Origin of the sequence: Glycocaulis sp., from assembly GCF_051859565.1 — a bacterium.
Classification (GTDB): domain Bacteria; phylum Pseudomonadota; class Alphaproteobacteria; order Caulobacterales; family Maricaulaceae; genus Glycocaulis.
On the sequence record NZ_JBHYFK010000003.1, the window covers coordinates 163,454 to 220,707 of the forward strand.

A 57,254-nucleotide genomic window follows, 5' to 3' on the forward strand; every position below is an offset into this window, starting at 1 on the left:
AATGGCGGCCAGCGTGCGGCCTGTCGTGACGCTGGTAGCGCCCAGCTTGTCCGCATCGCGCGTGCCCGCGTGCGCGTCGGCCTTCTTGATCAGCAGCCAGTTCTCGCGCTTGCCCTCGCGGTTCATGCGCACTAGCACCCACTTACCCTTGAGCCGCTCTCCCTCGAGGGAAAATTTCAGCTCGCCCTTGTCCAGCGCCGCGTCCACATCATCAGTGGCGGGGGACCAGCTGCCGCGATCCCAAAGCATCACCGTTCCGCTGCCGTACTGGCCGGGGGGAATGACACCTTCAAAATCGCGGTAGCTGACGGGGTGGTCTTCAGTGCGTACGGCCAGGCGCTTGTCCGCTGGGTCCAGGCTGGGCCCGCGCGTCACCGCCCAGCTCAGCAGCACGCCATCTTGTTCCAGCCGCAGGTCGTAATGCAGCCGGGTTGCATCGTGCTTTTGAATGACATAGCTGCGTCCGGCCTTTGCGCTGCCTCGCTTGGGCGCAGGCTCGGGCGATTTCGAGAAGTCGCGCTTCGCGCGATATGTCTCGAGCGCGCGCGCCATCTAGCCCGCCTTGCGCTTGCTGGCGGACGACTTGCTCTTCGTGGCGGTTTTGCCAGAGGTCTTCTTGCGGGCAGGTGACTTGCCGGAGCGGCCAGCGCGTTCTTCCTTCACAGACTTCTTCAGCGCCTCCATCAGGTCGATCACCTGAGCGGATTTTGCCTTCTTCCCGCCCTCTGCCGAGACAATGGCCTTGCCCCTGGCCTTCTCCTCGATCAGCTCACGCAAGGCTGCTTCATAGGAATCCCTGAAGGCGCCGGGATCGAAGGGCGCGGTCTTTTTCGCGATGAGGTCCTCGGCGAGTTCGAGCATTTCGTCATCGATTTCCACCTCGCCTATATCGGCAAAGACGCTGTCAGAACTCTTCACCTCATCGGCATAGCGTAGCGTCTCCAGCAGCAGGCCATCGCCGCATGGACGGATGGCAACGAGGTGCTCGCGGCCACGCGTGGTCATCTGGCCGAGCGCGGTTTTCTTCGCCGAGCGCAGCGCCTCGCGGATAACCACAAAGCCCTCGCCCGCTGCCTTGCCGCGCGGGGCTACATAATAGGGCTTGTCGTAAAAGCGCGGGTCGATCTCGTGATGGTCAACGAACTGGACGATGCGGATCGCATCCTGGCTCTCCAGCCTGATTTCCTCGATTTCCTCCGGCTCGAGAACGACGAAGCTGCCCTTCTGCGCCTCAAACCCTTTCACGATTTCATCGGCATCAACCGGCCCGATGCCTTCAGCGGTCTTCTGGTAGCGGATGGGTTGCCCGCTCTTCTTGTGGATCTGACGCAGCGAGGTGCGCCCGGACCGGCTGGTCGCCGAGTAGAGCGCGATATCAATGGATACGAGCGACAGACGCAGATGGCCCGTCCAGTATGTGCGTGGAGCTGCCATGTCAGCGCAACGCCCGGCCACAGACGCGGTTCCCGCGCATCATGACCCGACGATCTTTCCGCCATTGGGGTGGAGCACCTGCCCGCTCATGTAGGACGCATCCTCGCTTGCCAGAAACACATAGGCGGGCGCGACTTCGTTTGGCTGACCGGGTCTTTCCATGGGCGTGCTGGCGCCGTGTTCGGCCACGCCTTCCGCATCGAAGGAGGCGGGGATGAGCGGTGTCCAGATTGGGCCGGGGGCCACGGCGTTGACGCGAATGCCGTCTGATACGTACCGGGTGGAAAGCGCGCGCGTGAAAGCCACGATTGCGCCGCGCGTGGCCGCATAATCGAGAAGGGTGTCATGGCCCTGATAGGCGGTGACCGATGTGGTGTTGATGATGGCGGCGCCCTTTTTCAGGTGAGGCAGGGCTGCCTTCGTCAGGAAAAAATAGCCAAACACATTCGTGCGGAATGTCCGCTCCAGCTGCTCGGCGGACAGATCGGCAAGGTCATCCACCTCGTGTTGTTCGGCGGCGTTATTGACCAGAATGTCGAGCCGGCCGAAGCGGTCCACGACCTTGGCCACAGCGTCCTGGCAGAACTGCTCATCCCCGATATCCCCGGCAAGGGCGAGCGCGGGATGGCCCTCATCCTCGATGAGGCTCACCGTTACGCGGGCGTCCTCCTCTTCTTCAAGATAGATGAATGCGATATCCGCCCCTTCGCGTGCCATGGCCACGGCGACGGCGCGGCCAATGCCGCTATCCCCGCCGGATATCAGCGCAACCTTGTCCTTCAGACGCCCCGCGCCGGGAAACCGGGGCGCGAACTCCGGCTGCGGGTCCATTTCGGTCTCACGCCCCGGTTGGCGATCTTGAGTCTGTTCAGGCTGAAGCTTGTCATTCATGGGTGCTCTCCTGCTGGTGCGTGCAGCCCTTGGCTGTGTGAGAGCTTCAACCAGCTCGCGGCACGTCTGTTCCCTTCGCGCCGGTGGCCCTGCCGACCGTATCGGCCACGGTGGCCCCGCGCTGTCCGAGCGGACGGTCAGGCGGCACGGTGGTATCGCGCGCCGTCTGGTGCTCCTGCTCTGCGTTCAACTGCGCGCCGAGGAGCACGATGATGGATGACACCCATAGCCACATCATGAAGCCGATCCCGGCGCCGAACGATCCGTAAGTGTCGTCATACTGGCCGAAATTCTCCACGTACCAGGACACTGCAAAGGCCGCGATCATCCATAAGCTGGTCGCAAACACGCCCCCGGGCGTAACCCAGCGCCAGCGCGGTTTGCGTCTGCTGGGTCCCCAGCGATAGGCGATTGAAAGACCGAGCGTGACAATCACGAAAAGGGCAGGCCACCGCGCCAGCAGAATCCAGCTTTCCCATGCGCCGAGACCAAAAAGCTCCAAAGCCACCGGAAGCACAATGATAAGGGCGATGACGATACCTGCGAAAACCAGCACGCAGGCAGTAAAAGCGAGAGAAATCAACGTCATGCGGATCATGCCGCGTGTCTCTTCCTCCTCATAAACAATATTGAGCGCATTGAAGAGGTTGCGCATGCCTGCATTCGCTGTCCAAAGGGCAACGGCCAGACCGGCAATCAGGCCAAATGTCAGCGCGCCATCACTGCGCGAGGCAATGTCGGTCATTTGCGTAGCGAGCAGTTCCAGCGCGCCGCCGGGTACAAAACCCTCGAGAAGAGATAGTTGCTCCGCGATATTTGCCGGATCGGTAAACAGCCCATAGACCGAGACAATCGCCGTCAGCGCGGGGAATATTCCCAGTAGGGCGAAGAAGGTCAGGCCGGCTGCAATAAGCAGTAGCCTGTGAGCCAGGAACTTGCCCCAGCTTCTTACGAGAATGTCGCGCCATCCGGCGAGGGGTATGTCTCGCGGAGTTGCCGCGCGGCGGCCCCTTCCGGCCTGCCGGGCACGGGCCCGCTCCCGGCGCGGCAGTCTGATATCGCGGCGGCTTTTCGCATTGTATAAAGACAGGCCGCGCAGGCGGCTAGTTGTGCGGGGCGTGGGACGGCGTTGGCGCAAGGCGGGTTTTCCTCGAATGCAGTTGCCCTGAAACGCCTGCCCAGTAACGCGAGTTCCTTTTCTTCAGCGGAGTGTTTCGTTGGCCGACGGGGAACATTCATTGAGCATCCGTGTTGTTTCAGTCCCAAGCAGCAACAGGAGTGCTCGAAATGAAAACGATGCTTATTGCCTCCAGTGCGCTCGCCCTCGTGGCTGCGCCTAGTCTGGCACAGGACCCCGTTCAGGATCCTGCCACGCAACAGCAAACCACTGGCGACCGTCAGAACGACTGGTTCAACCCGGCTGACTGGTTTGATGACGGCCATTCGCTTGAAGGCGTTGCGGTTTACAGCCGGGATGGTGAACGCGTTGGCACGGTCGATCGTGTCGCTGGCGGCATCCAGACTGGCCAGTACGCCGATATGGCCGACGGTAGCACCGAGGACCTTGATGTAGATGGCCTCGTAGTCTCGACCGGTGGCTTCCTCGGCATCGGCACACGTGAAGTGCGCGTCGAGGCTGGTAACGCCACGCGTACTTCGGTTGACGGCGAGCAGCGCATCCTTCTGGATATGTCCAATGCTGAGTTTGAACGTCTCCGCGAACATGCTCGCGATGACGACGGCATGTTGGATGCGGATCGCCGCGGCGACACCTGGCGCGACAACCAGCAGCAGGATAGCGGCCAGTGGACCGACGACGACCAGGGCGGGTTGATCCCTGCGTCCCATACCCAGACCGGCGTTCAAGGTCAGGTCGGCCATGACCGGGGCACGTTTGCTACCGATGATGCCTTCCGCGATGACCATCCGCTGCGTGACGTCGCTGTCTATACCAATGATGGCGAGCGCGTTGGCTCGGTGGAGCGTGTGCGTGGCGGTGCTGATGCCGGCACCTACACTGACATGACCGACGGAGACGCCGCGGACCTTGATGTCAACGGCCTTGTCGTTGAAACGGGCGGCTTCCTGGGTATCGGAACCCGTGAGGTCGAGATTGAAGCCGGCAACGCCCAGCGCACGTCGGTTGATGGCGAGCAGCGCATCATTCTGGACATGTCCAATGCCGAGTTTGAGCGCCTGCGCGAGCACGCTCGCGACGATGATGACGGCATGTGGAACACGGACGACCGCACTGACCGGACTTGGCAGGACCGCCAGGACGGCGCAGCAACGCAGACTGATGCCGGCCTCCAGGGTCAGACCCAGACCCAAGCTCAAACGCAGACGCAATCCGGTGCTGCCGGACAAACTCAGGCAGATGCGGCCACGCAACGCGCTCAGGCTTCCGGTGAAGTCCACGGCGACGTTTATACCGATGGCCATCACTGGGTAGACACCCCCGTCTTCTCGTCTGACGGCGAGCGGCTCGGTTCGGTGTATCAGGTGCGTTCTTACAGCGACACGGCCTATGCACGCGGTGGCGACACCGTCGCGATGACCGAGCCGGACCCCGATGTTGCGGCAGTTATCGTCCGCACCAATGGCTTCCTCGGTCTCGGCCGGCGTCAGGTCGAAGTAGATATCGACCAAGTCGAACTGGAGATGCAGGACGGCGAGCCGCGCCTTGTGCTCGACATGACCCAGAGCCGGTTTGAAGACCTGCCGGATCATGAGCGCAACCGCAACCGCGCTGGAGGCTAACGCCTTCGTAGTGTTGGTATCAGAAAGGCCCGGGCGCGCGCGTCCGGGCCTTTTCATGAAACCACAGCCGCGCCGAACGCGTAGGCCGGTCTTTATCCCTGACAGCCAATAGCGGATAGAATCCTTGCGTCAGATAATTGCTTCCGCCGCCGCCCTGCTCCTCGGCTTTGCTCTTCTCCAGATGGGTAACGCCCTTCAGGGCACCTTGCTGGCACTGCGAGGCCAGGCCGAAGGTTTCTCGGCGCTCGGTATCGGTGCGGTGATGAGCGGCTTTTTCCTCGGCATGGGCGTGGGCAGTTTCCTTGCGCCCGCCATCATCCGGCAAGCTGGGCATCTCAGGGCGTTTTCTGCCCTCGCATCGCTCGCCTCGGCCGCTGCGCTGGCCCACCTGCTCTTCATCGACCTGCCCGCCTGGCTGGTGATCCGGGCTTTCAGCGGATTGTGCTTTGCCGGCATGTTCATGGTCGTGGAGAGCTGGCTGAATGCCTCTGTCACCTCCAACCAGCGTGGCGGTTTGCTGGCGGTCTATGCCGCAACGGGCCTTGGCGCTGGGGCGCTTGGACAGCTTCAGATTTCACTGGCGGCGCCCGAAGGCTTCGTACTTTTTGCCGTCGTTTCCATCATTCTCTCGCTGGCGCTGGTGCCGGCCTCGCTGAGCAAGGCCCAAAGTCCGATGGAGGAGATCTCGGCGGGCCGCCTCCGGCCGGGCCTCATTTTCCGCGCATCGCCCTTCGGCGCACTGGCGACCCTGTTTACGGGCATGTCGGTGGGGTGTTTTTTTGCCCTCGCGCCTGTGTTTGCGGAGAACCGGGGGCTGACCACCGCGCAGCTTGGCATGTTCATGGCGCTGGCGACGGGCGGGGCGATGCTGGCGCAATGGCCCCTTGGGCGCCTGTCAGACCGGGTCAGCAGGCGGGGTGTTGCGGCTGGCGCTGCATCGGCGGCCGTACTGGTACTCTTCGCGTTTGCCCTTCTGCCCGCAGGCCAGCCGGCTATAACGCTTGGGTTGGGCGCAGCGCTTGGTGCGGCCGTATTCCCGGTCCAGGCCATCGCCGCCGCACAGGTCAATGACCGTGTAGAGCGGCGCGACATGGTAACAGCCGCCGGTACCCTGGTCATGGTGCTCGCCACCGGAGCGGCTCTGGGCCCGATGGTTGGCGGTCTTGCCATGGACATGGCAGGCGCTGCCGGATTTATCGGCGTTCTGATGGCCTTTCAGCTGGCTATTGTGGTGACGGGAACGGCGCGGCTGCTCGTGCGCCCAGCGCGCGCCGGAGAGGTGGACAGGGCGACAATGCCTGTGCCGCTTCATCCGGTGGCCGGGCCGCTGGAGCTGCCTGATGACGGGCGTGCTGGCTAGCGCAGTGCGGGGGCCAAAGCGTCCCCCAGCCAATGATGTACGTCCTCGGGGCTATGCAAGCGGAAACCGGCGCAGCTGTGGCCGGCGCCGACCTTGATGGCCAACCCGCCAAGTGTCTGCGCGAAGTGCATGGCGGACTCGTCGGTCAGATCGTCGCCGATCATTACCGGCCGGCGGCCACGGAAAGCAGGCATGCCCATGAGCCGGGCGAGGGCCTCTCCCTTGTTCACGCCAGCTGGCCGCGCTTCGACCACCATCTTGCCGTGCTGAATCTCAAATCCGCCGACCTTGCCTGCCGCGGCTCGCATGGCCTCGCTGCAGGCAGGCCCGGCTTCGGGGCGTGTGCGAAAGTGCAATGCCGCTCCAGTGGGCTTTTCTTCCACTTGGACGCCGTCCAGTGAGGCTGCCACCCCACGCAGGACTTCAGTCAGGGCAAGGGCCTTCGCAGTCGTGGTGCTATTGGTTGCCGCCAGCTCGCCGGGAGCGGCGGTCTCCGCCCCGTGCCCGCCGACACGCCACAGAACCCGGGGCAGGCGCACATCAAGGTCAGATACTGGCCGGCCGCTGAGAATGGCCAGCGCGCCCTGCATGCGTGCCGCCAGCTCCGAGAGCCTGTTGGCCCGCTCAGGTGACAGGCGCGCATCGTCCGGTCTCGTCACGATCTCTGTCAGGGTACCGTCAAAATCAAGGAACAGTGCGTCCGCTTCTAGGTTCAATTGGGGAGGGTGGGTCATGCCGCCCCCCAGCGCCAGAATGCGGAGATTTCAAGTATGAAAAAAACTGATGTGAATCGCCTTTTTTCCGTTCTCAAAACGCCTGTAGTCCTTTTTGTCTCCGCAGTGGTGCTGGCGCTCGTAACGCGTTTCGCAGCGGTTGATGCGCGGCTGGTGGAAATCGTCGAGCTGGCCGCCCGCATACTGCTTGTACTGGCCGTCGGTATCGTCATTTTGAAATTGGGGCTTCTATCGCTCAACCGGAAGCTTACCCGGCTTGATCTGAAAGCCTCAGACAATCTGAACGCACGCCGCCGCGCCACCCGTCTGACCATGCTACGCCGGGTGTGGGTCATTACAGTGTCGATACTGGTTTTCGCCACCGCCCTGACGATGATCCCCGGCGCGCGGCAGATCGGCTTCTCGCTGTTCGCGTCGGCGGGCATTGTCGGCATTGCGGTCGGTATCGCCGCCCAGCCCGTCCTGTCCAACCTGATTGCCGGACTGCAGATCGCCTTCACCCAGCCCATTCGCATTGATGACGCGGTGGTGGTTGAAGGCGAGTGGGGCTGGATTGAAGAGATCGGCCTGTTCCATGTCGTGATCCGCATCTGGGACCTGCGCCGTCTCGTCGTGCCGCTGCGCGTATTCATCGATCAGCCTTTCCAGAACTGGACGCGCGAGACCGCCTCCATCATCGGACCTGTATTCTGGCATCTGGACTACCGCGCCCCGCTGGAAGCCATGCGCGGGAAGCTGAAAGAAATGGTCGAGGCGGCCCCGCAATGGGACGGCAAGGTAGTGGCGCTGCAGGTGGTTGAAACCGATGTCACCACGATCCAGGTACGGGCGCTGGCCAGTGCAGCCAACTCAGGTGCGGCCTGGGAGCTACGCTGTGCCATACGCGAGCAGATGATTGTCTGGCTGCGTGAAAACCATCCCGAAGCGCTGCCCCGTCTGCGTGCCGACACCACAATGTCCGGTAATGGGCAAGCCGGGTCGCCCTAGCGAGGGTCGTCATCGCCGCGCTCAGGGCCGCTTCGGCGCGGTGGCAATTCTTCCGGCGCCCCGCGCTTGCCGGCATGGCCGGATCCTGACTGCGCCAGCACTTCCAGCTCGTCCTCCGCCATGGTTTTCGCCAGAGCGTGCGCTTCGGGACTGGCGGCCTTGGGGTCGGGATGGGATTCGCGCAATATGTGCAGGGCTTCGGCAGCCGCCTCGCGGGGCGGGGGTTTAACCGACATGGCTTAAAACTCCTGATCAGCGTCGGGGGCATCGTGTCCGGCGAAAATTTCTTCCTGGGCACTGGTGAGTTCCTTGTAGGCGAGGGCGGTGACGCCTCCCCAGACCAGGTGGACGGCAATCATCGCCAGATTGCGTGATGGCGGATGGCAGGCCGCGTTCTTCAGAAGGCCAGAGGCGGGAATCCAGCCCAGATAGCTGAGCATCCAGACCAGCCCGCCATAGAGCGCGCCGTTAAGAACCGATGTGCGGGGTATCAAAAGCGGCATGATCGCGCCGGTTGCTGCGCCATATCCGGCGTGGCCCAGAAGTGTGACTTCCTCGGCCAGCGGTTCGGGCAGGTCCGGTCCGCCTGCTTCCACCAGTTCGCGCGGCGGAAGAGGATATCGCGCACTGGCGGGAAGCTGCCGGTTGAGCCGCCGCATGGCGGCCGTCATTGCGACCGTGCCTGCCACGCCGGCCAATGCTGCGGCTATCGGTCTGAAACTCATATTCGTCTCCTCGTGCGGGATGCGGGCAGCAAAAACTGGCAGTCTCAACTGCAACCGGCTCATTCCCGCTCAGGTTCCATCGGAAGGGCTGGCGGCCAAAAAAGAAGCGGCGTTGCCGCCGCTTCAGGGAGGTAGACAAGTGTGATGTAGCTAGCGCTGGGGCTCCTGCTCTTCAGGACGGCGCTCGTCGGCTCGCGCTTGCGCCCGGCCCTGATCCTGGCCTTGCTGACGCTGGTCCTGCTGCTTTTGACCACCGCCTTCCTGCTGGTGTTCGGGACGGTTCTGGTCTGCGTTGTTCTGGGGTGTCTTGTTCATGACTCTCTCCATTGATCCTCCACCGCGCCCGACAACCCGGGCGCGATGCGCTTGTTCCCTCAGCGAATGAAGAATTTTGCAGTGGAAGCGGGTACATAGCGGAACACTTGGCGGACCGGCTTGTTGGCGTTTCTGCTGACAGCAATGGAGCAGACTCATGCCCGACAAGCCCGATGATCAACGCGCCGCAAAGGTGCAGGCACGTGCGCGCCGGCTCTGGGAGGAGGCCGGGAGCCCTCCTGGCGGACCGCAAGCGTATGAGAGCCTCGCAGATGATCTGATATCAATCGAGGAGACGGGGGATAATCCCACCCGGCCGGTCCGGCCACGCGGCGGAGATCCCGACGTCGAGCCCCTTTTATCGCTGGAAAACCAGGGTGAATTTCCCACGCTGACCGATCAGGGGGAGGACAACACCACGCCGCTGCGTCTGGGTGACCGCAAGAAGGCGCTGGAATAGGCCCGCCCTCTCCGCTCCGGTGAAGCTTGGAGGTGTATCTTCACTGCCTAAGTTGGAGAGCCATTGCGACGCGGACAGGGCGACCCTGTCCGCCCGCCGGCGCTGCGATCCATGCCTCGAGTTTCTGCCCGCAGGCGAGTAGCGGTTCCACTTCCGCCACGTCCTCAGGATGGAGCTGGCCGATCCTCTGCCCACCGCACCATGCCTCCAGGGCTTTCCCCTCGCCGGTGGGCCGGCGAAGCCGTATCCGCTGGTCCGGCTTCAGGACCGGACGGCGCCCCTTCAGGCAGTAATGGCGTGAGCGGGGCAACTCGGCGACCATGAGCGGCACCGGGCGGACACGGATGGTCCGGCTGCGTAGACCCAGCAGACGGGCAAGGCTGACAGGTAGCATGGGCGTCTCCATGTTGTGGTGGCAGACGCTAACCGGCAAGCCGGGCCTTGGTTCCCGGTATGCTTCACATGCTGTCGCGCACGGCGTGAGCCGCCCGGTCAATCTCTGCGGAGGAGTTGATAATGCTGGGCGTCAGGCGCACCAGAGCGCTCGGATAGGGGGCGACGGATGCCACCACCCCGCGGTCGCGCAGGCGCGAGACCATTTCAGCTGAGCTCATTCCCTCCACATCAAAGGCGACGATGCCGGAGGAGAGGGCGCTATCGCGCGGCGTTCTGACATCGATCCTGTCAATGCCCGCCAGCGCCTCCTTCAGCGCGCCCGCAAGTTCATGCGTTCTGGAGGCTACCCGGCTGCGGCCCAGCATGTCGTGAAAATCAAAGGCCTCTGGCAGCGCCCAGCGATGCTCAAATGCCTTGAAGCCTCCCGGTGTCATGCGGCGGCCATTATTGCCGCCGCGTGGTTCGCGTCGCATGTACCAGGCCGAGAAGACTTCGCTTTCGTCAAAGCTCGGTATTGTCGGCCGGGTGGCGGCAAGGCCGCGTTCGCTGATCGCCGCCACACCTGTGCCGCGTGGGCCGAACAGCCATTTGTGGCAGCCGGCCATGAGGAAGTCCGCTCCGGTGTCGGCAAAGCTCTCGGTCTCCACGCCAAACCCGTGCACCGCGTCCAGGCCAAAGAGAACCTGATCGGCTTCATCCCGGCCTGCATTGATGTCGCTCAGTGCCGAGGCGATCTCGCGCACAGGTATCTTCACGCCGGTACTGGAATGGACCCATGTGAGCGCCAGCAAGCGGGTTTCGGGCCGGATGCTGGATGTTATGCGCTCGACGATCCGATCAGCACTCACGGCATCGGGGCGGTCAAAGAGCGCGATTCTTCGTATGGCCGCGCCAGTTCGCTCGGCGGTCTGCTCCAGCGACACGTGAGTGACATAATAATCTTCGTCGGTTGTCAGGACTTCCTGATCCGCTCGGAGCTGCAGGCTGGTGTAAACAAGCCCCACGCCCATCGTGGTGCTCTCGGTCAGCGCTACGCGGGAGGGATGGACTTCCAGATAATTCGCCGCAGCTTCACGGCTGGCTTCCGTAAGCCTGGGCCCATGTTCCTCAAGATATTCCACCGGATCGGCGTCAAGGGCTCTTCGATGCCGGGCGATGGCAGCGCGGACCGGAGCCGGGTGAGACGCCAGAAGCATCGCGCTCATGTGAACGGTGCCGGGCTCCAGATTGAACAGCGATCGCACATGACTCCAGTTTGAGAGCGGGCCGGTTTCGGCAACCGGCTGAGCCCGGGCCGGAAGCATGCCCGCGAGCGGTGCCCCGGCGCAAAGGCCCAGCACGCTGCGTCTCGATGGGGTCATCGGGCGATAACGATTACTGGATTTGCGATCACGCGTTGCCCCCAAGACAGCCGGTAAATTGAAGTTTCTCCCCCCTTGGAACCACGCCTGATCGATTATGGTTCCCGGTTGCGCGCGCCTTGGAGCGATGCCGTCCACCACTCCAGATGCACTGAGGGGGCGGATTTTGAAGCCATATAAATCTGGTATCGGGTTGAGAGGCAGAACAATGTTCGCCGTCCCCGGATTTATTCAAGCCGCGAGGCAGGTCAGGTAATCCGTGGCGGCCCGACCCGCCCGGCAGAACGTATCAAAGTGCGAGCAGTGCAAGCACGAGCACCATGACCAGCAGGAGAGCGGGCAGGGCATTTGCCAGCGTTGCCTCTGCCCGGTCCAGCAAAAGCCCGGAGAGGGCCTTCCTGCCGGGCAGGCGGGGTGCTGAGGGCAGGCGGAGTTCGAGCCCCTGCAGGGCGGTTACGAGCTTGGTCAGGGCCGGTTCGGCTAGCGCCAGCAGATCGCCTTGCGGGGCGGCGGGCAGGGCAAGGCGTGTGCGCCGTGCCGCCCATACGGCCAGAGTGGCGAGCGCCAGCGGCAGAGCGCCGTTCAGAAGATTGCTCCACTGCCAGACATAGCTCATCGGCAGACCGCTCATATCCCACACCGTCCAGGGCAGGATCAGCGCGCCTGCGCCCAGCACGGCCACCGGGATGGACCGCACCAATGGCGCACGCGCCTCGTCAGCGCTATCGGGCCTTACGCTCGCCAGAAAGCGGGTCAGCAGCAGGGCGGTGGTGAAGGCGGATGCGGTGATGAGAAGCTCGCTCAATGGCCCCAGAGGCGCTTTCAGGGCGAGCTTTGCAAGCGCCCCGCCGGTCAGCGGCAATCCGGCGACCGACAGGGCGATGACCGCGAGCACGGCGCGCTGGCGGTAGGCGGCCTTGCCTGCGCTGGCGCTCATTGCGCCGACACCGAGGAAGAGCGCGCCCTTGGCGAGGCCGTGATGGAGGGCGTAGATCGCGATGGCCGCTATAAGGGCGGCGGTTTCCAGTCCCGTTGCCAGACCTGCGCCGATAGCGGCCAGTATCAGCCCCATCTGGCTGACGGTGGAGTAGGCGAGGATCGCCTTGGGATCGTCCTGCGTCAGCCCGTAAAGCGCTGCGCCGAACGCGCCGGCAAAGCCCAGCATGGCGAGGATCGCGCCAGTATGGAGAAGCGTCTCGCCCAGCGGCAGGAAGACCAGCAGGCCGAAAATGCCCGCTTTCACGATCGCCCCGGACAGGACGGCAGAGGCTGGCACCGGGGCCGCAGGATGAGCCACCGGCAGCCAGACATGGAGCGGTATGAGACCGGCCTTGATGCCAAACCCGGTGATCAGGAGGGCGAGGATGAGCGGGCGGTCAGGCGACAGCCAGACCGCATCGACCAGCGCCTCGATGCCGGCCACCCCGCCTGCAGCCCCCGAAGCGAGGACCAGCCCGGCCAGCAGGGCGGCCTCCCCGATCACGGCCAGTACGATATAGGCGACCCCTGCCTTGAGGGCTTTCTGGCTGCGGTCATGGATGACCAGCGGGAAACCCATCAGCGAGACGAGCGCGAAGGCGACATAGAAGCTGATCGCGTCAGCGGCGATGAAGACGCCCAGATTGCCCGCAAGGCAGAGATTCCAGAACAGGGCGAAATTGCCGCCCCGGTCCTTCCCGGCCATGTAGAAGCGCGAATAGAGCCCGGCGGTCAGCCAGAGAAGGCTGGCCCCGCCCAGGAAGGTCGCGCCGGTCTCGCTCAAGCTGAGCGTCATGCCCAGCACTAGGTCTGGAAGCACCAGCACCTCGCCGCGCGGCGCGAACAGGGCTGCGGCAAGCCCGGGAAGGGGCGCGAAGATGGCGAGCGTCAGGCTGCGGTCGCGAATGAGCGGCAGCGCGCTGCCCGCCGCCAGCAAAAGGGGCAGGGCAAGAGCGAGAGGAAGGAGCCAGAGCGCGCTCATGGCAGATAGATCCGTTCAACGATCAGCGTGGCCCAGCCCAGCGGGCTCAGCTCGAACCCGGCAAACAGCCCCGCACCCAGAGCGGCCAGAGCCGTGAAGGCACCGGGCAGGATCAGCAGCCATGTTCTTGTGCTGGCCAGCGTCTCGCGGCTGGGCAATGTGTCTGCCGAGGGTTTCAGCCAGGCGCGGTAGAGCATGGGCAGGAAATAGGCTGCATTGAGCAGGCTGGAGGCGATAAGTACGCCCACCACCCAGCTGGCGCCGGACTGGTAGCCGCCAAGGGCGAGATACCATTTGGAGACGAAGCCCGCGACGGGGGGCACCCCGATCATGCCGAGCGCGGCAACGCTGAATGCGGCCATGGTGATGGGCATGCGCCGCCCGATCCCGTCCATCTGGGCGATGCCGGTAATCCCGGCCCGCTCGGCCAGCACGCCCGCTCCGAAGAAGAGCGTGATCTTCATCAGGCCCTGATGGACGAGATGAACCAGCCCGCCAATGACGGCGAACGGCCCGGCAAGGCTGGCTCCCAGCACGATATAGCTGACCTGGCTGACGGTGGAGTAGGCAAGGCGCTTCTTGATATCGCTCTGGCGCAGGGCCTGCAGCGAGCCGTATATGATGGTGGCAGAGGCCAGGGCCGCAAGCGGTATGCCGAGGCCCAGTGCCGCGACCGTCTCGATGCCATAGACATCATAGATCACTCGCACCACGCCGAACGCGCCGGCCTTCACCACGGCGACGGCATGAAGCAGGGCGCTTACCGGGGCTGGCGCGGCCATGGCGGCTGGTAGCCAGGGATGAAGCGGTATCAGGGCGGTCTTCGCGCCCAGCCCGCCGATCAGCAGGGCGAAGATCACGCTGGCGCTCAGCGTGGAGAAGCCGGAAAGGTCCGCCCCGTCGGCGAACTCCACAGGGCCCGATCCGCTTTCCAGCCAGACGATTCCGGCCAGCAAAGCCGCGCTGCCCGCCAGCGTGTAGGCAAGATAGGTGCGCCCTGCCGCCATCGCCTTGGCACTCCCGGTGTGGACGACCAGCGGCCAGGTGGCGAGGGTAAGTATCTCGTAGAACACGAAGAAGGTGATGAGCGAGCCGGACATGGCGATCCCGCTCGCGGCGACGACGCACAGATTGAAGAAGGCAAAGAAGCGCGCCTGATGGGGCGTGCCCCTCAGATAGGCAATGGCGTAGAGCGTGGTTGCCACCCACAAAACGGCAGAGAGCGTCACGAACAGGAGCGCGAGCGCATCAAGGCGCAGTACCAGATCAAGGCCGGGTACGAAGGCGATCCGCCATTCATACTCCGCCCCTGCCGCCACACCTGCCAGCGCATAGGTGACAAGCGCCAGCTTCAGCGCGGCAAAGCCGATATTCACGCCATTGCGCCAGCCCGCATGACCGGACAGAAGTGCGCTTGCCACAGCCGGGATGAGCGGTGCCAGCACCAGCAGGACCGGGATGAGGATGGCCGTGTTCATGGCTCCACCTCCTCCAGCCCGGCTTCACCGGCCTCTGGCAGGCCGGAAACCATGAGCTCATAGGGAGCTGCTGAAAGCAGGCCCAGCGCCATCGCCGCTATCGCCAGCACGAGCGGTGCCAGTGGCAGCCAGCCATGTGCCAGCGGCGTAATTGCCGGTGTTTCAGTGCCGGCAAACACGCGCGCCAGCGGACGGAAGAGATAGGCCGCCGCCATCAGCCCGCCTGCGATGATGACCAGCGCATAGGGCCATTGTCCGGACGCCAGCGAGGCGATCAGCATGAGGTATTTCGCCATGAAGCCGCCGCTGGGCGGCAGGCCCATCAGCGACACGGCGCACAGGGCAAAGGCGAACGTGGTGACAGGCATGGCTCTGGCTAGGCCGGTCAGTCCGTCCATCCGTCCATTGCCGCTGGCGTGGATCATCAGCCCAGCAGCGAGGAAGAGCCCCGCCTTGGCAAGCATGTGGGCGCTGGCGTGAAAGCCCATCGCGCCCCAGGCACCCGCCGCCCAGGGGGTGATGGCTTCTCCGCCGCCGGCCAGCGGAAAGACAAGAAAGAGATAGCCAAGCTGAGCGACGGTGGAATAGGCGATCAGGGCTTTAAGCCCCTCCTGCCTCAGGGCGAGGGCCGAGCCATAAAGTATTGCGGCGGCACCCAGCACCCCGAACCCGGTGATGATGGCAGGTTGCGTCAGCCCCGGCAGGGCCTCGAACCAGACCCGCAGCAGAATGACGAAGGAGGCTTTCACCACCAGTGCGGAAAGGAGCGCGCTGACCGCTGGCGGTGCTGCGCCATGGGCGGGCGGCAACCAGCCATGCAAGGGGAAGAGCGCGGTCTTGGCGATCAGCCCTGCCGAGATGAGGGCTGCACCGATGAGGATGCTTGTACGGGCCTCCGGCGCGCGTTCAGCGATGAGGGAAAGGTCCAGCGTGCCGACGGCGGCAAAGATCAATACCACGCCGAGGAGATAGGCCAGAGAGCCCGCCAGCGCGATCATCAGATAGTCCATAGCCGCCTTGCGCGAGCCGAAGGCGGCCAGTGCCACCGCACAGATCGATAACAGCTCGATGGCGACGTAGAGATTGAAGAGGTCGCGGCTGACCAGCACCGCGTTGACCGCAGCCCACAAGCCATAGAAGAGCGGCCAGAAGGTGTAGCTGCGCGTGGTCTCGGCCCGGGTAGTGCCATAGCTGCCAAGCGCGAAGAGCCCTGTAATGGCGGCGGTAATGGCGCTTGCCAGCATGAGTGCCGCCGCCAGCCCGTCTGCTTCCAGCATGATACCGAGCGGAACAGGCCAGCCGCCCAGCGCGCCGCCTTCCGGCGCGGTATGGACCGCAATCGCCAGCCATACCGCGAGACCTGTCATCAGTGGCGCTGCCAGCCAGATCAGGCGGGGGCCATGGCGCCCGGCCACAAGGCTGGCCAGCATGAAGAGGAGGGGCAGGGCGACGAGCGCAAACAGCAGGTTCACCGGCCTGCCTCCGCATTCTCGTCCTCGTCATCACCGCTCCGGGCGAGCCTGACGGCGAGCGCAGCGGCGAAGGCGGTCAGGGCAAGGGCGACCACGACGCCGGTAATGATCAGGGCTTGCGGGACCGGATCGACCCCGCCGCCGAAATAACCCGTGCCGCCGAAAAGCAGGAATATCCCGCTGCCGATCACATTGAAGGCGATCAGGCGGCGGATCAGCGCGCGGCGCATGATGAAGCCGTAAAACCCCAGCGCAATCAACGCCGCGCCGGTCAGTGCGAACAGGCTGCCACGCTCTGCCAGAAGCTCCATCATGGCGCCCGCCTTGCCGGACCGGCGATCAGCAGGGCGAGTGTCGCCGCGATGGAAAGGGTGAGTGCATATTCGATGATGAGGATCAGCGTTCGGGCATGGCCTTCGGGATAGCCGAGGGCGAGGCCTGCCAGTGCGCCTGCCAGCCCCGCGCCCAGAAAGACCAGCGGCCCGGCAAGGACGATGAGGCGCAAAGTAAGGCTGGAAAGGTGCGGCTCATCGCGCAGGCCCGCCAGCACGATCAGTATCCACACCGCCGCCAGCACGGTGCCTGCCTGAAACGCGCCGCCCGGCTGGTCCGCGCCGGCCCAGACCAGATAGATCGCGACCAGCAGACCCAGAGGGGGCAGGAGGCGGCCAAAGCTCGCCATCACGCCGTCAGGCAAGGTGGTGTGCCTTGGCCCCGGTATCCCGCCCCAGAAGCGGGCGGGGGTCAGCGACCAGACGGCGGCCAGAGCTGCGGTCAGCACCAGCGTTTCCAGCAGCGTGTCATAAGCCCTGAAGCTGAGCAGCACGGCGGTCACCGGATTGCCGAGATCCAGTGCAGGCTGGTTTTCCGCGACCGGGCCGGTCAGCCCGTCATGGCCGGGGAGGGAGAGGATCGCAAACCCGACCAGAGCGCCGAGCGCGGCGGCGCCCAGCCCTGCCAGGACGCGCACAGGCAGGCTTTTGGTGATCTCGGCCTCCAGCCCGCCCGCATCCTTCATGCCCTGCCACGCCCCGATCAGCAGGACGCCGGTCACGCCTGCGCCGATGGCCGCTTCGGCAAGCGCGACATCTGCCGCGCCAAGACTGACCCAGGCGAGCGCGATCAGCACGCCATAGACGATGTAGAAGACGACAGAGCCAAAGAGATTGCGCCCCGCCACAGCCAGACCGGCCGTGCCAAGGATCAGCGCACACAGGGCAAGATCGAAGGCCAGGCTCACTCGCCGCCCTCCGCCTTGAGGGCTGCACGCGCGACGAGCTGGGCCGCCATGCCGGCTGCAAACAGGGTGAGCAGCCAGACAAGGGCGAGCTTGCCCGCGATCCAGCCATCGCCCCAGTAAAGGCCCGCCGCGATGACGATGAAGCCAAGGCCCAGATTGTCCGCCTTGGTCAGCGCATGCAGGCGCGAATGGGTATCGGGAAAGCGCAACAGCCCCACCGTTCCGGCGACATAGAAGAACACGCCGAGCGCCAGCAGGCCCGCAATGAAGCACTCCATCGCGCTCATGGGTTTTCAGCCTCGTCAGCTTCCGGATCGCCTGCGCCTTCGGGCGTGACGGTCTTGACGAAGGCAAGCGCCGCAAAGGCAGCCAGCAGCGCCAGCACCAGCGCCACGTCCAGAATGGCAGGTTCGCTTCGGGCTGCCGCGATAAGCACGGCAATGCCCACTCCCCCTGAGCCGATGAGCTGTGCGCTCATCATCCGGTCGGCCCGGCCCGGCCCCCGCCAGGCGCGGATCAGCGCTCCGGCAACCGAGATAAGTACGCACAGGGCGGCGAGCATGAAGAGGTCAGCCATCATCGCGGCCCTGCGCCTCATCCTGTGAAAAGGCGCGCGCAAGGCGCTCTTGCTCGATTTCAAGCCGCTCACGCGTGCGGTCCGTCACCTCAAGACAGTGGATTTTCATGCCTTGCGCATCGCACCCGGCAGACAGCGTGCCCGGCAGAAGGCTCGTCTCGGCGCCGTAGAGCGCGCGGGCGGGTCCGTCCTGCATCCGGGTCTCAAGCTCTATCCAGCCCGGCTTCACGGGCAGGCGCGGATGGAAGGCCCGCCAGGCGACATCTACCCCGCCCATGACCGAGCGCACCAGAAAGCCGGGAAACAGCGCGGCGAGGCGCAGAAGCCTTAAAGGGCGCGGTCCCGGCGGCAGAAGGATAAGGCTCAGCGCCGTAGCAGCCGGAACGGTGATGAGAAGATACGGAAGCGCGCCAAGCTGTCCGCCGGCCAGGACCAGCCAGGCAAGGCCCAGCAGCGCAGCGCGTTTGAGTGCGGAAAGCAGGAGCGAAATGGACACGGCGGGCAGCGTCATCCCTGACTGGTGGCGGTTGGAAGAAGTAAATATTGCGCCGCACGCGAAGGCAAATGACCTGCTGCCGGGGTCAACGCATTCATAAACCCGTATTCGGAGTGGACCTTGTCAGCTCCCCCACGCCAGCCGCCGTCCTGCGGGCCTGGTGCCACGCTCTGTGGGGTGGGGGAGGCGGGCAGGCATGCGGGCAGGCTGGCGCGGCGAGCGCGTGCCTGAAACAGTCCCGATACGACGTTAGCCCCTCCTCCGAGGACTAGCTTCTATTAGGCGGCGGCGGGAGCAGCGCCGGGCTGCGAACGCCGGTGCAGGGAGCGCGCAACGAGGACCAGTGTCACGACCGCAACCGGGTAGAAGGGCACGAGCGACAACATGGCGTATTCGAGCCCTTGTGCCGGACCGTACTGACCGGCCAGCCAGTCACTGGCAGCACCGATATAGAGCGGGCCCAGGCCCATCCCGACCAGATTGATGACAAACAGCAGGATAGCCGCCGAGGTGCTGCGCTGGCCCGGAGGGGCGAGATTTTGCACGATCGCCATGCCGGGGGCGACAAACATCATGTTCATCGCCATCGGGATGGTCAGGAAGATCAGCGCGACATACCAGCTGTCCGCCATCACGCCGATAACGAAGAACGGGATGCCGATGCCCAGCGCCCAGGCCGGGATCACGGCGTAGGCACTGGGCGTGGTGCGCGCAAAGCGGTCGGCAAGATGGCCGCTGAGAAACATGCCGAGCGCCATCGAGAAGCCGATGACCAGGCTGTACCAGGTCGCTATGTCGGCCATTTCAGCGCCCTTCGCGCGCATCAGCAATGCAGGTGCCCAGGCGGCAAAGGCGTTGAACACGAAGCTGTAGGCCGCTGCAGCGAGCAACAGCATACGCAAGGTCGGGTCGCCGAGAAAATCACGCACGCACTGCATGATTGAGGGGCCTTTGGCCCCGCCGGGCGCCGCCTCAACCGGCGCGTCAAACCGGCCCCTCTTGGGCTCTCGCACGCACAGCCAGAGCAACAAGGCCAGCACAACACCTGGAGCGGCGACCACGAAAAATGCGGTGCGCCAGCCAAACTGTGCGGCGGCCCAGCCACCCAGCGCCACGCCCACCGTCGCGCCGAGCGGCACGCCCAGTGACCACAAGGCGATAGCGCCGCCACGCCGGTGAGGGGGGAAGTAGTCGGAGATGATCGACATGGACGGGGCCGCGCCGCCCGCCTCACCGATGCCCACGCCGATACGGGCAAACAGCAGGTGGAGGAAATTGTTGGACAGGCCGCACAGACCGGTGAACAGGCTCCATACTGCGCAGGCCACAGCCACAACGCGCACGCGGTTCACCCGGTCCGCCATCCACGCCACGGGGATGCCAAAGCTGGTGTAGAACACGGCGAACGCAAAGCCCGACACCAGACCGATCTGGGTATCCGAGAGGTTCAGGTCTGCCTTGATCGGCTCGGCGAGGATCGCCACGATCTGACGGTCAAGATAATTGAACGCGTAGATAAGCCCCAGAATGAGCACGACAAAATAGGGGTACACGCCAACGCGCTGCTCACTCTGGGTAGATTGCATGGATTGGCCTCACATTGCGCCGGAGAGTCATCAACGCCTGCTGGCGGACCGCTCCGGTAGCCCCTGATGATGAAGCCGCCCCCGGATCAGGAGGGCGGCTTTGAACGACAGCAATACCAATTAGTTACGGCCGTGGTGGTCGAACTCTTCAACCCCCATCTCCCGCAGGAGGTGGGCCCGGTCATAATACTCGCGCCACTCGGTGATGAGATTGTCATCGCCGAACGAGATCACGCCGACGACGGGCACTTCGCCCTTCTTCCCCTTGAAGGTGAAGCGGTCCCAGCGCTCGACATAAACCCGGCCGTCAATAACGCCGATATGGTCGATATCGAGCACGATCTCGTCAATGCCGGCGCCCAGCCCGGAAATGCGCTCGTAAATGGCTTCCCGTCCGACCACTGGATCGACCATCATGGAGTGAAGCACTCCATTGGAGGCGAACAGATCGCCTACCTTGCGCCAGTCCTTCTTCTCCCAGGCTTTCGCCATCTCGCGGACGGCTGCGATCTTCTTTTCCTCGCTGGATGACATTATTTTTCTCCCTGTCAATCTCGTTATGCAAGCGATATTGGGGGCATCTTCGGAGCCTGTCAATCAACACTGGCTTGACAAGACTGTCAGGCGAGTCATGGTGTCACTTGCTTAAAAAGACGAATGGCCCGCAACACCCGTCACAAAGGCGGGAGGGCGGCCCGAGGGAGGAGTTGAGCATGTCTGTCCGTTTCCGGAGAGGTCGGCTTCTGCTGACCACTGCCAGCCTGGTGCTGGGCGTCGTAATGCCCGCCACGTCACTGGCCAATGAGTTACAGGAACAGCCCGTAGCATCCACCAATCAGGGTGTTGAGGTGCTGGTCATTACCGCGCGCAGGCGGGCTGAAAGCCTGCAGCGCGTGCCGATAGCCGTCACCGCGCTGGGGTCAGAACAGCTGCGTAACGAACAGATCACCGATCTGTCGGAAATCGCGGCCTATGTACCCAGCTTTACCTACCAGTCCCAGAACTCGATGGAATCCGAGATGTTCATCCGCGGTGTGGGCACCACCCGGCTGAACGGTGCGACGGCAGACCCGTCGGTCGGCACGTTCCTCAACGAGATCTATATCGGCCGGCGTGGTTCCGCGACCCCGCCGCTCTTCGATCTTGAACGCATCGAGGTTCTGCGCGGCCCGCAAGGCACGCTTTATGGCAAGAACGTCGTCGGCGGCGCTATCAACCTGATCACGGCGGCACCGCAGGACGAATTCGGTGCGGGCGGATCGGTGTCGATCGGCAATTACTCCAGCCTTTTCGCCGAAGGATTTGTCACCGGCGCGCTGAGCGAAAACCTGTCGGCGCGTCTGTCGCTTTACCGCGAACGTCATGACGGCTTCGCGCGCAATGTGATTCGCGATGAAGAGCTGGAGGACCGCGATTCCTACGCCGGGCGTCTGTCACTGCTCTGGAACGCCAGCGATAATGTGCGCATCTCGCTGATTGCAGACTACAGCGATGATCAGGGCGGCGGACCTTCGCGCAACGCCGTGGACGATCCCACCCAGCCCGGATTTGGCTTCATCACGCCAAACATTCCGGCTAATCCGCGCCTGAACCACTCACCCTATGAGCAGTATGCCAACCGCACCACGGGCGGTCTGACCGGCCGGATGGATTGGGACCTCGGCAACTCCACGCTGACTTACCTCGCCGGCTACCGTTATGGCGAGGCGTCAGGCCGGTGGACGCAGGCCGGGGCCGGCTCGCCGCCTTCGATCACGGACAGCACGCTGACCCAGTACGAGCAGTACCGCGGTTATACCCAGGAGCTGCGCCTTGCATCCGATGCCGGAAACCGGCTGCGCTGGATTGGTGGCCTCTACTATCTCTTTGAGGATATCGAACGGAGCTCGCGCAACACGGCAACGTCCTTCCTTCCGGGCGGTCCGGGCAGCACGCGGGACTCGCTGGACGGCGATAACATCTTTATCGGGTTCAGCGAGACGCGCAGCTATGCGGTCTTCACCGAGGTGGAGTTCGATATCACCCCGGCAATAACGCTGGTGGTGGGCGGGCGTTACACCCGCGATGAGAAGGACCTCCAGTCCGACGCAATCATTCTCGATTTCGGGCAGCCGGGAGACCTGCTCTCGCCAGCCCCGCTACAGGAAGCGTATTCGGTAACGGTTGATCAGACGTGGTCGCGCTTCACCCCGCGTGTGTCGCTTGAGTGGGATGTGTCTGACAATCTGCTTGTCTACGCGTCCTATTCAGAAGGCTTCAAGGGTGGTGGCTGGCAGGGGGCAACGGCTAATGCGGTGGCGGCCGCAACAGCCTATGATCCCGAATATGCCACTACCTACGAGATCGGCCTGAAAGCTGACTGGTTCAGCAACCGCCTGCGTACCAATCTGGCGGCCTTCTACACCGACTTCTCTGACCTGCAGGTGGAGTTGCTTGACGATGTGAACCTCACCCTCGTCGTCGCCAACGCCGCCGACGCCGTGATCAGCGGGTTCGAGTTCGAGGTGCAGGCAAGCCCGACCGACTGGCTGAACCTGTTTGCATCAGGCTCGATCATCAACGCGGAATACAAGGACTATATCGATCCGCTTCGGGGCATCGACTATAGCGGCAACCAGATGCAGCGTACGCCGCAGTACCAGTACGCGGTCGGCGCGGATATCCGCCAGCCGGTAGGCAACAATCTCGAGCTGATCGGCAATATCAATTACGCCTATCAGGATCAGATGTACTGGGGCCCTAACGAGCTCAACTTCGAGCCGGGCTACGGCCTTCTCAATGCCCGTGTGGGGATCGGCGCCGAAGACGGCCGGTGGACGCTCTCGCTGTGGGGCCGCAACCTCACTGACGAGCTTTACCGTGTCAGCATCATCCCGTTCGTGGGGGATGAGGTGTCGGTATTTGGTGCACCACGCACCTATGGTGTGCGCCTGACGGGCCGGTTCTAGGCCACAGGCAAGCCGGGGGACCGCCGTGCCCCCGGCAACTCTTGACAAGGGTGTTGCCTGACCGGAGGGTCAGGCAACACCCCACTGTCCTCAACGGCCTCATGATTTCATCGAAAAAACAGAGCAGATCGCTCCCGGCAGACCGGGAGGCGCCACGTGCTGCCCCTGGCCAGCTGATCGAGGCGGATTCAGCCGCGCGCGCGTTGAACATTCTGGGCGATCGCTGGACGCTCATGATCATTTCCTACGCCTTTGTGGACGTAAGGCGCTTTGAAGACTTCCAGAACCGGATCGGGATTGCACGCAGCCTGCTGACTGACCGGCTGCGCCGTCTGGTGGAGGTGGGAGTGTTCCGGCGTGAACAGTATTGCGAACGCCCGCCGCGCTTTGAATACCGCTTCACCGAGATGGGCCGGGACCTGTATGGCGCATCCCTGATGATCATCCGCTGGGAGAAGCGCTGGTTCTATGACCGCAACATCCCGGCACACACGATCAGGCATGATTGTGGGAAAGTCTTCACGCCGGAATACCGCTGCAAGGCCTGTGGCGGCGTGATCTACGCACGCGATACCTATTCTGAACCCGGTCCCGGCGCGGGCTTTGACCCTGCACCCAAATCGCGCGCGCAACGCCGGTCAATCGTCGACAGGGCGCTGCCCGAAGACTCCATGATGCAGCGTGCGACAGACGTGCTGGGGGATCGCTGGACCTCGCACATCATCGCGGCTGCTTTCCTGGGCCATTCGCGTTTTGGCGAATTTGAACAGGCGCTTGGCGTGGCGTCGAACATTCTGGCCGACCGGCTCTCCCGGCTCGTGGAGCTCGGCGTGTTCAAGCAACGGCTCTATCAGGACAAGCCGGAACGCTGGGAATACAAGCTGACGCAGGAGGGGCTGGACCTGTTCCCGCTGGTGCTGGAGTTGGTGCGCTGGGGTGATCGCTGGCTGTCCACCAAGGAAGGGGTTCCGCGCATCATCTATCACCGCCCCTGCGGCCATGTGCTGGAAGGCGTGATTACGTGCGATCAGTGCGAGGGCGAGGTGACCCGGCACTCCACGGCAATCTGACGCAGGCCCACATGCTTGCTTAAGGAGACTAACGTCGGTAGCCTGCAGGCAAAGTTCTTTCGAACCAAGGACAAGCCTGATGAAGCTCGAACGTCTCCCGCCGGTCAAAACCTCCCTGCGCCCCAGCAATCACCCTTATCTCAACGGTGCGTGGACGCCGTTGCACGAAGAGGTGAATGCGTGGGATCTGGAAGTGATTGAGGGGACGGTCCCGTCCGACATTGACGGTGTTTACCTGCGCAATACCGAGAACCAGGTACATCAGCCGCTTGGGCGTCATCACCCGTTTGATGCCGATTCAATGATCCACCAGATCGACTTTTCAAACGGCAAGGCGTCCTACCGCAACAGGTTCGTGCGCACGCGCTGCTTTCAGGCCGAACAGATTGCCGGGGAATCGCTCTGGGGCGGACTTGCAGACCCAGCTGGCACATCCCGCCGGCCCGGTTTCGGCGCCCATGGCAGCCTGAAGGATAATGCCAGCACGGACGTCGTTGTTCATGGCGGCAAGGCGCTGGCCACCTTCTATCAGTGCGGCGAAGCCTACATGCTCGACCCGGAAACCCTCGAGCAGATGGGCGTTGCGCCCTGGGCGCCGCTCGATGGTGTGTCGGCCCACTGCAAGGTCGATGAGCGCACGGGCGATCTGCTCTTCTTCAACTACTCCAAGCACGCGCCCTACATGCATTACGGCGTGGTGGACCCGTCTGGCCGGTTGAAGCACTACACGCCCATTCCGCTGCCCGGACCGCGCTTGCCGCACGACATGGCATTCTCGGAAAACTACTCGATCCTGAATGACTTGCCGGTCTTCTGGGATACCAGCCTGCTGGAGCGCGGCATTCATGCTGTGCGCATGCACGACCTGCCTTCGCGCTTCGCCATCCTGCCCCGCTACGGCACCGAAAAGGATATCCGCTGGTTCGAGGCCGACCCGACCTATGTGCTGCACTTCCTGAACGCCTACGAGCAGGGCGACGAGATCATCATGGACGGCTATTTCCAGGAAGATCCGATTCCGAAACCGCTCACTGACGGGCCCAAGGGCTATGAGCACCTGATGGCCTATATCGATGAGCACAGCTTCAAACCAAAACTCCACCGCTGGCGGTTCAATCTGGCGACCGGCAAGACGGTAGAGGAACGTCTCGACGACCGCATCGTCGAGTTTGGCATGATCAATCAGCGCGTGGCGGGCCAGCGGCACCGCTACATCTACTCCACCACCACCAAGCCGGGCTGGTTCCTGTTCAACGGCTTCATCAAGCACGATCTCGATACCGGGACGTCAGAAGAAGTACGTCTTGAAGAGGGCCGCTATGCGAGTGAAGCGCCGTTCGTCCCCCGCACTGATGCGAAGGACGAGGATGATGGCTATCTGGTCTCGTTCGTGGTCGACGAAAATGCCGGAAAGTCGGAATGCATCCTGATTGACTGCAAGCGCTTTTCCGACGGGCCGGTCGTACGCATTGCCCTGCCGCACAAGATTTCCAGCGGCACCCATTCATGCTGGGCCGACCGCAGCTTCATCCGTAACGGCAAGGCAGGGTAGGGGGCGTCAGCCCCCCAGCTTTTCAAGCACCTGCTCGCGCAGTTGCGAGCGGACAACCTTGTTCATGGCATTGCGTGGAAGCGCGTCCACCCGTACGGCCTGTTCCGGCAGCTTGAACACGGCGAGACCCTTCTCACGCAGCCAGCCGGTAAGCTGTTCCAGTGCCGGAACGGTATCGCCGCGCGGGACAATGGCTGCGCAGACGCGTTCACCCAGCACCTCGTCAGGAATGCCGACGACAGCCGCCTCGGCAAGATCAGGATGACCGCTCAGCAGATCGTCCAGCTCGGCCGGCGAGATGTTCACGCCGCCACGCACGATGATGTCCTTGCACCGCCCCACGAAGCGATAGAATTGCGGAACAGGGCCGTCACCGGCCAGCTCGAACAGATCACCTGTGCGGTAATAGCCCTGCTCGTCGAACACCGCTGCCGTCAGCTCGGGGTTGCCGAAATAGCCTGAGAAGGTCGCAGCGCCCTGAAAGCGCAACTCGCCGGGTATGCCCGGTTCGGTAATGTCTTCGCTGGTCTCCAGATCGACCAGCCGGGTCTGGATCATGGACGCGATATCACCCGACCATTCAATCCCCTCCACGCCCATACGGGGGAAGTAGCGCGCCCTGTCGGCATGGTCAGGCACGTGCAGGTGCGAGCTGAAAAGCGATGCTCCTTCGTTGGAGCCGTAAATATTGCACACCTCAATGCCGTACTCGCGCGAGAAGCCCTCAATCATCCACGGCGCAAGCGGCGCAGAACCGGCGCCGATAGCGCGTAATGATCCAAGATCGATGCCAGCAACCAGTTCCGGTGTTTTCAGGATCGCGTTGAGGATGGCCGGTGCGGCGATGGTGTAGTTCACCCGCTCGGCCTCTATCTGCTGCAGGAAGACTTTCAGATCGAACGGATGGTGCAGGACCAGTACGCCCGCTCGCCAGAGCCATGAGGTCACAAGGCCGAACGAGCCGATATTCACCAGCGGGAAAGGGTTCAGCACCGTCTCGCCGGGCTGCAGGTCGGCCGCTTCGGTTACCATGCGCGCATTGACGATCCACAGATTATGGTCGCGCGGCACGCCCTTGGGCCGCGCTTCGGTCCCGGACGTCCAGAAGATGGTGAAGGTCTCATCCGGCCGTGACGGGTTGGCCTTGGCATAGGCGCTTGCGCGCTCGCCGCTGGCGTTGGCCATGGCGGCATCAAGGTCAACCGTGCCCTCGGGCGCGTCTCCGCCAAGGATGAGCACCTTATAGCCACGCGATGGCTGGAGCTTCAGCGCCAGCGCCGCGTGATCAAATCCGGCAAAGCGGGCGAGCGTCACGACCGCCTTGGGCTTCACCGTGTCGAGCACATACGCCAGCTCATGCTCGCGGTAGGCGGTCACGACGGGGCTGATGACCAGCCCGATACGCGCGGCTGCCAGCGCCAGTATCACGGTCTCGGCGAAGTTCGGCGTCTGGTAGGTCAGCACATCGCCCTTGCGCAGGCCCTGCTCCAGAAGAGCCGTGGCCATCGCATCAACCTCGTCACCCAGCTCCGCCCAGCTCAGGCTGCGTGGCTGCTTGCCATCGAGGTCGGCACGGTTCAGCGGATCCCGGAGCGCGCGTTTTCCGGCCGCTTCGACCCGGTTGCGCTGGACGAGGTGGTCGAGCGTGAGCGAGCCCCACCATCCCTTGGCAGTGTACTCCTCGAGGCGTGATGCGGGCGTTGCGGCCATGCGGATTTGCTCCCTGAATTTCATCCGTCAATTTGCTTGCATAATAAGACTAACTGTGCCCATTCATCAGGGCAAGCCATGAGAGGAAGACGCATTCATGTATCGGGTTATCCAGTGGGCGACAGGGTCAATGGGCCGGACGGCCCTGCGCCGCATCATCGACCATCCCGATCTCGAACTGGCCGGTGTTTACGTCTACAGCCCGGACAAGGCCGGGCGCGATGCGGGTGAGCTGGTCCGGCGCGAACCGACGGGAATCATTGCGACATCGCGCATAGAAGACATTCTCACGCTGAATGCCGATCTCGTCATTCACACACCGCGTATCACCTTGCCTTACGAGGCATTGAGCGGCGATGTCGAACGCCTCCTGGCCTCCGGGAAGAATGTCATATCATCGGCCGGATTCCACTTCCCCGACGCGCATGACGAGGATTATGCCGGCCCTCTGCGCGCCGCATGTGAGGCCGGGGGCAGCACGCTGGCCGGGCTCGGCGTCAACCCTGGCGGCTTTGTTGAGCGCGTGGTGATGGCCGCTACCGGATTTTCGTCACGCCTTGACCATATCGATGTGCGCGAGATGGTGGACGCATCGCAGATGACCTCACCGGAATTCGTGTTCGGCATGATGGGCTTCGGGCGCGATCCGCAAAAGGATGACATCCGCAAAGGCCCGCTGGCCACGCTGTACACGCGGCTCTTCAGCGAGGTTCTGGCGCAGGCCGGTCACGCCATGCACACCCGGATCCGGGCCATCGAACCCGATCATGAGCTGACGATTGCGCCGCGCGACATTCCCACCGGCGCAGGCCCCGTTCCCGCGGGCACCGTGGCGGCGACGCGCTGGCGCTGGACGGCCCATTACGAGAACGGCTCCAGCTTCACCCTGTCGATCCTGTGGACCGCTGACCCGGCACTTCACGATGGTGAGACGGGCGGGCACTGGGTCGTGGACATCACCGGGCGCCCCAATATCCGCCTTACGCTGGACATCCATGAAGGCGACCCGGACATACCCTCCTCGCGTGCCCTGACGGACGCGACCATGGCTGCCGCGCTGCGCGGTATTCCCGATGTGTGTGCCGCCCCGCCCGGCTTTTTCAGCTACCCGGCACCCGGAGCCTACCGGACAAGGCTGGCCTGAGCCGTATTGCTTAAAGCTGGAAAGAAAAGAGCGCATCACCAGAGGTGATGCGCTCATCCAGTTTGGAGGTACGCGGAAAAATCAGGCCTTGCGCGGCGGCCACGGAATGAAGCCGGACGTACGCTCGATATAGGCGACGTAATCAGGCTTGGTCTTGCGCATGCGGTATTCCATCGTTGGTGCGCCCGACCATTTGATCAGTGTCCAGGTGAGGAATGCCGGGCCGGCGAAGGACCACAGGCCCGTGCTCGTCTCGGCGGCGATCAGGAACAGCCCCCACCACACCAGCGCCTCGCCGAAGTAATTGGGATGGCGCGAGTATTTCCAAAGCCCGCTCTGCATGACCTTGCCGGCATTGGCCGGGTTCTTGCGGAAGCGGGTCAGCTGCCAGTCGGCAATGCTCTCGAAGACAAGGCCGAAAAGGGCGATGGCCGCGCCCGTCCACGCCAGAATGCCAAGGGCGGCAGGCACTGCATCGATCGGGCCGAGCTGGACCGGCAGGGTCACGAGGAACTGCAAGGGCGCCTGCGTGAGAATGACGGCGATCAGGCTGGCTTTGGCAAAGCCCCAGCCCTTTTCCTCCTTCAGGCGTTCAAACATGCGCTTGTAGCGGCGGTCCGGCCCGTGATCACGCCAGCGCCAGTACATGTAGGCCGTCAGGCGTGCGCCCCATAAGCCGGTGATGACCAGAAGCAGCACGGCCCGGTCGCCCTGACCGGACTGCAGGAAGGTGGATACGGCCAGCACCACCGCGCCAAGCGCCCAGTAGGCATCCACGATGGTGCAGTCCTTCAGGGCAATGCATACCAGCCAGAGAATGAAAAACCCGGCGGCAAGCACCGCCAGATTGGTCGCCAGAACTGTAATTACGTCCACTGTTATCCCCTTTTTATCTCTAGTGGCCTGTGGCGATGCTGCTCGCACCGAGCATGCGGGCGACGGCGCGTTCCACGCCCTTGGGATCGCGCGCCAGATCGGCCCGCAGCTCCACCGCCATGCGGTCTGTATCGATCTCGTCAATGCCCCGGCGAATGGCCTTCAGGCCCACTTTCGCGATGTCTTCGGGGCGTTCCTTGTTGCCGCCGACATGGGCGGCCATCCGGGTATCCACCGAGCCCACAATCAGGGCGCTGACTTGTGTCTTCTGCTCGGCAAGCTCGGCCCGGATACAGCCCGAGGCCGCGCGGGCGGCAAACTTGGACGGGCTGTAACCACCCATGACGGGCATGGCGACGAGGGCGCCGCCCGACAGCACATTGACGATAGCGCCGCCTCCATTGGCCTTGAGGATGGGCGCAAACGCCCGGCTCATCGCCAGAAGGCCGAAAAAGTTGACCTCCATTTCCTCGCGCGCGGCATCCATGTCCGGCGCCGCCATCAGGCGCTGGTTCAGGAAAGCTCCGGCATTATTGACGAGGATCGAGACGTCCGTGCATTCGCGCGCGGCGGCTTCGACCTGTTCGGGGCGCGTGACATCCAGCTCCAGCGCTACGGCGCGGCCGCCGGATTCCTCCACCAGATGCGCGGCGCTGCTGGCCGATCTCGCCCCGACATAGACGCGGGCTGCCCCGGCCTGCAGGAATGCGCGCACAAAGGCTTCGCCAATGCCGCGATTGCCGCCCGTGACGAGGGCTACGGCTCCTTCGAGTTCCATGGGTTTTAGCCTTTTGCGTAGATGGGATCGTGCGGTTTCTTGGCGCTGCGCACGAGTTTGGAAATGTCCGGCACCATGGTACCGCGGCCCCATGTCTCGGCATGGTCCATCTCGTGGTTCCACTCCCAGACGAGCTGGCGGCGGGCGATTTTCCATGCACCGTCCCGCTTCTCGAAGCGGTCAATGGCGCGCGCCAGGGTGAGCGTGTCGAACGTCTCGCCATCCTTCTTCATCCGTGCGAAAGCGAGGATGTAGTGCTCGGCCAGAGCCTTCTCGCCATCCAGCTCGACATGGATGTTTGTGGAGAGATGGTTCATCAGCCCGCCGCGCGGCAGGATTTTCGCCATCAGCGCGATGTATTCGGAGGCCGGTCCGTCAAACACCCCGCCATGATCCTCCCACGCATCATCGTGATAGCAGCTGGTCAGAAGCTCGATATCGGCCCTGTCGGCGGCGCGCAGATAGAGATTGATGACATCGGTAATGGCCTGCTTGTCGAGCAGGGCCTGCACCTCGGGGGAATGGTTCGTGCTCATGCATCACCTTCAATAATGAGAATGCCGGAATCGGGCGTCGCGGCGTAAAGCCGTTCAACATCGCTTCGGCGGCGGTCGATGACAGCGCGGCGGTTCACCGTGCCCTTGTCAGACAGCTCGTGAGCGTTTGGGTCTGGCGGTGTATCCAGCAAAAGGGCGCGCCGGATCTTGGAGCCGCCGTGCTGGCCTTCATTCACCTCCCTGATCGCCTGCGCGATGTCCTCCGGCGCGGCTGCCGGTTTGGCCCAGCCCATCAAGGTGAGGTAGGGCCGGTCATCATCACACAGGACCAGATCGGTCATCAGGGTGCCAAGCTGGCGCATCAGCGTGTCGCGAAGCGCGCCCCCATAGACCCAGGCGCCGCTGGACAGCTTGAACTCCTCCGCAGCCCGGCCGGCAAAGGCAAGGCCCAGCTCAGGGCGGTCAGGATCGTGGAATACGGCAAGGTCTCCGGTGCGGTAGAAGCCTTCCTCATCGAATGAGGCAGCCGTTTTCTCCGGCTCATCCAGATAGCCAGCCGTCACATTGGGCCCGCGCGCACGTAGCTCGTAGCGGTCGCCTGAGGGGACGAGCTTAACCTCGGCCCCCGGCGTCGGCAGGCCGATGCCCACCTTGTCGCTTTCAAAGTGGATGACCATGAAGGCCGACACGGTTTCGGTGGAGCCATAGCCGCTGGTCAGCATGATCCGGTGGCCGGTCTCGGCCACAGCCAGAGCCTGCAGCCGGTCATAGACGGACTGCGACAGGCCCGCCCCGCCATAGAGCATCAGGTTCAGCCGGGCAAAGAAGGTCTTGCGCAGCGCTGCATCCGCTTCCAGCGCGTCCACCAGCATGGAATAGCCCAGCGGCACATTGTTGTAATAGCCAACGCTGATCTCGCGCAGATTGCGGATTGACTGGTCGAAAAGGCCAGGCGCGGGCTTGCCGTCATCGACATACATCGTGCCGCCCTCAAGCAGGGTGGTACGCATCGCGAAGGCACCGGCGGCGTGGTGCCAGGGCAGCCAGTCCAGCATGACATCGTGCCAGCCCGCGCTTTTGCCGATGGTCTGCTGGCACTGGGCGCTGTTGGCGGCGAGATTGTCGAAGCTGATCTCGACCAGCTTGGGCAGGCCGGTGGAGCCTGAGGTCAGCATGTAGGCGGCCACGTCATCGGCGCGGCGCGCAGCGATGGCCTCGCTCACGGCCTGCGTTACCGGCGTCGCGGTGACGGTATCGAAGGCATGAGCGCCGGGCGCATCCGCAGCGCAGGTGACAAGACACGCATCGCCGGTATCAAGGCTGGCTATCGCTTTGAACGCGCCTTCACTCTGGGCGAAGATCGCGCCGGGCTTTGCCTTGGCGATAACGTGCTTGAGGCGTCCATAATCGCCGCCCAGAGCCGCATAGGTCGTGCTGACCGGGCAGACAGGCAAGCCTGCCGCCCAGCCTGCAAATGTCATCACGGCAAAGGCAGGGCCGTTCTCGGCAATAATGAGCAGGGCGCGATCACGCGGCGCGTGGTCCAGCAGCCATTGCGTCGCCCCGTCAATCTGGCGCTTCAGATCGGCGTATGAGGTAAACACCCACTCGCCATCAGGGCTGGCACGCTTGGCCATGGCAGGCTTCTCGCCCTGGGCCTGCGCCATGCGCGCGAACCGGGCGGGAAGATTGGTCTCATAGGGCTGCAGCGCGATGCGCGAGCGCATGACAACCGTCCCGTCGGCGCGGCGCTCAATGTCCAGATCGACCGGCAGCAGCGATGCATCACGCAGCGGCGCGAACGCGGTCTTCGCTTCGGGAAGAGCCATCAGCTCGCCCTCGTGACAACCGGCCTGTCGAGCATGGCGCGTACTTCAGGAGATATCTCCTTTTTCTCGCGCTGGCTGGTTTGCACATAGGCGTTGAAATACTCGCGCCAGCGGTGAATCCGCCCGTCCTTGAACTCCAGAACGCCCGCATAGGGCACGGCCAGATGCGAGCCGTCAGTGCCGGTAAACTCGTCCACGCCTTCCATCCAGAGCGTGTCGCCATTTTCCGCGTAATCGAAAAGGCGCCAGTCATTGGATTGCGTCTTGCCAGCCATCTTGGTGAGAGCGGCGCGCATGGCGTCCTTGCCCTCAAAGACCGGCAGCATGCCGCCGGAATTATTCCATATGAAATCGTCGTGGATGTGCTCCATGACAGCGTCCACGTCGAGCCTGTGCCAGGCTTCGATAACGTCAAGAAGAGTATCGATATGGCGAGCCAAAGCTTTTTCCTCCCTGAAGCCTCTCTTTGCTGGAGGCTATTTCCTTGTCAGTCCGGTTATACAAGCGACATTCGGGAAGCGCAACCAGCGGATTCCTCGACCGGGCTAAAGCCCGGTTCTGGCAAGGAATTCATGAAAGGGAGAGGGCAGTCGCGTGCTCATTAGGCACGCGTTTAAGAGGCAGGTTAATGTGCCTGCCCGAGAGCGCGTAAATCAGGAGTATAATTGTCCGTGCGCGCCGAGGCCGCCCGAATCCTGCGCGCGAATATCGTCATGGCGAAGAATGCGGCTGCCGGCAAAGGGAAGCTGGCTATCAGGCTACGGCGGTTGAGCCAGGAGACTTTCCTGTTTCCGCCACGCCGCGTCAGCCTTCCTTGCCGGAAGAGGGTGCCCGCTCTTCTGCGCGCTGTGCGCAGATTTCCCGGAAGCCCGCCGCCATGAAGCGCGCCATGCGGTCCCGGATGGAGCCGAAATCATCGGAGCTGCAAACACCGCCCGACAGCCGGTCGATCCGGCCGGTGCGGGACAGGGTGAGCATCAGCGCGCCGGTGACGAAGTGATAGCCCCAGAACAGGTCTTCATCCGTGCTGCCGGGGATGGCTTTACGCAACAAGGCGATGAGGCGCAGGACGACGGGATCGAAATTCTGATCCATCAGCTCGCCGCCAAACACGGTGTTGGAGAGCTGACCGCCGATCATGCCGTAATATTTCCAGCTCTCTCCGCCCTGGCTGTAGAGATCAAGATCGGTATCCAGGAAGGCGTGCAACGCCCCTTCCACAGTAGGCTTGCCATCGGTTTCGGCATCATGGGCGTCCATGGCCTGCATCCGCCGCCCGATGGTCTCGCTGGCCCGGCGTGAGAGCACAGCCCCAAACAGCTTGTCCTTGTCGGAGAAGTAGTAATTGAGAAGCGTATGATGCACGCCGATATCGGTGGCGATGTCTTTCAGCGTGACGTTATAGAGCCCGCGCAGCGCGAACAGGCGCTCTGCCGCGTCGAGGATCTGCTCCATCTTCTCGGCGCGCTGCTGTTCCTTCACCGAAGGCTTACTTGCCTTCTTTGCGGTGGTGCTTGCCGGTTTTCCCGCACTGGCTGATCTAGCTGTTGCCATAGTCCAATCTCAAACGCTGCTTGTCGATTTTGCCGGTGGGCGCCAGAGGCATCTGGTCAATACGGATAACCACGTCGGGAATCCACCACGGAGCCACCCGGCCACGAAGCGGTTCCAGAAGCGACTCTTCACTTACATCGTTTCCGGCGCTTGTCTGTACCAGCAATATGGGCCGCTCGCCCCATTTGGGATCGGCCCGTCCGATGACGGCGGCCAGCGATATACCCGGATGCTGGTTCACCACCGCTTCTATCTCTGCCGGGTTGATCCATTCTCCGCCTGACTTGATCAAATCCTTGGCGCGGCCCGTGATGATGAGGTTTCCGCCCGTGTCGATGCGGGCAAGATCACCGGTGGAGAACCAGCCATCCGCATTAAGGGCCGAGCTCTCCTGCCCGAAATAGCGCGCCACCACGGATGCGCCGCGCACATGCAGATGGCCTTCGCTACCGCGCTGCTGTGGCAGGGCATTGCCGTCTGCATCGGTGATTAGAAGATCAACACCGATGGAGGGTCTGCCGGACTTCTCGGCTGACCTGTCAGGGTCATCGGGAGAAGCAAAAGTGCCGGCAGGTGACAGCTCGGTCATGCCCCAGCTGGTCTGGACGGTAACGCCCAGCACCCGTTCAAAGCGGGCCATTAGCGCGGGGGGCAGGGGTGCGCCCCCGACCACCACCCGCTTCAGGCTGGGTGTCTGTCCGCCGGTCGCTTCCAGATGCTCCACAACGCCAAGCCAGACAGTCGCGATACCGACCGCGACCGTCACCTTTTCGGCATTGATCAGGGCGGCCAGCCGGGCCCCGTCGAGATGCCTGCCGGGCAGCACCATTTTCGCACCCACCGCAGGCAGGGCAAAGGTGAGCCCCCACGCATTGGCGTGGAACATGGGCACGGCCATCAGCACACTGTCGGCCTTCGAGATGGCCATCGCATCGGCCTGCAGCTGGCGCAGCGTGTGCAGGAAGCTGGCGCGGTGGGTGTAGGTGACGCCCTTGGGCGCGCCCGTCGTGCCTGAGGTGAAGCACAGCCCGCACGGCGCGGTTTCCTCAAATCCGCCCCAGATTTCGTTGTCAGAGGCCGAGGCCAGCATGGGTTCGAGCGGTTCAGGCTTCAGGCCGGGCCCGCTCGCTATGTCGCCGGCATCGATGACTAGCAGGTGCCTGATGCCCGGAGCCTTTGCCGCCAGCTCGCGGGCCAGCGGCAGAAGGTCGACACTGGCGATCAGCACACGCGCCTGTGACTGACCGGCCATGTCGGCAAGCTGGCTGGCGGTCAGGCGCGGATTGAGGGTATGGCAGACCGCCCCCATACCCATGATGGCGTACCAGGCCTCCACATGGGCCTGCGTATTCCAGGCGAGCGTGGCGACGCACTCTCCTTTTTGTACGCCCAGCCCTGCAAGCACATGGGAGGTCTTCACGCTGCGCTCGCGCAGCCGGGCATAGCCGGTGCGGGCATGCGCGCCGGAATCGCTGGCCGTTACCAGCTCGGCGTCAGGATGCCAGCTGGCTGCATGATCGAGGAATTTGTCGAGCGTGAGAGGAAAGTCCTGCATCGCTCCATGCATTAACGGCATGCGGGCACTCCCGCAGGCAGAGGCGGGGAGACAACCCCGACATTCCAGTTCCACGCAATGCCCGCCGCACGCCTGCGGCAGACCACTTCTTCGCGCAGATCGAACATGCCCGGCATCAGATCGGTGCCGGGGCGCGGCTCACCGGCAAACTCCATATAGGCTCTCGTATCGCCATAGGCGGGCCAGGCCGGGAAGCCGTCCGCCACCGGCACACCGTCACGGGCAAAGGACGCCCAGTATCCCACCATGGCATCCGACAGCGCAGTTTCTACTGGCGTTTCCGGAACGGCAGGCCAATCAGGCGCCGTGCGGCGCAGAGTACCGAAAGCGTAGGGGATTTCAGCCGCATGGAAGGCATGCAGATCGGCTTCATCCGCCGCCGGATAGCTATGGTTGAAATAGTAGAGATAGCTGTCCTGACCGGCCGCGCTCTGGCTTTCAACAAGCCTTACCGCCGTCCAGCCGTAAAGCGCGTCCCGCGTGATCGCCAGCAGGCTCTCGGCCACATCATCAGCCGGGTAAAGCGCCAGAAAGGCAGGCGCCAGCTCGCCATAGCGGGCCTCGATCTTGGCTATATACGCCTCCGAACTCTCCGGTACTTCGGGCAGCAGGAAGCGCAGTGAGCGGATCTCGCCCTCATTGAACCCGGCAAGGATCGGCACCTGTGCCTGCTCGCCCCGGTCGAACTGATCGACAAGCTGGCCGGGCAGGACATGGCCATCAATCGCCGGGAAGGGGAAATAGCCGGTCATGGCCGACGCCATGGTCAGGTCCTGCGCATCAGCGGCGCGCAAGGCGGCGACATCCTGATGGCCGGTCTGACCGGCAAGCCACACGCCCAGCTCCTCAGCGGAAGGGACACCATGCGGATTGCCCCGCAGTGCAGGAGCCGAAATCATGTAGGCGCTCTGGGCGATGGCGCGGGCAAACAGGCCGTGCGCTGAAGGCGCGCCCATCAGATACATGACCGAGAGCGCACCGGCGGACTCGCCCGCTATCGTAACGTTCTCCGGATCACCGCCAAAGGCGGCGATATTGCGGTTCACCCAGCGCAAAGCCTCGATCTGGTCGAGTACGCCGTAATTGCCTGAGATATTGTCCGGCGATTCCGCGCTGAGCTCGGGGTGGGCCAGATAGCCCAGAATGCCGACCCGGTAGTTGATGGTGACCACGACAAGGCCTTCAGCGGCCAGCCGGGCACCGTCATACATGCTGTCGCTGCCCGCCCCGCCGATGAGCGACCCGCCATGTATCCAGACGAACACGGGCGCATTTTCGGCATTCTCCGGCGCCCAGATATTGAGCGAGAGACAATCCTCGCTCATCTCGCCGCGTTCCTCGGCATAGATGCTGCCCGGCCGGGAAGGCGGCTGGTGGCACACCGGGCCAAACTGCGTGGCGTCGCGTACGCCGTCCCACCGCGGGGCGGGCACAGGCGCACGCCAGCGGTTATGGCCGGTGGGCGCCTCGGCGTAGGGAATGCCCCGGAACGCCGTGATGCCCGCCTCGCGGGTGCCCTGAACGGTTCCGGCAGGCGTTTCCACCTGCGCTGGCGTTCTGGCGCAGGCCGTGGCTGGCAGGCACAGCAAGACTGCCCCTGCCAGCGCGAGAAGGCTTCTGCCCGTCATGCTGCGGCCTCCTCGCCGGAACGCTTCAGAGCCGCTGCCAGCCAGAAGAACATGCCAATGGCGACGAAATAGACCGGGATCAGCGTGTAGAAGGCGAGCTGGAGCGAGTTTTCCGGATTGGTCCGGGCGAAGAAGTCGCTCATGAAGCCGAGATAGGTCGGGCCGAAGCCCAGGCCGACAAGGTTCATCACCAGCAGCAGGAGCGCGCCTGCCACCACGCGCTGATCAGGCCGGACCTCTTCCTGAACCAGCGCCACAGACGGCGACAGGTAGAAATAGTTCAGGCCGGTCGGGACCAGCAGGAAGACCAGCGCGAGCTGCCAGCTCGGTGCCCATACGAAAGCGGCAAAGAGCGGCACAGCGAGCGCCAGCCCGATTGCGGGCAGCCAGGCGTAGGCCGTTCTGTTGCGCGGGCCCCATTTGTCGATCAGGCGGCCGGAGACGAACATGCCGCCACCGACGCCCAGAAGGATCACGATGGCATACCAGACCGCCACATCGCCGAGCTCCATGCCCTTTTCGCGCATCAGGAACAGCACGGTGAAATTCAGCACCGCATAGGTCATGAACTGGGTCGCGGCACAGGCCAGCGACACCCGCACGAGCACCGGGTCGGTGAAGAACAGGCGTACTGTTGCCCAGAAGGGGGATTTTGCCGGCACTGCCGCCGTATCCGCGGCAGGCGGTGTATCGGTTGCGTTGACCAGCGTGGCGACCGGCTCGCTCGCAGCCGCCGGTTTGACATCCAGCCCGCCGCGCTTGGGCTCGCGCATCCAGAACCAGACGAACAGGGCCGTGAGGACGCCGATCACGCCGATCCAGATGAAGGCAAGCCGCCAGGAATAGGCAGCCGCAATCGACGCGCCGAAGGCGATGCCCAGCGCCATGCCGATGGGCGGACCGAGATTGAACAGGCTGAGCGCGGTGCCACGCATGCCGGGCGGGAAATAGTCGGAAATGATGGCATAGGATGGGGGTACGCCGCCCGCCTCACCAACCCCTACCGCCATCCGTGCGACGGCGAGCTGGGGGTAGTTGGCAGCGAGGCCGCAAGCGGCGGTCGCCGCACTCCAGAGGCCGCAGGAAAAGGCGAGTACCTTCACCCGGTTGGTCCTGTCTGCCAGCAGCCCCACCGGAATGGCGAGGATGCAGTAGAACATCGCGAAATAGAGCCCGCTGATCAGGCCTATCTGACCGTCAGAAATGCCCAGCTCGTCCTGGATGGGCTTGGCAAGGATGGAGAGAAGCTGACGGTCCAGAAAGTTCAGGACGTAGACGAAACACAAGACCGCCAGCACGGCCCAGGCATAGGCGCCCGGGCGCGCAGCATGCGCGCCCGGAACTGCCGTCGGGTTAGAGATGGCCATCAGAAGCTATACCCCACGCGGACACCGATCGTGCGCGGGCGCTGCAGCGCGTAGCGGCCGTCGAGGAAGGCTTCGGGGTGCACATAGGTGACCGAGCGGTCATTGAAGAGGTTTTCGACATAGACGCCCGCGGTCAGCCGGTCGAACGAGGCAGCCAGGGTCGCGTTGACTACCGTGTAGGCATCCGTGACGTCATAGGTCGGGCTGGTTACGCCCGGCTGTCCGGGCACGTTGGGGAACGAGCTGGGGAAGCCGCCCACGTGATAGACCGCCAGCGACGCATTACCCTCGGCATTCTGCATCAGACCGAAATTGTAGTTGACGAGAAGCGAGCCCTGGAAACGTGGCCCCGAAAGGCGGATTCCTTCCACCGCGCCAGAAATGGCCGCCTCTTCCGGTGTGAGTGACGTCACCTTGGATTCGTTGATGGAGCCGTTCAGCCCGATGGTCCAGCCATCGGCCAGGCGTGCCAGCAATTCGAGCTCAACCCCCCGTGAACGCGCGCCGCCGATATTGGTCGCAAACTGGACGGAGTCCGACACCCGGTTTGCCTGGATCTGGATGCCGTCCCAGTCGATCTGGTAGAGCGCGATGCTGGCATTCAGCAGACCATTCATCCAGCTGCCCTTGAGGCCGGCTTCATAGCTGATCAGATCGTCTGAATCCGCACCGAAGGGAATGATCAGATCGTTCGGGTCAACAAGGCTCGGCCGCCCTGCAAAGGCGTTGACGACCGGCGCGCGGAAGCCGGTTGCCACAGCCGCATAGGCGGTCAGGCTCGGCACAGGACGCCAGGAGGCGCTAAAGCGGTAGGACGGGCCGGTCTCCTCGGCCTTGATCCCCGTCTCTTCCGGGATCGGCGTGATGGTCAGCGGGCCGGGAATCCCGAACAAGGCATTGACCAGGTAGTTGGAGTTGTATCCACCGGGCTCCGTGAACGCCTGAGCATCAATGCTGCCGTATCGCAGACCGGCCGTGATCCAGAAGTCTTCGGTAAAGCGGTAGGTCAGCTCACCAAACGCCGCTGCCTCGTGCTGGAGGCTGTGTGAATAGAGGCGCTGATAGTACTCGTCCGGCAGACCCGTGATCCCACGCGCGGTCAGGAAGGCTTCATTGGAGCGGTAACCGAAGTCGACGTCGCGTTTACGGCTGAAATAGAAGCCGCCGACAACCCAATCGAAGTTCCCGCCAGTTTGGGAGACAAGCCGCACCTCCTGCACGAAGTTCTGGTCATAGGCGTCAGCGTCCAGCGCGAAGGCAATCGCTTGTCCGAATGTGCCTGCCAGATCGACATAGAAGCGCTGGTTGAAGCGCGAATACGTGGTGGAACTCGTCAGCTCAGCCCCGCTGAACTGGTAGTTCAGCGTGACATTGTAGTTGGTAAGCTCGCCGGTGAAACGGTCAGGCCGGTCAGAGATACGGACGTCGCGGCCGAGCAGCGGATTGGTCAGCGAGGAGTCCTGCGGATTGCTCTCTTCGCGCGACACCAGGAAACGCAGGGACAGCCGGTCAGTTGGCTGCCACAGCAGGGTTGCCCTGCCACCCCACGCCTCCAGCGTGTCGGCGTTGCTGATGCCGGTGCCGATATTGTCGACATAGCCTTCTTCGTGACGCAGGAAACCAACGACACGAAGGCCAAGCTGATCCTCGACCAGCGGCATGTTCACCATGGCGTTGTAGCGTTGGCGTATGGAACTGGACCCGGTTACGCCTACATCGCCCAGAACGGATGCCTCGAATGTATTGAGGTCCGGACTGCGGGTTATGATGCGCAAGGCCCCGGCAAGCGAGCCCGAGCCGAACAGCGTGCCCTGCGGACCACGCAGGAACTCGATGCGTTCGACGTCATAAAGGCTCGGATCGAGAATGGTCGAGTTGCCGTTCGCGGAGATGGGCAGTTCGTCGATATATATCGCGACGGTGCTTTGCAGGTTTGCATTATAGCCATTGGTCGCGATGCCGCGCGCGGTGAAGTTGTTAAAGTTCGCGGTGGGGCGGTTCAGCACGACGCCTGGCGTTTCAAACGCCAGGCCCTCATAGCCCACGAGGCCGCGTGCATCGAGTTCGGCCTGCGAGAAAGTGGTGACGCTCAGCGGCACGTCCTGAAGCCGCTCCTCGCGGCGCGTCGCCGTGACGGTGATGATGTCGCGGCTCGCCTGGGCGGCACGTTGCTCGTCTGGCTGATCGGTGTCGGTCTGCGCGAAAGCTGGAGCAGCGATCGCCAGCACCCCGGCGCTTGCCGAGGCAAAAAGAAATGCCCTCATTGGTTCTCCTCCCACTGCGCCGATCATGAGTGCCGACGCTCACCCGAAGGGAACCACGCGTTTCGAGTTGAGTCAACATTCACTCACTCGTGTGTGAATGTCTGCAGTTTTCGAAAGGAACACCTGGATCTGCGGGCAGGTGGGTAGACGATCCCTTGTGCGCGAAGGCGAAGCCCGCGCTGGCAGCGGGAACGATGTCCGGCGGGGAGATTGCCGGGCGGTCCGGAACACAGCAGACCGGCCAAGACGAAACTGCCCCCAGCACTCGTTTTCTCCGAAGGCGCAATGCAACAGGCAACCTCTCCAGGCCGGTCTCCTGACAATTGGCCGTCAGGCGCGAATCCGGCTTGCCGCAATCTCTGGCCACTGCTCAACTTGCCCCGTTTCATGGGGGGAGATGTCAATGCCGGATGCCGGGACCTTGAAGCGGCCAAATGGCCGGGCTTTTGCGGCTTTTGTGGCCGTCCTTGCCACGTTCAGCCTGGCGGCGTGCGCCACAGTTCAGCAAGATGACGCGTCGGCCATGCCACGCTTTGAATCCGATGACGCGCTTCGCGCGTTTCTCGCGCCTGACGGCGACGTGCAAGTCAGCATGATGGCGGGGTTCCCGGCGCCACCTGCGCCGCCGCCACCGCCCCCACCGCCGGGGGGCGTCGCAGCGTCGCCACCGGCTGAGTCTTCCGCCCCGGCGGGGCCGGTCGTCATGGCGTCTGATGCAAGCGCTGCGGGGAGCGAATCCATCACCAACGTGCAGGTTGCTGGCGTTGATGAGGGCGGCATCGTCAAGGTGATCGGCGACTATCTGGTTATTCTCAGGCGTGGCCGCCTGTTCACCGTGTCCACGGCGGATGGCGGGCTGCAGGCGATCGACTCGATTGATGCCTACCCGCCGGGCGCCAGTGCCCGATATGACTGGTATGACGAGATGCTGGTCGCTGACGATCTGGTCGTGGTGATTGGCTACAGCTACCGGCGCGGCGGAACCGAGATCAACCGCTTCCGCTTGGCGCCGGATGGAACGCTCGCCTTCATCGACTCTCATCATCTGAGGTCTGACGATTATTATTCGGATCGCAATTATGCCTCCCGCCTGATCGGCAGCCGGCTGGTTCTCTATGCGCCGCTCTCCTTCCGCTGGAACTCGCGCGATGTGCTCGACGATCTGCCGGGCCTGAGCCGCTGGTCGCCTGATCGTGAAGGGCCGGAGTTCAAACGCATCGCCAGCGCCAGCAATATCTTCATTCCGGCCCCTTTGCGGGCGGGCGGCGCGGAAGCCGTTGAGGCGATGCACACCGTGACGCAGTGCGATCTGGCTGCGCCGGAGCTGAGCTGCGACGCCACCGTCGTGCTGGGGCCTGAGGGCCGCACCTTCTTTGTGTCTCACGACTACGTCTATGTCTGGCTGGAAGCGAACCGGAATGTGGAGGCAGACAGCCCCAACTTCCTCATCCGCATAGCGCTCGATGACCGGCTGCCAGGCGCCGTGCGGGTGGCCGGCAGCCCGCTCGACCAGTTCTCGCTTGGCACCAACGCGGCCGGCGGCCGGATTGATGTCCTTGTCTCGGACGAGGGCTATGACGATCCGATGTGGGACACGGAAGAGACGCGCGGCCGTCCGGCGCTTTTGCGCTTGCCGCTTGCGCGCTTCGGCGATGGCAGCGCTGCGGCCCCCGCGTCCGACTACCAGTTCCTGCCCGGTGACGAGTACGCCCACCTCAACCGCAACCGCTTTATCGGGGACAGGGCGCTCTACAGCCTTCATCGTTACTCGGACAGCCGGCACCGCTATTCGATTGTGGTTGTGCCGGTCGAAGGGGGAGAGCCGGTCGAACTTGCCGTGCCTGAATGGGTCGAGCGGATCGAACAGCTGGGCCGCGATGCCGTCGTGATTGGCGGCTCGCAGGCAACCATGTTTGTCACCGTCGATATTACCGGGCAGGAGCCTGCCATCATCGACCGCTATAACGAGCGCGGTGCCCGCGAGGCGGAATCGCGCAGCCACGCCTTCTTCTACCGGCCCGATGCGGGTAGTGCCGATGGAGCCGACGGCCTGCTGGGCCTGCCGGTGATCAATCGCGGACGCGGCTCTGGTAATGCGGACATGCTGTTCCTGCGCCGCAATGAGCGCCGGCTGTCGGCACACGGGCGTCTTGAGTCCGCTGCGCCCGGCCATCTGGACGATGGCTGCCAGGCGTCCTGCATCGACTGGTATGGCGATGCGCGTCCCATCTTCCTGCGCGGCCGGGTGTTCGCCCTGCTGGGCTATGAGCTGGTAGAGGGCGATGCCTCCGGAGCGCGAATCCGGGAGGTGCAGCGCCTCAATTACGGCCCGCGCATCGAACCCGGAAAAGACAACTAGCGCTGTCTGAACGCCGGCAGCTTGGCCATGCAGGCCTTGGCTCGTGCATTCCCAAAAGCGTCCCAATCAGGATAACTTGTCCTGATTGGGATCGTGTGCCTATGATCGTTCTCAAACCGGATGACCGCGAAGCGGGAGGGGAGAACGATGCCGATCTTGAAACCATGGCTGCGCCGTGCGCCGCTTGAAACACTGATCTGTCTTTGCGCGGCGGTGGCATTTCTGGCGGCCACGCCGCTGAACGCTTTCGCCAATACGCCCGGCACCACGGGGGGCGGCGTCGGCTACACCGCGCCTGACGGCTGGGACGTGCGCCCCGGCGAAGGCCTTACTGTGCTGGCCGCGCCCGCAGATGAGCTGCTGGTGGCGCTCGTCGATGTGGGTAGTGCCGATAGTGCGTCTGATGCGGTGCTGGCTGCCTGGGCACTCTTCGACCCGGATGCGGACTATCCCGTACGGCTTGTCACTGCGGCCAGCCCACGCGAAGGCTGGGAAGAGCGTGCCAGCGTCTCCTACGACATTCCCCCCAATGAACGCCTTGCCGTGCAAGCTCTGGCGCTAAGGCGCGAAGCCAGCTGGACAGTGATGATCGTGCGCGGTTCACAGGCCGCGCAGGAGCGGCGCTCGGCTGCGACATCCCTGATTCAGCAGAGCCTTCGCCCGGCTGGTTATGAACGTGAGAGTTTTGCGGGGCGCACACCCAACCCCCTCACGCCGGAGCGTATCGATCTGCTGCGCGAGTTTGTGGCCGAGGCCATGGACACGCTGGATGTCCCCGGCGTTGGCCTGGCGCTGATCGATCAGGGCGAGGTCGTCTGGCAGGGCGGGCTTGGCGTGCGCCAGCTTGGCGCCGATGAGCCGGTTACGGCTGACACACGCTTCATGATCGCGTCGAACACCAAGGGTATGGTGACGCTTCTGCTGGCAACGCTCGCTGATGAAGGCGCGCTGGAATGGGACCAGCCCGTCACGCAGGTCTATCCGGAATTCCGGCTGGGCAGCGACGAGACCACTCGCTCCACGCTGATGCGCCATCTGGTCTGTGCCTGCACAGGCCTGCCGCGCAAGGATATGGGCTTCCTTCTGGTGGAGCCGGGCGCTCCGGCAACCGACACATTCCGCCAGCTTGCGGACACCCAGCCGACCAGCGCCTTTGGCGAGCTTTTCCAGTACAATAACCTGCTGGTTTCGGCTGCTGGCTATGTCGGCGGCGCGCTGGCCTATCCGGGCATGGAACTGGGCGCTGCGTTCGACCTGGCCATGGAGACGCGCGTGTTTGCGCCTGCAGGCATGCACAATTCCGGCTTCGACTTCGCCGAAGCGATGCAAGGCGACTGGGCCCGCCCGCACGGGCGCAATATCGATGGCGAAGTCGTCGAGATCAGCAACACGTTCAACCAGTCGATCGAGACCCACAGGCCCGCTGGCGGCGCCTGGTCGACGGCGGCCGACATGGCACGCTTTGTTCAGCTGGAGCTGTCGGGCGGACTGACGCCGGAAGGCGAGCGGGTGGTGTCCGAGGCCAATCTGATGGAGCGCCGGGTACACAACGTGCCCACGGGTGAGGACAGCTGGTACGGCATGGGGCTGTTTGACGAGATCGCCTGGGGCGTTCCGGTCGTCAGCCATGGCGGCACGCTTCTGGGGTATCGCAGCAATTTCTACCTTCTCCCCGAAGCCGGTATCGGCGCGGTTGTGCTGACCAATTCCGATGAAGGCTCGGTCATGCTCCGGCCCTTCCTGCGCCGCCTCATGGAAGTGGTGTATGACGGCCAACCCGAAGCGATGAACGACATCAATGCGGCGGTGGAGCGGATGGCGCGTCAGTCGGGCGCGCGGCGCGCCACGCTGACCGTCCCGGGTGACACGGCTATACTGGAGGTCCTCGCGGCGCAGTATCACAACCCGGAAACCGGCTATATCACCATCCGCGACGTGGACGGGGAGACCTGGCTGCGGGCCGGTGCGATCGAGGGGCCGGTTGCCACCCGGCGCAATGCCGATGGGACCGTGTCTCTGGTCACCGTCGGGGCGGGCGCTATCGGGCTGGAAGCCGTGATCGGCGATGAGGCTGGCGTGGCGACCCTGACCATCCGCGACAGCCAGCACGAATACGTCTACCGCGCCGAGGACTGATCGCGGGCAGGTTCCATAGTGCTCGCGACCGGCAGGGCCTCGTGGTTCTGCCGGTCTGCCGCGTTCTAATTCCGGACGGACAACCTATATTGACCCTCAAGGGCGTGCGCGCTCCGGCGGCGCGCCTTTTGAGGAAACCATGTCTGACACCATCCTTGCTGCCGAGCCTTTACTGCGCCTTGCCGCGTTTGCCGGCGTGTTGGCCGCGATGATGGTATGGGAGCTGGCGGCGCCGCGCAGGCGGCGTGAAATTCCACGCCTTGTGCGGTGGAGCAATAATCTCGCGGTGGTCGTGCTGGACACGGCCATTTTGCGCCTCGCTTTTCCTTTGCTGGCGGTCGCATTTGCCCTGTGGGCTGAAGGGGCAGGCTGGGGCCTGTTCAATGTGTTGGGCGCGCCGCTATGGCTGGCTCTGCCGCTTTCGGTCCTGCTGCTGGATCTGGTGATCTATGGCCAGCACGTCATGCTCCATAAGGTGCCCGTCCTGTGGCGTTTTCATCGCATGCATCACGCCGATCTGGAGTTTGATGTCACGACGGGCCTGCGCTTTCACCCCGGCGAGATCGTCCTTTCCATGATCATCAAGCTGGCAGTCGTTGGCCTGTTGGGCGCGCCCGCACTGGCCGTGCTGGTATTCGAGGTGCTGCTCAACGCCACCTCCATGTTCAACCACTCCAATATCCGCCTGCCGTGCGGCCTCGACCGGGTGTTGCGGCTCTTCGTGGTGACGCCGGACATGCACCGGGTACATCATTCGGTCCTGCGTCATGAGACCGACAGCAATTACGGTTTCAACCTGCCCTGGTGGGACCGGCTGTTCGGCACCTACCGCGCGCAGCCCGAGGCCGGACACGATGCCATGACCATTGGCATAGGCCAGTTCCGAGAGCCCCGTGATCTGTGGCTCGACCGCATGCTGTTGCAGCCTTTCCGTGGCGGGACCAGAGATCCGGCGCCCGCTGGCAACAAGAGAGGCGCGGCAACGGACGGGTGACCAGACCGCCTGATCCTGCATGGCCCCGCAGCCCCGGACTCTCGCAGATCTCCCCAACATCGCACCACGCCACTCCCCGCTACGCCCACTTGACTCCACAAACTTTGTAAATCAAAGTAATTTGATATAACTTGACCTGCAAACATTACGAAAATGTATCGTAAAGGGTGCTTTACATGCAATGGCGCAAGGTCTACCGCTTGTGCGATAATCGCGCATCGGGCGCAGGGACGGGCAGGGGACAAGCCAGATGAATGATGATCGCCGGGACAAATTGCGGTCGCTGAGCATCAACCGGGATGATGACGAACGACGCGGCGGCGGGGTGTCACCCGCCACGCTGATTGGCGGAATGATTGTGTCGGCAGCCATTGCCGCTGGTGCGGTCTGGTTTCTGACGCAAGGTGATGACGGCAATGCGCCGCCGCAACAGCACACAGCTGCCAGCGCGCCGGCCGCCAGCACCAGCCAGACCGCAGACACGCAGGCAACACCGCCGCCTGCTGCGGCCGCGCCGCGCGTACCACGTGCGTCGGGCCTTGTTGCGTCTGGCTATGTCACCGCGCGCCGTCAGGCTACCGTTTCGGCCGAAATCACCGGGCGTATCGCCGAAGTGCTTGTTGAAGAAGGCACCGAGGTCGAGGCTGGTGAGATACTCGCCCGGCTGGACGATACGCGCGCCAATCTCGATCTTGAATTGATCGACTCCCAGATCGCCGCTGCTGAGGCGCGGGTGCGCTCGCTGGAGTTTCAGGCGCGCGAGGCCGGCACTGTCAGCCGGCGTGCGTCCAGCCTGTTTGAACGCGACATCGCCTCTGAGGCAGCGCTGACGGCGGCGCAGGCCCAGCAATCGAGCCTGGAGGCTCAGCTGCGTGCGGCCCGTGCCGAGTTGGACAGCGCCCGCGTACGGCGCACGAGCCAAATCGATCTCATCGCGCGCCATATCGTGCGCGCACCGTTTGCGGGCGTCGTGATCGCGAAGAATGCGCAGGTTGGTGAAATTCTGTTCCCGGGTTCCGCCGGTGGCGGGTTTACCCGTACCGGCGTCGCAACGCTGGTCGACATGGCCTCGCTGGAAATCGAGGTCGATGTAAACGAAGGCCAGATCCAGCGGGTGACGCCAGGCCAGCGCGTCGAAGCGGTGCTGGATGCCTATCCGGACTGGCGGATTCCCGCCCGCGTGGAGGCCATCATCCCCACTGCAGACCGTAGCCGCGCCACCATCAAGGTACGCGTGGCCCTCAATGAGCGCGATGCGCGTGTCCTCCCGGACATGGCTGCCCGCGTGACCTTTATCGAGTGATGCCGGCCCAGGGCCGGGGCTGAATTTTCAAGGGACAGGATATCATGGCAGACGCATCAGGACTTTACGAACTCAAAGGGCTTTCCAAGCGTTATACGCGCGGCAAGGAGACGGTCGCGATCTTCGACGGGCTCGACATGACGATCTCCCAGGGCGATTTCATCGCCATCATGGGGCCGTCAGGGTCGGGCAAGACCACCTTGCTGAACCTGCTGGGCGGCATCGACAAGCCCAGCTCCGGCGAGGTTCTGTTTGAAGGCCAGCGCATCGATAATCTGAGCCAGGGCCGTCTCGCCAAATGGCGCGCCAAGAATGCCGGCTTCATCTTCCAGTTCTACAATCTGATGCCGACGCTCACCGCAGCCCAGAACGTCGAACTGCCTTTGCTGTTGACCAACCTGTCGGGCAAGGCGCGTAAACAGCGGGTGAAAACTGCGCTCGATATCGTCGGCATGGTGGATCGCGCCGGTCACCGTCCTGGCCAGCTTTCGGGTGGTCAGCAGCAACGCGTAGCCATTGCCCGCGCCATCGTTGCCGACCCGAAAGTCCTGCTCGCGGACGAACCGACGGGCGATCTGGACCGCACGACGGCCGATGAAATTCTGCAGACGCTCCAGCTTCTCAACAAGGAACTGGGAAAGACCATCATCATGGTCACGCACGACCCGGAAGCGGCGAGCTACGCCGCGCGCGAACTGCACCTGAACAAGGGCCGGTTCGAGGAGAAGGGGAAAGCCTGATGAATGACGCAACCCTGATCCGCAAAAACCTCTTTCGCAAGCGTTTGCGGGCCATCCTCCTGATGGTCTCCATCCTTGTCGCCTTCCTGATTTTCGGCGTACTCGGCGCCCTGCAGAACGCCTTCTCCATGGGCAGTGGCACGGCGGCGCAGGAGCGCCTCGTCACCGTCAATCGTATCAATTTCACCGTGGCGCTACCCTATGCCTACTGGGGCCGCATTCAGCAGGTGGAGGGTGTGCGCAATGCCGCCCCGGCCAGCTGGTTTGGCGGTTACTATCAGGAACCCCAGAACTTCGTGCAGAGCTTCGCGGTCGATCCTGAAACCTATCTGGCCGCTTATCCCACCGAAATCGTCCTGCCGCCCGAAGAGCGAGCTGCATTCCTGGAGGGGCGCACCTGCGCGGTCGTTGGCCGGGCGCTGGCCAACCAGTATGACTGGTCCACGGGTGACCGCATCCCGCTCATGTCCAATATCTGGCAGAACACCGACGGCTCGCAGGCATGGGAGCTGGATATCTGCGGCGTGTTTGATGACACCGAAGGCACATATCCGACCAACTACCTCATGCTCCATTACGAGTATTTCAACGAGAGCCTTCTGTTCGGACGCGATAGCTTCCACTGGATCACGATCAATACCACCGATCCGGCCCTGAACGATCAGGTTAGCCAGGATATCGACGCCCTGTTTGCCAACTCCTCGGCGGAAACCTCCACCACCACTGAGGCCGCGTTCAACGAGGCCTTCATGGAACAGTTCGGCAATATCGGCCTGATCCTGACCTGGGTGATCGGGGCTGCGTTTGCGACGATCCTGATGATTGTCGGCACGACCATGGTGATGGCGGTCAATGAGCGCACCCGCGAGATTGCCGTGCTCAAGACACTCGGCTTCACCGCGCCTCGCATCTTCCGCATGGTGCTGTGGGAGTCGCTCCTCTTGAGCTTTATCGGCGGACTGATCGGGCTCGGCCTTGCGTCTTTGGCTGCGGCTGCCGCCAGCGGGGCGCTTGCCGGTTTCCTTCCCGCCTTCGGTCTGTCGCTGACCAATATCGTGACCGCGCTGATCCTGATGGCGGCGCTCGGTATCGTGACGGGCATCCTGCCAGCCTACAATGCCATGCAGGTGCGCATCTCCGAAGCGCTCGGCAAGATCTGAGGAGAGACGACATGTTAAAACAGACAATAGCCGTAACGCTTCTCAATCTGCGTTCCATCCCGCAGCGCTGGGGTATGTCGCTGGCAACCGTGCTCTCCATTGCTCTGGTCGTCGGGGTTCTGCTCGGCTTCATGGCCATGGCCAGCGGTTTCCGGGCCACCGTGGACGGTGCGGGTTCCGATGATGTGGCAATCATGCTGCGCGGCGGCGCGATGGCGGAGATGAACTCCACCGTTAGCCGCGACGATGTACGCCTTGTCGAAATCGCGCCCGGTATCGCTGCCGGTGAGAATGGCGAGGCGCTCATCTCTGCCGAGCTCTATGTCGTCGCCGACGGCATCAAGCGCACCACGCAGACGCGGGCCAATCTGGCGCTTCGCGGGGTCGGCCAGTACGGACCGCAACTGCGTCCGCAATTCTCGCTGGTGGAGGGCCGCATGTTCTCGCCCGGCACGGCCGAACTGGTGGTCGGTGAAAGCGTTCTGCGCGAGTTCGACGGGTTCGAGCTGGGCCAGAGCATCAGGCTTGGCAATAATGAATGGACCGTTGTCGGCGTGTTCTCCACCGGCGGGTCGGTGTTTGATTCTGAAATCTGGGCCGATCTGGGCGTGATCCAGAATCTTTACGACCGGGGCTCCAGCGTGCAGACCATCCGCGCACGGCTGACTTCGCCAGCGGCTATCGAGGAGCTTCGCGAGTACGTGGAGAACGAGCCCCGGCTCAATCTCGAAGTGCTCTCCGAGCGGGCCTATTTCGCCCGCTCTGCCGGCGGCACGACCAATCTCATCATGTTCCTGGGCTGGCCGCTGGCCTTTGCCATGGCCATTGGCGCACTCGCCGGTGCCTGGAACGCGATGTATGCCTCGGTCGATGCGCGTACCCGTGAACTGGCAACCTTGCGGGCCATCGGCTTTGGTGGATTCCCTGCCTTCTTTGCCGCGATGGCAGAGGCACTGGTACTGGCCTTTGCGGGCGGGCTGATCGGTGCGGTAGCCACGTATCTGCTCTTTGACGGGGTCAGTGCCTCCACGCTTGGCTCCGGCTTTACGCAAGTGGTCTTCGCCTTTGCCGTTACGCCTGACGCCGTTGTGCAAGGCGTGATCCTGGCGCTGATTGTCGGCTTCCTGGGCGGGTTCATCCCGGCCATCCGTGCCGCGCGCATTCCCTTGCTCGCCGTGCATAACGACTGATAGTGGCCCGGCCTGGTGGTGCCTGATCTGCCACCGGGCCGGGCTCGCCGTCCCCGGCGCCGAATCCAGCTGTGCGCTTGACCTTCGCGGCCGGCCCATCACCAATGGCACCCGGACGAAGGCAATGAGAGGGGATAACCGATGACCGGACAGGAAGGCGCGGCTAAGCGCTCGTGGCTGCGCATACCGCACACGCTGGTGCTGATGGTCATCATGATGGCCATTGCTCTGGTGCTGACCTGGATACTGCCTGCCGGTAGCTTCGAGATGCAGCCCAACGAGGCCGGCCGGATGATGGTGGTTCCGGGCACCTATGAGGTGGTCGAGGACGCGCAGACACTGGCGCCCTGGCATTTGCTCAGCGTGGTGCCGCGTGCCATGGCATCGGCTTCCGACGTCATCTTCTTTGTCTTCCTGATTGGCGGCGTGCTGGGTGTGGTCCGTTTGACAGGCGCTATCGACGCGGCGATCGGCGGCATGCTGCAGCACTTCCGTGACCGGCTGGCGCTGCTGATCTTTGCTGCCATGTTCGTCTTCGGCACGTTCTCGGCCACGTTTGGCATGGCCGCAGAATACATCGCCTTTGTGGGCATACTGGTGGCGCTGTGCGCGGCCTTGCGGCTCGATTCCATGACGGCTGTCGGGATGATGGTCGTGGGCTACGGCGTCGGTTACGGGATCTCGTTCATGAACCCGTTCACCGTGATGGTCGCGCAGGACATTGCCGAGCTTCAGCCGCTTTCGGGCTGGTGGTACCGTCTGGCCATCGCCTTGCCGATCTTCGCCATCGGATTCCATCATGTCTACAGCTACGCCAGAAAGGTACAGTCCGACCCGTCCAAAAGCCTGATGGCTGGGCTGCCGGCCACCGTGGCGCCGCCTCCGCAGGAATATCCGAAGATGAACTGGCAGCGCCGTCTGGTCCTGCTTTCTCTTGGCGCGACGATTGTCGGGCTTGTGCTGGGCGTGATGCTGCAGGGCTGGTGGCTGACCGAGCTGGCTGCCATCTTCCTGGCGCTGGCTGTTGCGGCCATCATTTTTGGGCGTCTGCGCCTCGATGATGCCGCGGAAAGTTTCATCACCGGGGCGGCGCAGCTGACCGCCACGGCGCTGCTGGTCGGCTTTGCCCGCTCGATCTCGCTCATTCTCGAAGACGGGCTGGTGCTGCACACCATCGTCAATGCGCTGGCAACGCCGCTGGAACAGGTCCGCGCGGAGTTTTCCGCCGTCGGCATGTTCCTGCTGCAGAGCCTTCTGAACCTGTTCGTACCGTCGGGCAGCGGCCAGGCCTTTGCCACCATGCCGATCATGGCGCCGATTGGCGATCTGGTCGGGGTGAGCCGTCAGGTGACCGTGCTGGCCTTCCAGTTCGGCGATGGCTTCTCCAACATGATCGTGCCGACCAACGCTGTACTGATGGGCATACTCGGCCTTGCCGGTATTCCCTATGACCGCTGGCTGCGCTTTGTATTTCCCCTGATGATCAAGCTGACCATCGCCGGTGCGCTGGCGCTGATGCTGGCGGTCTGGATCGGGTATACCTGACGCGTACGCGGCCTTTTTGCGGGGGCTTCCTGTCAATGATCGAGGATTGTTTCTGATGAAAACCCTGATTGCCGCCTGTGCGGCCGCACTGATGAGTGTCTCTTCCTTCGCTGCTGCGCAGGAAATGCGACTGCCGTTGTCTGATTTCGCGATGACGGTGCGCATTCATGACCATTCCAGTGGCCATGAACAGGAAATGCAGATGCGTCATCGTAGCGGCGATTTCCGCATGGAAGGCGAGTTTCAAGGGCAGAGCGCTATCGTGCTCGTCAACCCGGTTGAACGCATGAGCACCATATTGGTGAACATGCAGGGTACCCGGATGGCGATCGAGATGCCGATGGGCGATGAAGTGTCGCTGCCGCTGGCCGATGAGCGCTTCGGAGATGCAGTCGGCAACGATACCGTCGCCGGAGAGCCATGCACGATCTACCGCGTCGAGGACGAGGACATTCCCGGCGGCGAGGCGCTGGGGTGCATGACCGATGACAATATCGTGCTCCGCGTGGACATTCCTGATCGCGGCACGGCGTTCGAAGCCACGCATTTCTCCCGCGCTTCGCAGGATGCCAGCCTGTTCACCGTCCCCGCCGGATATCAGCGCATGCGCATGCCGGGGCGGTAAACGGCTTACTCCGCCGGCTCGATCCGAAGCTCGCAGGAAGAACCGGATCACGCCTGCGTGAGGCGAACACTGGGTGGAGTTTTTCGGAACCAAGGCGGGCGAGGGCTGTTGAACAGGGACCCCTTCCAACCATTGGAGAGTTCCATGACCCGGTCTTTGCCTGCCTTGCTCGTTTCGTCCTGCCTTGCCATGGGCGGCAGTCTGGCTCTGGCTCAGGAGCGGATTATTGCAGGTGACGAGGCGCTGGAGTTGCACACGGTCATCACCGGGCTGGAGCATCCTTGGGCCATCGCCTTCATTTCCGATGACGCCTTTCTGGTGACCGAACGCAATAGCGGCACGCTGCGGGCAGGGCAGGTCGATGGCTCGCTGTCAGATCCCATCTGGGAGGCCGAGGACCTGTTTCGCTTCGAGGGAGAGACCAATAGAAGCCAGGCAGGCCTGTTTGATGTCCAGTTGCATCCCCGTTTCGAGGACAACGGCTGGGTATACATCAGCTATTCGCGCGAGACTGATCGTGGAGCGGCTCTTGTAGTGGTGCGCGGCACGGTCGCACAGGAGGATGGTGACGTCACCTTCAGCGATGTCGAGGACATCTTCGTGATGAACGAGGAGGATCAGGATTCCAGCGGCCTGCACTTCGGTGGCCGCATGGCGTTCGATCCGTCCGATGCCTCGCTATTCCTGTCTGTGGGTGAGCGGCGCAATATCTCCCGGTCGCAGGACGCCAGCGATCAGGCAGGCGCTGTCCTGCGCATGACCGACAGCGGCGAGGCACACCCGGGCAATCCGTCTTTTGAGACCGAAGAAGACGAAGGTTCATCTGATCCGTATGTCTACTCAATCGGTGTACGGAATATTCAGGCGCTGGCCGTACGCGAGCAGAATGGGCAGCTCTGGGCCGCTGATCATGGCCCCGAAGGGGGCGACGCGATCCGCCACATCGCCTCGGGCACCAATCATGGCTGGCCCTTCATCACGGGTGGCGAAGACTATTCCGGCGCGCCGCTCGGCGTCGGTGAACAGATGGAGGGCATGACCTCTCCCGTTCACACCTTCGAGGAGACGATCGCGCCGTCCGGTCTGGCCTTTGTGCCGCAGGACAGCGCCTTTACCGGCTGGGCAAACGACATGGTTGTCGGTGGCCTCTATGCCCAGGGTGTTGTGCGTGTACAGCTGCAGGGTGATGGAGTGGCAAGTCAGGAACTGATCGAGCTTGGCCACCGGGTGCGTGATGTCCGCATTGGTCCCGACGGCGCAATCTGGATGGTGACAGACCATGCAGAGGGTGCCGTGCTGCGCCTTGTCCCTGAGGGCTAGTAACCGCCTAGTGAAAATCCCGGCTTTTGGGGATGACGCGCACATCGCGCGGGTGGCGGGCGTGTGAGCTGCCCTTTGGCGGCGGCCCGCGCCGCGCCATGACGGGGCGCCGCACCTCATCGACAGGGGCCATCGCGCCATCGAGCATGTCGCGCTGGGCATCCTCGCTCAGATAGAGAAGATCGCCGGAGCGGTCCTCCAGCCTTTCCGCGATGATGTGGGTGACATTGTCGGCTGTCTGCACACGGCCCGTCACGGCGAGGATGCGCGCGCCCATCACGACAGGGCGGAAAAGCTCTGCCACTTTCTTCCAGACGATCAGGTTTGCGATGCCGGTCTCGTCCTCGATGGTGATGAAGAGCACGCCCTTGGCGGTGCCGGGCTTCTGGCGCACCAGCACCAGCCCGCCTGTACGCACCCTGCGGCCTGTTCGCGTGGCGCAGGCGTCTTGGGTTGTCGCGAGGCGTTCTTCGCGCCACAGCCCCCTTAAAAGCGCCATGGGATGGCTTTTGAGCGACAGCCGGAGCGTCTGGTAGTCCTGCACGACATGTTCAGATAGCGGCATTTGCGGCAGCTCCGTGGGCGTCTTCTCCGCCCCATCGCCCGCCAGTGCCAGCAGCGGGGCAGGGGCCTCGACCGTCTCGCCGCGTATCGCCCACAGCGCCTCGCGCCGTGAAAGCCCTAGCGAGGTGAAGGCATCGGCGCTGGCCAGCTTTTCCAGCGTCGCGCGAGGCAGGCGCGTGCGGGCGCGAAGGTCCGCCGGGCTGGCATAGCCAGTGCCGCGCAGGGCCGTTAGCCGCGTCATCTCCTCTTCCTTCAGGCCATCGATCTGGCGCAGGCCGAGGCGCAGCGCGAAGGGCCATTGGTTGCCCTCTTTCGCGGGTTCCAGCGTGTTGTCCCAGGCCGAATGGTTCACATCGGCGGGGCGCACCTCCACGCCATGCTCCTTGGCATCACGCACGATCTGGGCGGGCGCGTAGAAGCCCATGGGCTGAGCGTTCAGGAGGGCGGCGGCGAACACCTCCGGATGGTGGCATTTGACCCATGAGGAGACATAAACCAGTAGCGCAAACGAGGCGGCATGGCTTTCGGGAAAGCCGTACTCGCCAAAGCCCTTGATCTGGTCAAAGCAGCGCGCGGCAAACTCAGGCGCATAGCCGCGCTGCACCATGCCCTGCACCATTTTCTCCTCGAACTTGCGGATCGTGCCCACGCGCCGGAAGGTCGCCATGGCGCGGCGCAATCCATTGGCCTCGTCGGGCGTGAATTTGGCGGCATCAATGGCGATCTGCATGGCCTGCTCCTGAAAGAGCGGCACGCCGAGCGTACGCCCCAGAATGCTTTTCAGCTCGTCGGCCGGGCCATGCTCCGGTGCGGGCGAGGGGAAGGTAACATCCTCGATGCCTTTGCGGCGGCGCAGGTATGGATGGACCATATTGCCCTGAATGGGGCCGGGGCGCACAATCGCCACCTGAATGACGAGATCGTAGAAGGTTTCGGGCCGCAGGCGCGGCAGCATGTTCATCTGCGCGCGGCTTTCCACCTGAAAGACGCCTAAACTGTCGGCCCGGCACAGCATGGCGTAGGTGGCCTTGTCATCGGGCGGGATGCTGGCCAGCGTGTGACGGATACCCTTGTGCTGTTCCAGCAGGTCAAACGCCTTGCGGATGCAGGTCAGCATGCCCAGCGCCAGCACATCCACCTTCATGATGCCCAGCGCGTCGATATCGTCCTTGTCCCACTCGATGAAGGTGCGCTCCTCCATCGCGGCATTGCCGATGGGCACGGTCTCGGTCAGCAGGCCCTTGGTCAGCACGAAGCCGCCTACATGCTGGGAGAGGTGGCGCGGAAAGCCGATAAGCTGGCGGGTGAGGATGATCGCGCGGCGGATCATCGGGTTTTGCGGATCGAGGCCTGCGTCCCTGATGTGTTTGTCCTCGATCGTGCGCCCCCATGAGCCCCAGACCGTGCCGGCGAGCGCCGCCGACACATCTTCGGTCAGGCCCAGCGCCTTGCACACCTCGCGTACGGCAGAGCGCGGGCGGTAGGAGATGACGGTGGCGGTGAGGCCCGCCCGGTGGCGGCCATAGCGGGCATAGACATATTGCATCACCTCCTCGCGCCGCTCGTGCTCGAAATCGACATCGATATCAGGCGGTTCGCGGCGCTCCTTCGACAGGAAGCGCTCAAAGAGAAGACTGCTGGTGGCGGGATCAACGCTCGTCACGCCAAGGCAGTAGCAGACAGCGGAATTGGCCGCCGAGCCGCGCCCCTGACAGAGGATTTCCTGCGCCCGCGACCACGCCACAATGTCATGCACGGTGAGGAAATAGGCCGCGTAGTCCAGCTCCGCGATGAGGGCGAGTTCCTTGATGAGCAGCGCCTTCACCTTGTCCGGCACACCGTCCGGATAGCGCCACTCCGCCCCCTTCCAGGTGAGATATTCGAGATGACCTTGCGGGGTGGAGCCCGGCGGCACCGGCTCATCCGGGTATTCATAGCGCAGCTCATCCAGGCTGAAAGTGCAGCGCGCGGCGATGGCTTGCGTCCGCGCTATAGCGGCTTCAAATCCGGCAAAAAGCCGCGCCATTTCGGCTGGGCTTTTCAGGTGCCGCTCGGCATGAGGCTCAAGGCGGAAGCCGGCCTCTTCAATCGTGCAATGCTCGCGTATGCAGCTCATCACGTCCTGCAAGGGGCGGCGCTCGGGCGCGTGATAGAGCACGTCATTGACGGCGACGATCGGCACGCCCGCATGGCGTCCAAGCGCGTCCAGCATCGCGATCCGCTCCCTGTCCCGCCCCCGGTATCGCCACGCAGCGGCCAGCCATACCCGCCCCGGCCAGCTTGCGCCCAACCG

49 protein-coding genes and 1 pseudogene (2 of these 50 running past the window's edge) are annotated in these 57,254 nt (G+C 63.5%); 18 read left to right on the plus strand and 32 right to left on the minus strand.

What is annotated here, in order from left to right; translation table 11 throughout:
* The 4 genes and pseudogenes from ligD to ACTIGC_RS05755 form a co-directional block, all read right to left on the minus strand.
* Positions 1–552 (minus strand): annotated as a pseudogene (gene ligD, locus ACTIGC_RS05740) (DNA ligase D); it reaches 1,846 nt to the left of the window's first position.
* Positions 553–1,434, minus strand: coding sequence for a Ku protein (locus ACTIGC_RS05745; protein WP_439633504.1), 882 nt, complete (start codon positions 1,432–1,434; stop codon positions 553–555).
* A gap of 39 nt (positions 1,435–1,473) precedes the next feature.
* Positions 1,474–2,325, minus strand: coding sequence for an SDR family oxidoreductase (locus ACTIGC_RS05750; protein ID WP_439633505.1), 852 nt, complete (start codon positions 2,323–2,325; stop codon positions 1,474–1,476).
* A 46-nt stretch (positions 2,326–2,371) separates the two neighbouring features.
* Complete coding sequence (locus tag ACTIGC_RS05755; protein ID WP_439633506.1) at positions 2,372–3,463, minus strand: YihY/virulence factor BrkB family protein; 1,092 nt, start codon at positions 3,461–3,463, stop codon at positions 2,372–2,374.
* 149 nt (positions 3,464–3,612) lie between these two features.
* Between ACTIGC_RS05755 and ACTIGC_RS05760 the strand changes: the two genes are divergently transcribed.
* Together ACTIGC_RS05760 and ACTIGC_RS05765 are read left to right on the plus strand one after the other, a co-directional pair.
* The gene (locus tag ACTIGC_RS05760; protein ID WP_439633507.1) at positions 3,613–5,085 is read left to right on the plus strand and encodes a PRC-barrel domain-containing protein; all 1,473 of its coding nucleotides are present in this window, start codon (positions 3,613–3,615) and stop codon (positions 5,083–5,085) included.
* A gap of 124 nt (positions 5,086–5,209) precedes the next feature.
* Positions 5,210–6,445 carry an MFS transporter gene (locus ACTIGC_RS05765; protein WP_439633508.1) on the plus strand — a complete coding sequence of 412 codons (1,236 nt, stop codon included), beginning with the start codon at positions 5,210–5,212 and terminating at the stop codon, positions 6,443–6,445.
* Here ACTIGC_RS05765 and otsB read toward each other — a convergent pair.
* Positions 6,442–7,179 carry a trehalose-phosphatase gene (gene otsB / locus ACTIGC_RS05770; RefSeq protein WP_439633509.1) on the minus strand — a complete coding sequence of 246 codons (738 nt, stop codon included), beginning with the start codon at positions 7,177–7,179 and terminating at the stop codon, positions 6,442–6,444. The genes ACTIGC_RS05765 and otsB overlap by 4 nt on opposite strands.
* A 36-nt stretch (positions 7,180–7,215) precedes the next feature.
* Here otsB and ACTIGC_RS05775 point away from each other — a divergent pair, with 36 nt between their 5' ends.
* Entirely contained in the window at positions 7,216–8,166 is a 951-nt protein-coding gene (locus ACTIGC_RS05775) for a mechanosensitive ion channel family protein (RefSeq protein ID WP_439633510.1), read from the plus strand.
* Here the strand turns inward: ACTIGC_RS05775 and ACTIGC_RS05780 are convergent.
* The 3 genes from ACTIGC_RS05780 to ACTIGC_RS05790 all read right to left on the minus strand — a co-directional run bounded on the left by ACTIGC_RS05780 (position 8,163) and on the right by ACTIGC_RS05790 (position 9,206).
* Positions 8,163–8,402, minus strand: coding sequence for a hypothetical protein (locus ACTIGC_RS05780; RefSeq protein WP_439633511.1), 240 nt, complete (start codon positions 8,400–8,402; stop codon positions 8,163–8,165). The two genes, ACTIGC_RS05775 and ACTIGC_RS05780, sit on opposite strands and share 4 nt — an antisense overlap.
* A gap of 3 nt (positions 8,403–8,405) precedes the next feature.
* Positions 8,406–8,891 (minus strand): hypothetical protein, encoded by a 486-nt coding sequence (locus ACTIGC_RS05785; protein WP_439633512.1) that lies wholly within the window; start codon positions 8,889–8,891, stop codon positions 8,406–8,408.
* Between the two features lie 150 nt (positions 8,892–9,041).
* On the minus strand, positions 9,042–9,206 hold the full coding sequence (locus ACTIGC_RS05790) for a hypothetical protein (RefSeq protein WP_439633513.1): 165 nt from the start codon (positions 9,204–9,206) through the stop codon (positions 9,042–9,044).
* Between the two features lie 157 nt (positions 9,207–9,363).
* Here ACTIGC_RS05790 and ACTIGC_RS05795 point away from each other — a divergent pair, with 157 nt between their 5' ends.
* Positions 9,364–9,666 (plus strand): DUF2934 domain-containing protein, encoded by a 303-nt coding sequence (locus ACTIGC_RS05795; protein ID WP_439633514.1) that lies wholly within the window; start codon positions 9,364–9,366, stop codon positions 9,664–9,666.
* Positions 9,667–9,706: 40 nt separating this feature from the next.
* On the opposite strand, the gene ACTIGC_RS05800 is transcribed toward ACTIGC_RS05795, so the two are convergent.
* The 12 genes from ACTIGC_RS05800 to ACTIGC_RS05855 form a co-directional block, all read right to left on the minus strand.
* A complete protein-coding gene (locus ACTIGC_RS05800) occupies positions 9,707–10,060 on the minus strand; it encodes a hypothetical protein (protein WP_439633515.1) in 354 nt (117 codons plus the stop codon).
* Positions 10,061–10,124: 64 nt separating this feature from the next.
* Positions 10,125–11,267, minus strand: a complete 1,143-nt coding sequence (locus ACTIGC_RS05805) for an aminotransferase class V-fold PLP-dependent enzyme (protein WP_439633516.1) — start codon at positions 11,265–11,267, stop codon at positions 10,125–10,127.
* Between the two features lie 445 nt (positions 11,268–11,712).
* The gene (locus ACTIGC_RS05810; RefSeq protein WP_439633517.1) at positions 11,713–13,383 is read right to left on the minus strand and encodes a complex I subunit 5 family protein; all 1,671 of its coding nucleotides are present in this window, start codon (positions 13,381–13,383) and stop codon (positions 11,713–11,715) included.
* Positions 13,380–14,861, minus strand: coding sequence for a complex I subunit 5 family protein (locus ACTIGC_RS05815; protein ID WP_439633518.1), 1,482 nt, complete (start codon positions 14,859–14,861; stop codon positions 13,380–13,382). Before ACTIGC_RS05815 ends, ACTIGC_RS05810 begins: the two co-directional genes overlap by 4 nt.
* Complete coding sequence (locus tag ACTIGC_RS05820) at positions 14,858–16,333, minus strand: complex I subunit 5 family protein (RefSeq protein WP_439633519.1); 1,476 nt, start codon at positions 16,331–16,333, stop codon at positions 14,858–14,860. Before ACTIGC_RS05820 ends, ACTIGC_RS05815 begins: the two co-directional genes overlap by 4 nt.
* The gene (locus ACTIGC_RS05825) at positions 16,330–16,647 is read right to left on the minus strand and encodes an NADH-quinone oxidoreductase subunit K (RefSeq protein ID WP_439633520.1); all 318 of its coding nucleotides are present in this window, start codon (positions 16,645–16,647) and stop codon (positions 16,330–16,332) included. The genes ACTIGC_RS05820 and ACTIGC_RS05825 overlap by 4 nt, the downstream gene beginning before the upstream one ends.
* The gene (locus ACTIGC_RS05830) at positions 16,644–17,573 is read right to left on the minus strand and encodes a hydrogenase subunit MbhD domain-containing protein (RefSeq protein WP_439633521.1); all 930 of its coding nucleotides are present in this window, start codon (positions 17,571–17,573) and stop codon (positions 16,644–16,646) included. Before ACTIGC_RS05830 ends, ACTIGC_RS05825 begins: the two co-directional genes overlap by 4 nt.
* Complete coding sequence (mnhG, locus tag ACTIGC_RS05835) at positions 17,570–17,860, minus strand: monovalent cation/H(+) antiporter subunit G (protein WP_439633522.1); 291 nt, start codon at positions 17,858–17,860, stop codon at positions 17,570–17,572. The genes ACTIGC_RS05830 and mnhG overlap by 4 nt, the downstream gene beginning before the upstream one ends.
* The gene (locus tag ACTIGC_RS05840) at positions 17,857–18,171 is read right to left on the minus strand and encodes a monovalent cation/H+ antiporter complex subunit F (RefSeq protein ID WP_439633523.1); all 315 of its coding nucleotides are present in this window, start codon (positions 18,169–18,171) and stop codon (positions 17,857–17,859) included. The genes mnhG and ACTIGC_RS05840 overlap by 4 nt, the downstream gene beginning before the upstream one ends.
* Positions 18,143–18,646, minus strand: coding sequence for a Na+/H+ antiporter subunit E (locus tag ACTIGC_RS05845; RefSeq protein WP_439633524.1), 504 nt, complete (start codon positions 18,644–18,646; stop codon positions 18,143–18,145). The genes ACTIGC_RS05840 and ACTIGC_RS05845 overlap by 29 nt, the downstream gene beginning before the upstream one ends.
* A 278-nt stretch (positions 18,647–18,924) precedes the next feature.
* A complete protein-coding gene (locus ACTIGC_RS05850; RefSeq protein ID WP_439633525.1) occupies positions 18,925–20,232 on the minus strand; it encodes a spinster family MFS transporter in 1,308 nt (435 codons plus the stop codon).
* A 120-nt stretch (positions 20,233–20,352) separates the two neighbouring features.
* Positions 20,353–20,766: a nuclear transport factor 2 family protein gene (locus ACTIGC_RS05855; RefSeq protein ID WP_439633526.1), complete on the minus strand. Its 414-nt coding sequence runs from the start codon at positions 20,764–20,766 to the stop codon at positions 20,353–20,355.
* Between the two features lie 179 nt (positions 20,767–20,945).
* Between ACTIGC_RS05855 and ACTIGC_RS05860 the strand changes: the two genes are divergently transcribed.
* The 3 genes from ACTIGC_RS05860 to ACTIGC_RS05870 all read left to right on the plus strand — a co-directional run bounded on the left by ACTIGC_RS05860 (position 20,946) and on the right by ACTIGC_RS05870 (position 25,802).
* Positions 20,946–23,180, plus strand: coding sequence for a TonB-dependent receptor (locus ACTIGC_RS05860; RefSeq protein ID WP_439633527.1), 2,235 nt, complete (start codon positions 20,946–20,948; stop codon positions 23,178–23,180).
* 101 nt (positions 23,181–23,281) lie between these two features.
* On the plus strand, positions 23,282–24,250 hold the full coding sequence (locus ACTIGC_RS05865; protein WP_439633528.1) for a winged helix-turn-helix transcriptional regulator: 969 nt from the start codon (positions 23,282–23,284) through the stop codon (positions 24,248–24,250).
* 79 nt (positions 24,251–24,329) lie between these two features.
* Positions 24,330–25,802 (plus strand): carotenoid oxygenase family protein, encoded by a 1,473-nt coding sequence (locus tag ACTIGC_RS05870; RefSeq protein WP_439633529.1) that lies wholly within the window; start codon positions 24,330–24,332, stop codon positions 25,800–25,802.
* Positions 25,803–25,808: 6 nt separating this feature from the next.
* Here ACTIGC_RS05870 and ACTIGC_RS05875 read toward each other — a convergent pair whose 3' ends face one another.
* Positions 25,809–27,512, minus strand: coding sequence for a class I adenylate-forming enzyme family protein (locus ACTIGC_RS05875; protein WP_439633530.1), 1,704 nt, complete (start codon positions 27,510–27,512; stop codon positions 25,809–25,811).
* 97 nt (positions 27,513–27,609) lie between these two features.
* Between ACTIGC_RS05875 and ACTIGC_RS05880 the strand changes: the two genes are divergently transcribed.
* Positions 27,610–28,656, plus strand: coding sequence for an NAD(P)H-dependent amine dehydrogenase family protein (locus ACTIGC_RS05880; protein ID WP_439633531.1), 1,047 nt, complete (start codon positions 27,610–27,612; stop codon positions 28,654–28,656).
* An 81-nt stretch (positions 28,657–28,737) separates the two neighbouring features.
* Here the strand turns inward: ACTIGC_RS05880 and ACTIGC_RS05885 are convergent, their stop codons facing one another.
* From ACTIGC_RS05885 to ACTIGC_RS05930, 10 genes are all read right to left on the minus strand, one after another.
* Entirely contained in the window at positions 28,738–29,532 is a 795-nt protein-coding gene (locus ACTIGC_RS05885; RefSeq protein ID WP_439633532.1) for a DUF1295 domain-containing protein, read from the minus strand.
* A gap of 19 nt (positions 29,533–29,551) precedes the next feature.
* Positions 29,552–30,310 (minus strand): SDR family oxidoreductase, encoded by a 759-nt coding sequence (locus ACTIGC_RS05890; protein ID WP_439633533.1) that lies wholly within the window; start codon positions 30,308–30,310, stop codon positions 29,552–29,554.
* A 5-nt stretch (positions 30,311–30,315) separates the two neighbouring features.
* Complete coding sequence (locus ACTIGC_RS05895) at positions 30,316–30,846, minus strand: nuclear transport factor 2 family protein (RefSeq protein WP_127565996.1); 531 nt, start codon at positions 30,844–30,846, stop codon at positions 30,316–30,318.
* Complete coding sequence (locus ACTIGC_RS05900) at positions 30,843–32,636, minus strand: AMP-binding protein (protein ID WP_439633534.1); 1,794 nt, start codon at positions 32,634–32,636, stop codon at positions 30,843–30,845. Before ACTIGC_RS05900 ends, ACTIGC_RS05895 begins: the two co-directional genes overlap by 4 nt.
* The gene (locus tag ACTIGC_RS05905) at positions 32,636–33,076 is read right to left on the minus strand and encodes a nuclear transport factor 2 family protein (RefSeq protein ID WP_439633535.1); all 441 of its coding nucleotides are present in this window, start codon (positions 33,074–33,076) and stop codon (positions 32,636–32,638) included. The genes ACTIGC_RS05900 and ACTIGC_RS05905 overlap by 1 nt, the downstream gene beginning before the upstream one ends.
* 364 nt (positions 33,077–33,440) lie before the next feature.
* Positions 33,441–34,190, minus strand: a complete 750-nt coding sequence (locus ACTIGC_RS05910) for a TetR/AcrR family transcriptional regulator (protein ID WP_439633536.1) — start codon at positions 34,188–34,190, stop codon at positions 33,441–33,443.
* The gene (locus ACTIGC_RS05915; RefSeq protein WP_439633537.1) at positions 34,177–35,766 is read right to left on the minus strand and encodes an AMP-binding protein; all 1,590 of its coding nucleotides are present in this window, start codon (positions 35,764–35,766) and stop codon (positions 34,177–34,179) included. The genes ACTIGC_RS05910 and ACTIGC_RS05915 overlap by 14 nt, the downstream gene beginning before the upstream one ends.
* Positions 35,757–37,394: a carboxylesterase/lipase family protein gene (locus ACTIGC_RS05920; protein ID WP_439633538.1), complete on the minus strand. Its 1,638-nt coding sequence runs from the start codon at positions 37,392–37,394 to the stop codon at positions 35,757–35,759. The genes ACTIGC_RS05915 and ACTIGC_RS05920 overlap by 10 nt, the downstream gene beginning before the upstream one ends.
* Entirely contained in the window at positions 37,391–38,761 is a 1,371-nt protein-coding gene (locus ACTIGC_RS05925) for a spinster family MFS transporter (protein ID WP_439633539.1), read from the minus strand. The genes ACTIGC_RS05920 and ACTIGC_RS05925 overlap by 4 nt, the downstream gene beginning before the upstream one ends.
* Positions 38,761–41,025: a TonB-dependent receptor gene (locus tag ACTIGC_RS05930; RefSeq protein ID WP_439633540.1), complete on the minus strand. Its 2,265-nt coding sequence runs from the start codon at positions 41,023–41,025 to the stop codon at positions 38,761–38,763. The genes ACTIGC_RS05925 and ACTIGC_RS05930 overlap by 1 nt, the downstream gene beginning before the upstream one ends.
* A gap of 703 nt (positions 41,026–41,728) precedes the next feature.
* On the opposite strand from ACTIGC_RS05930, the gene ACTIGC_RS05935 reads away from it, so the two are divergent.
* The 10 genes from ACTIGC_RS05935 to ACTIGC_RS05980 all read left to right on the plus strand — a co-directional run bounded on the left by ACTIGC_RS05935 (position 41,729) and on the right by ACTIGC_RS05980 (position 54,397).
* Positions 41,729–43,384, plus strand: coding sequence for a beta-propeller domain-containing protein (locus ACTIGC_RS05935; protein ID WP_439633541.1), 1,656 nt, complete (start codon positions 41,729–41,731; stop codon positions 43,382–43,384).
* A gap of 147 nt (positions 43,385–43,531) precedes the next feature.
* Positions 43,532–45,520, plus strand: coding sequence for a serine hydrolase domain-containing protein (locus ACTIGC_RS05940; RefSeq protein WP_439633542.1), 1,989 nt, complete (start codon positions 43,532–43,534; stop codon positions 45,518–45,520).
* Positions 45,521–45,659: 139 nt separating this feature from the next.
* Complete coding sequence (locus tag ACTIGC_RS05945; protein ID WP_439633543.1) at positions 45,660–46,514, plus strand: sterol desaturase family protein; 855 nt, start codon at positions 45,660–45,662, stop codon at positions 46,512–46,514.
* A gap of 250 nt (positions 46,515–46,764) precedes the next feature.
* Positions 46,765–47,817: an efflux RND transporter periplasmic adaptor subunit gene (locus ACTIGC_RS05950; protein WP_439633544.1), complete on the plus strand. Its 1,053-nt coding sequence runs from the start codon at positions 46,765–46,767 to the stop codon at positions 47,815–47,817.
* A gap of 44 nt (positions 47,818–47,861) precedes the next feature.
* Positions 47,862–48,557 carry an ABC transporter ATP-binding protein gene (locus tag ACTIGC_RS05955; protein WP_439633545.1) on the plus strand — a complete coding sequence of 232 codons (696 nt, stop codon included), beginning with the start codon at positions 47,862–47,864 and terminating at the stop codon, positions 48,555–48,557.
* Positions 48,557–49,717, plus strand: a complete 1,161-nt coding sequence (locus tag ACTIGC_RS05960; RefSeq protein ID WP_439633546.1) for an ABC transporter permease — start codon at positions 48,557–48,559, stop codon at positions 49,715–49,717. Before ACTIGC_RS05955 ends, ACTIGC_RS05960 begins: the two co-directional genes overlap by 1 nt.
* Before the next feature lie 11 nt (positions 49,718–49,728).
* Positions 49,729–50,907 carry an ABC transporter permease gene (locus tag ACTIGC_RS05965; RefSeq protein WP_439633547.1) on the plus strand — a complete coding sequence of 393 codons (1,179 nt, stop codon included), beginning with the start codon at positions 49,729–49,731 and terminating at the stop codon, positions 50,905–50,907.
* 141 nt (positions 50,908–51,048) lie between these two features.
* Positions 51,049–52,452, plus strand: coding sequence for a YfcC family protein (locus tag ACTIGC_RS05970; protein ID WP_439633548.1), 1,404 nt, complete (start codon positions 51,049–51,051; stop codon positions 52,450–52,452).
* Between the two features lie 55 nt (positions 52,453–52,507).
* Positions 52,508–53,077: a hypothetical protein gene (locus tag ACTIGC_RS05975; RefSeq protein ID WP_439633549.1), complete on the plus strand. Its 570-nt coding sequence runs from the start codon at positions 52,508–52,510 to the stop codon at positions 53,075–53,077.
* A gap of 144 nt (positions 53,078–53,221) precedes the next feature.
* The gene (locus tag ACTIGC_RS05980; protein ID WP_439633550.1) at positions 53,222–54,397 is read left to right on the plus strand and encodes a PQQ-dependent sugar dehydrogenase; all 1,176 of its coding nucleotides are present in this window, start codon (positions 53,222–53,224) and stop codon (positions 54,395–54,397) included.
* 7 nt (positions 54,398–54,404) lie between these two features.
* On the opposite strand, the gene ACTIGC_RS05985 is transcribed toward ACTIGC_RS05980, so the two are convergent.
* Positions 54,405–57,254, minus strand: the 3' portion of a protein-coding gene (locus ACTIGC_RS05985; protein WP_439633551.1) for an error-prone DNA polymerase. The gene runs 420 nt beyond the window's last position; the window shows 2,850 of its 3,270 coding nt (coding positions 421–3,270); its start codon lies off the right edge, out of view; the stop codon is at positions 54,405–54,407.

What these genes read in the sequence shown, in the direction of transcription:
- ACTIGC_RS05745 (WP_439633504.1), bottom strand. Translation starts at nt 1,434, where the DNA reads ATGGCAGCTCCACGCACATACTGGACGGGCCATCTGCGTCTGTCGCTC.
- ACTIGC_RS05750 (WP_439633505.1), bottom strand. Translation starts at nt 2,325, where the DNA reads ATGAATGACAAGCTTCAGCCTGAACAGACTCAAGATCGCCAACCGGGG.
- ACTIGC_RS05760 (WP_439633507.1), top strand. Translation starts at nt 3,613, where the DNA reads ATGAAAACGATGCTTATTGCCTCCAGTGCGCTCGCCCTCGTGGCTGCG.
- otsB (WP_439633509.1), bottom strand. Translation starts at nt 7,179, where the DNA reads ATGACCCACCCTCCCCAATTGAACCTAGAAGCGGACGCACTGTTCCTT.
- ACTIGC_RS05775 (WP_439633510.1), top strand. Translation starts at nt 7,216, where the DNA reads ATGAAAAAAACTGATGTGAATCGCCTTTTTTCCGTTCTCAAAACGCCT.
- ACTIGC_RS05780 (WP_439633511.1), bottom strand. Translation starts at nt 8,402, where the DNA reads ATGTCGGTTAAACCCCCGCCCCGCGAGGCGGCTGCCGAAGCCCTGCAC.
- ACTIGC_RS05785 (WP_439633512.1), bottom strand. Translation starts at nt 8,891, where the DNA reads ATGAGTTTCAGACCGATAGCCGCAGCATTGGCCGGCGTGGCAGGCACG.
- ACTIGC_RS05790 (WP_439633513.1), bottom strand. Translation starts at nt 9,206, where the DNA reads ATGAACAAGACACCCCAGAACAACGCAGACCAGAACCGTCCCGAACAC.
- ACTIGC_RS05795 (WP_439633514.1), top strand. Translation starts at nt 9,364, where the DNA reads ATGCCCGACAAGCCCGATGATCAACGCGCCGCAAAGGTGCAGGCACGT.
- ACTIGC_RS05800 (WP_439633515.1), bottom strand. Translation starts at nt 10,060, where the DNA reads ATGCTACCTGTCAGCCTTGCCCGTCTGCTGGGTCTACGCAGCCGGACC.
- ACTIGC_RS05805 (WP_439633516.1), bottom strand. Translation starts at nt 11,267, where the DNA reads ATGAGCGCGATGCTTCTGGCGTCTCACCCGGCTCCGGTCCGCGCTGCC.
- ACTIGC_RS05810 (WP_439633517.1), bottom strand. Translation starts at nt 13,383, where the DNA reads ATGAGCGCGCTCTGGCTCCTTCCTCTCGCTCTTGCCCTGCCCCTTTTG.
- ACTIGC_RS05815 (WP_439633518.1), bottom strand. Translation starts at nt 14,861, where the DNA reads ATGAACACGGCCATCCTCATCCCGGTCCTGCTGGTGCTGGCACCGCTC.
- ACTIGC_RS05825 (WP_439633520.1), bottom strand. Translation starts at nt 16,647, where the DNA reads ATGATGGAGCTTCTGGCAGAGCGTGGCAGCCTGTTCGCACTGACCGGC.
- mnhG (WP_439633522.1), bottom strand. Translation starts at nt 17,860, where the DNA reads ATGAGCGCGATGGAGTGCTTCATTGCGGGCCTGCTGGCGCTCGGCGTG.
- ACTIGC_RS05840 (WP_439633523.1), bottom strand. Translation starts at nt 18,171, where the DNA reads ATGAGGCGCAGGGCCGCGATGATGGCTGACCTCTTCATGCTCGCCGCC.
- ACTIGC_RS05850 (WP_439633525.1), bottom strand. Translation starts at nt 20,232, where the DNA reads ATGCAATCTACCCAGAGTGAGCAGCGCGTTGGCGTGTACCCCTATTTT.
- ACTIGC_RS05855 (WP_439633526.1), bottom strand. Translation starts at nt 20,766, where the DNA reads ATGTCATCCAGCGAGGAAAAGAAGATCGCAGCCGTCCGCGAGATGGCG.
- ACTIGC_RS05860 (WP_439633527.1), top strand. Translation starts at nt 20,946, where the DNA reads ATGTCTGTCCGTTTCCGGAGAGGTCGGCTTCTGCTGACCACTGCCAGC.
- ACTIGC_RS05865 (WP_439633528.1), top strand. Translation starts at nt 23,282, where the DNA reads ATGATTTCATCGAAAAAACAGAGCAGATCGCTCCCGGCAGACCGGGAG.
- ACTIGC_RS05870 (WP_439633529.1), top strand. Translation starts at nt 24,330, where the DNA reads ATGAAGCTCGAACGTCTCCCGCCGGTCAAAACCTCCCTGCGCCCCAGC.
- ACTIGC_RS05875 (WP_439633530.1), bottom strand. Translation starts at nt 27,512, where the DNA reads ATGGCCGCAACGCCCGCATCACGCCTCGAGGAGTACACTGCCAAGGGA.
- ACTIGC_RS05880 (WP_439633531.1), top strand. Translation starts at nt 27,610, where the DNA reads ATGTATCGGGTTATCCAGTGGGCGACAGGGTCAATGGGCCGGACGGCC.
- ACTIGC_RS05890 (WP_439633533.1), bottom strand. Translation starts at nt 30,310, where the DNA reads ATGGAACTCGAAGGAGCCGTAGCCCTCGTCACGGGCGGCAATCGCGGC.
- ACTIGC_RS05895 (WP_127565996.1), bottom strand. Translation starts at nt 30,846, where the DNA reads ATGAGCACGAACCATTCCCCCGAGGTGCAGGCCCTGCTCGACAAGCAG.
- ACTIGC_RS05900 (WP_439633534.1), bottom strand. Translation starts at nt 32,636, where the DNA reads ATGGCTCTTCCCGAAGCGAAGACCGCGTTCGCGCCGCTGCGTGATGCA.
- ACTIGC_RS05910 (WP_439633536.1), bottom strand. Translation starts at nt 34,190, where the DNA reads ATGGCAACAGCTAGATCAGCCAGTGCGGGAAAACCGGCAAGCACCACC.
- ACTIGC_RS05915 (WP_439633537.1), bottom strand. Translation starts at nt 35,766, where the DNA reads ATGCCGTTAATGCATGGAGCGATGCAGGACTTTCCTCTCACGCTCGAC.
- ACTIGC_RS05920 (WP_439633538.1), bottom strand. Translation starts at nt 37,394, where the DNA reads ATGACGGGCAGAAGCCTTCTCGCGCTGGCAGGGGCAGTCTTGCTGTGC.
- ACTIGC_RS05925 (WP_439633539.1), bottom strand. Translation starts at nt 38,761, where the DNA reads ATGGCCATCTCTAACCCGACGGCAGTTCCGGGCGCGCATGCTGCGCGC.
- ACTIGC_RS05930 (WP_439633540.1), bottom strand. Translation starts at nt 41,025, where the DNA reads ATGAGGGCATTTCTTTTTGCCTCGGCAAGCGCCGGGGTGCTGGCGATC.
- ACTIGC_RS05935 (WP_439633541.1), top strand. Translation starts at nt 41,729, where the DNA reads ATGGCGTCTGATGCAAGCGCTGCGGGGAGCGAATCCATCACCAACGTG.
- ACTIGC_RS05940 (WP_439633542.1), top strand. Translation starts at nt 43,532, where the DNA reads ATGCCGATCTTGAAACCATGGCTGCGCCGTGCGCCGCTTGAAACACTG.
- ACTIGC_RS05945 (WP_439633543.1), top strand. Translation starts at nt 45,660, where the DNA reads ATGTCTGACACCATCCTTGCTGCCGAGCCTTTACTGCGCCTTGCCGCG.
- ACTIGC_RS05950 (WP_439633544.1), top strand. Translation starts at nt 46,765, where the DNA reads ATGAATGATGATCGCCGGGACAAATTGCGGTCGCTGAGCATCAACCGG.
- ACTIGC_RS05955 (WP_439633545.1), top strand. Translation starts at nt 47,862, where the DNA reads ATGGCAGACGCATCAGGACTTTACGAACTCAAAGGGCTTTCCAAGCGT.
- ACTIGC_RS05960 (WP_439633546.1), top strand. Translation starts at nt 48,557, where the DNA reads ATGAATGACGCAACCCTGATCCGCAAAAACCTCTTTCGCAAGCGTTTG.
- ACTIGC_RS05965 (WP_439633547.1), top strand. Translation starts at nt 49,729, where the DNA reads ATGTTAAAACAGACAATAGCCGTAACGCTTCTCAATCTGCGTTCCATC.
- ACTIGC_RS05970 (WP_439633548.1), top strand. Translation starts at nt 51,049, where the DNA reads ATGACCGGACAGGAAGGCGCGGCTAAGCGCTCGTGGCTGCGCATACCG.
- ACTIGC_RS05975 (WP_439633549.1), top strand. Translation starts at nt 52,508, where the DNA reads ATGAAAACCCTGATTGCCGCCTGTGCGGCCGCACTGATGAGTGTCTCT.
- ACTIGC_RS05980 (WP_439633550.1), top strand. Translation starts at nt 53,222, where the DNA reads ATGACCCGGTCTTTGCCTGCCTTGCTCGTTTCGTCCTGCCTTGCCATG.